A 56,504-nucleotide genomic window follows, 5' to 3' on the forward strand; every position below is an offset into this window, starting at 1 on the left:
GCCCGATGGGCGGCTTTTTTTGTGTTCCGGGATATCGGAAAACTCGGATTCAGCGCTGCAGCTGATCCAGCTTGTTCGGCTTGTTCTCCCACTCTTTCGCGTCCGGCAGGCCGTCCTTGCGCTCGGTGATCACCGGCCAGGCCTTGGCCAGCTCCGCGTTGAGCGCCACGAAGGACTCCTGCCCGGCGGGCACGTCATCTTCCGGATAGATGGCATTGATCGGGCACTCCGGCTCGCACAGGGTGCAGTCGATGCACTCGTCCGGATCGATTGCCAGGAAATTGGGGCCTTCATGGAAGGCGTCGACCGGGCAGACTTCGACGCAGTCGGTGTACTTGCACTTGATGCAGTTGTCGGTGACGACAAAGGTCATGCGGTCGCAGGCCTGTATATGCCGGGAGGGCCTGTGCGGCCCGGAAGTGGCGCTCCCTACGAGGTTCGAACTCGTGTTCCCGCCTTGAGAGGGCGGTGTCCTAGGCCACTAGACGAAGGGAGCGAAAAGCACCGGAGCGCGCTAGTATAGCGAAATTGTTGCGGCCGGCAATGCCCTCCGTGACAGCTGTCGCATGCCCGAAGCCTTGCTGGCGCAGCCCCGGGTTCATCCCGGCTCGACCTCGGCGAAGGCCATGCGGCAACCCTTTCGCTGCAAGGATTCAAACCGCTTGAACTTGAAAGCAAGGAACGAGGCCACGCCGTCGCTGCGCATCATTCCGCGCGAGCAGCACGTGATATCGCGCAAGAACATCAGCAAGGCCGCGCTGCGCGTGCTGTACCGCCTCCACGAAGCCGGCTACGACGCCTTCCTGGTCGGGGGCGCCGTGCGCGACCTCCTGCTCGGCGGCCATCCCAAGGACTTCGACGTGGCCACCAATGCCACGCCGGAGGACGTCAAGAAGCTGTTCCGCAACTGCCGCCTGATCGGCCGCCGCTTCCGCCTGGCCCACGTGGTGTACGGGCCGGAGATCATCGAAGTGGCCACCTTCCGCGGCACTGGCGAGGACGACGGCAGCGAGGGTGGCGGCGACCGCCACATCGTCGACGGCCGCATCGTGCGCGACAACGTGTGGGGCAGCATCGAAGAGGACGCGCTGCGCCGCGACTTCCGCGTCAACGCGCTGTACTACGACATCAGCGACTTCTCCGTGCGCGACTACGTCGGCGGCATGCAGGACGTGGAGAACCGCGTGCTGCACCTGATCGGCGACCCGGTCACGCGCTATCGCGAAGACCCGGTGCGCATGCTGCGCGCGGTGCGCCTGGCGGCCAAGCTCAACTTCCGCATCGACGGCGCGGCGTTCGCGCCGTTCGAGGAACTGGGTCCGCTGCTGCTGGATGCCTCGCCGGCGCGCCTGTTCGACGAATCGCTCAAGCTGTTCCTGAGCGGGCATGGCCTGAAGAGCTTCCGCATGCTGGAGCAGAGCGGCTTGCTCAAGTTCATGTTCCCGGCCACCGCGCGTTCGCTCAAGCGCGGCGACGAAGCGCTGCGCCAGCTGATCGAGGAAGGCCTCGGCAGCACCGATGCGCGCGTGGCCGAAGGCAAGTCGGTGACTCCCGCGTTCCTGTTCGCGGTACTGCTGTGGGGCGAGGTGCGCGACCTGGCCCATGCCTGGATCGTCAAGGGCGTGGAGAGCGGGCAGGCCTGGGGGCGCGCGGTGGCGCACGTGGTGTCCGAGCAGTGCCAGCGCGTGGCGATCCCGCGCCGCTTCACCATCACCATGGAAGAGATCTGGGCGCTGCAGCCGCGCTTCGAGCAGGTGCAGCGCAAGCGCGTGTTCCGCCTGATGGCGCATCCGCGCTTCCGCGCCGCCTTCGACTTCCTGCTGCTGCGCGCCACCGAATCGCCGGCCGTGCGCGAGCTGGGCCAGTGGTGGCTGCATGCCCAGCAGCTGCCGCACGAGACCCTGGCCGCCGCGCTGTCCGGCAGCGGCGGCGATATACCGTCCGCCGGCGGCCCCGACCCCGCTCCGGCGAGCAAGCCGCGCAAGCGCCGCCGCCGCAAGCCGGGCGGCAAGTCCGGCGGCAAGTCAGGAGCGGCGTGACCGTCGCCTACGTGGCGCTGGGCAGCAACCTGGGCGATTCCCGGCGCTACCTCGGCGAAGCCATCGAGGCGATGGCGCGCCTGCCCTCGACCCGGGTGACGGCGCGCTCGCGCCTGTACCGCACGCCGCCGTGGGGCATGCTGGAGCAGCCGCCGTTCCTCAATGCCGCCGTCCGGCTGGATACCGGCCTGGCCGCCGGCGAACTGCTCGACGCCCTGCTCGCCATCGAGCGCGCCGCCGGCCGCACCCGCGAGGGCGAGCGCTGGGGACCGCGCACGCTGGACCTCGACCTGCTGCACATGGAAGGGGTGCGCATGGCCGACGCGCGCCTGACCCTGCCGCATCCGCGCATCGGCGAGCGCGCCTTCGTGCTGCTGCCGCTGGCGGATCTGGCGCCGGAGCTGGACCTGCCCGGCCAGGGCAAGGTCGCCGAACTGCTCGCCGCGCTCGATCACAGCGGCTGCGAAGCGCTGCCTTGAGCCTTTTGTGCAATGCGGCGGATAATCGCCGTCTCCCGTTCCGACGACGCTGCTGAAGGCATCCCCGTGTACGTCCAGAATGCCAGTGCCCCCGCCCGCAAGCCCGTGACCGTGCCCGGCCTGCGGGCGATGAAGGGGGAGGGGCGGCGCATCGTCGTGCTCACCGCCTATGACTACAGCTTTGCCTGGCAGCTGGAAACGGCCGGCGTCGATGTCGCCCTGGTCGGCGACTCGCTCGGCATGGTGGTGCAAGGGCATGCCAGCACCTTGCCGGTGACGCTGGATCACATGGTCTACCACACCGCCGCGGTGGCCCGCGGCCTGTCCGCCACCCTGCTGGTGAGCGACCTGCCGTTCATGAGCGACCGCGATGTGCCGCACATGCTCGACGCCGGCGCGCGCCTGGTGGGCGAGGGCGGTGCGGCGATGGTGAAGATCGAAGGCGCGGCGCCGCACATCCTCGACGGCATCCACGCGCTGGCCAGTCGCGCGATCCCGGTCTGCGCGCACCTGGGCCTCACCCCGCAGTCGGTGCACAAGTTCGGCGGCTTCCGCATCCAGGGCCGCGAACAGGAAGCCGCCGACCGCGTGGTGGCCGAGGCCAAGGCAGTGGAACAGGCCGGCGCCGACCTGCTGGTGCTGGAAGGCGTGCCCACCGCGCTGGGCGAGCGGGTGACCCGGGCCGTGGGCATCCCGGTGATCGGCATCGGCGCCGGCCCGCATTGCGACGGCCAGGTGCTGGTGCTGCAGGACATGCTGGGCATCACCCCGGGCAAGCGGCCCAAGTTCAGCAAGGATTTCCTGGCCGGACGCGATTCTGTGGCGGCTGCGCTGGCCGCTTATGCCGACGACGTGCGCAGCGGCGCTTTTCCAGCCCCCGAACACTGTTTCAGCTGAGACCCACCTCCATGCAGACTGTGCAAGACGCCGCGGCCCTGCGCGCCGTGATCCGCGGCTGGCGCTCCCAGGGCCAGACCGTGGGTTTCGTGCCGACCATGGGCAACCTTCACGCCGGCCATCACTCGCTGATCAAGCTGGCCCGTGCGCGCACCGACCGCGTGGTGGCGAGCGTGTTCGTCAATCCCACCCAGTTCGGCCCGAACGAGGATTTCGACCGCTATCCGCGCACCCTGGTGCAGGACCAGGCGGGGCTGGCCGACCAGCAGTGCGACCTGGTGTTCGCGCCGGATGTGGCGACGATGTATCCGTTCGGCCCGGCCGGCAGCGTGAGCCTGCACGTGCCGGAGGTGACCGACACCCTGGAAGGCGCGCACCGCCCCGGCCACTTCGACGGCGTCGCCACCGTGGTGTGCAAGCTGTTCAACCTGGTGCAGCCGGACGTGGCCGTGTTCGGCCAGAAGGACTACCAGCAGCTGAAGGTGATCGAGCGCATGGTGCGCGACCTGGCCCTGCCGGTGAAGGTGATGGGCGCGCCCACCCTGCGTGCCGACGACGGCCTGGCGCTCAGTTCCCGCAACCAGTACCTGTCGCCCGCCGAGCGCGAGCTGGCGCCGCAGATCTATGCCACCCTGCAGCAGATGCGCGAGCTGGTCGGCAAGGGCCACGCCGTCAAGGTGGTGGAGCAGGCCGCGGCCTCCAAGCTGGCCCGCACCGGTTTCGAGCCGGACTACGCCGTGATCCGCCGCGCTGAGGACCTGTCCGAGCCGGCCGAGGGCGAGCGCGAGGGCCTGGTGGCGCTGATCGCCGCCCGCCTGGGCAGCACCCGCCTGATCGACAACTTGCCCTTCGATTGACCGTCCCCATCTAGCGCGACATCCGGCCTCGTTGCGGCCGGATAGTCCGCGATCCGATAATTGCCCGCTACGCAGCCCTTTTTTGCTGGAAGTCATGCCATGAACCTGAACATGCTCAAGGCCAAGATCCACCGCGCGACGGTGACGCACGCCGAGCTGCACTACGAGGGCTCGATCGCGATCGACGGCGCGCTGCTCGATGCCTCCGGCATCCGCGAGTACGAGCAGATCCACGCGTGGAACATCAACAACGGCAAGCGCTTCGTCACCTATGCGCTGCGCGCGGAAGAAGGCTCCGGCATCATCTCGGTCAACGGCAGTGCGGCCCATCGCGCCCAGCCCGGCGACCTGGTGATCATCGCCGCGTTCGCCCAGCTGTCCGAGGCGGAGCTGGAGCAGTTCCAGCCGACCCTGGTCTACGTGGATGCCGACAATCACATCTCGCACACCAACCGCTCCATCCCCAAGCAGATGGCCGCGGCCTGAAGCGAAGCCGCCGGAAAAAGGCGGCGATCTGGCGCGTGGCGCGCTACTCAGGCGCCACGTGTTGGCTCTAAGATCGGGGTTCCCATTCCCCGCCAAGTACGAGCCCATGTCGCAGCAGCGCAGTCCGTCCTTCCTGGCAGCACACGTCGAACGTCTTTCGCGCACCCATCTGCGCGACCTGCTGCAGGACCAGGAGCGCGGCCAGCGCCTGCGCCATCGCGTCGGCCCGCTGCTGCTGGACCTCAGCCGGCAGAAGCTCGACCACGAAGCCTTGCAGGCGCTGGGCGAGCACGTCGAAGCCAGCGGCTGGCAGCGCGCCCGCGACGCCATGTTCGCAGGCGAGCCGATCAACACTTCCGAAGACCGCGCCGTGCTGCACACCGCGCTGCGCGGCGGCGCCTCGCACCTGCCGCCGATGGCGCCGCGCGAGGCGCGCCTGGAGATCGAGCGCACCCTGCAGCGGATCGAGGAACTGGTCCGCGCGATCGAGCGCGGCGACGCGGCCAGCATGGGCCTGCCATCCAAGATCACCGACGTCGTGAACATCGGCATCGGCGGTTCCGACCTCGGTCCGCGCCTGGCCGTGCGCGCGCTGTCGCCGTTCCATGTGCCGGAGCTGCGCAGCCATTTCCTCACCAATGTCGACGGCCAGGCCGCTTACGAGCTGATGCGCCAGCTCGATCCGCGCCGCACCCTGGTGATCGTGGTCTCCAAGACCTTCACCACCCAGGAAACCCTGCTCAACGGCAACGTGCTGCGCGACTGGATCCTGCGCTCCTACGACGGCGATGCGCGCGCCACCTCGAAGCATTTTCTCGCGGTCAGCGCCAACACCGCCGAGGCCGAGCGCTGGGGCGTGGCCACCTCGAACATCTATCCGATGTGGGACTTCGTCGGCGGCCGTTTCTCGCTGTGGTCGGCGGTGGGCCTGTCGCTGGCGCTGGCCATCGGCATGGAGCATTTCCGCGCGCTGCTGGCCGGCGCGGCGCAGGTCGACGATCACTTCCGCAGCAAGCCCTGGCAGCAAAACCTGCCGGTGCTGCTGAGCCTGGTCGAATACTGGAACCGCAATGCGCTGGGCCGCAGCAGCCGCGCGGTGGTGCCCTATGCCGACCTGATGGGCGACCTCACCTCGTACCTGCAGCAGCTGGAGATGGAAAGCCTGGGCAAGCAGGTCACGCCGCAGGGCGAGCCGGTGGCGCAGGCCACCTCGCCAGTGGTGTGGGGCAGCGTCGGCACCAATGCGCAGCATGCGTATTTCCAGTCGCTGCACCAGGGCACCGATACGGTGCCGCTCGAATTCATCGGCGTGGTGCGTCCCGCGCATCCGCTGCGCGCCAACCACGACGCGCTGCTGTCCAACCTGCTGGCGCAGGCCGCCGCGCTGGCGCTGGGCAAGACCTTCGAAGAAGCCCTGGCCGAGGCGAAGAGCGGCGACGAGCAGGCGCGCCGCGTGCTGGCCGCGCAGCGCACCTTCCCAGGCGACCGTCCGAGCACGGTGATCCTGCTCGACTCGCTCACGCCGGAAAGCCTGGGCGCGCTGATCGCGCTGTACGAGCACAAGGTGTTCATGCTCGGCCATCTGTGGAGCATCAACGCGTTCGACCAGTGGGGCGTGGAGCTGGGCAAGTCGATCGCCCGGCAGATCCTGCCGGCGCTGGAAGGCCAGACGGACGATCTCTCCTCGTTCGACACCGCCACGCGCGCCTTGCTCGACGAGATCGCCCAGCGCCGCGAAGGCTGAGCGCCTTACGTCGCCTGGTGCCGCGCCAGCGCCCAGGCGACGTGTTCGCGCACCACCTCCGACGGATGCGCCGCGCGCGAGCGCAGCGCGTCGATCACTTCGCTCGAGTCCGGCGCATTGCCCAGCGCCACCGCGATATTGCGCAGCCAGCCCTCGTAGCCCGTGCGGCGGATCGCCATGCCTTCGGTGCGGCGCAGGAATTCCTCCTCGCTCCACGCGAACAGCTCCACCAGCCGCGCACCGTCCAGGCTGTGGCGCGGCGCGAAATCCGGTTCGGCCGCATCGCGCGCGAACTTGTTCCACGGACAGATCAGTTGGCAGTCGTCGCAGCCGAAGATGCGGTTGCCCATCGGCGCGCGCAGTGCTTCCGGAATGCTGCCCTTGAGCTCGATGGTCAGGTAGGAAATGCAGCGCCGCGCATCCAGCCGGTATGGCGCCACGATGGCCTGGGTCGGGCAGATGTCGATGCAGCGGCGGCATGTTCCGCAATGCGCGGTGGCCGCTTCGTCGACCGGCAGCGGCAGGTCGGTGTAGAGCTCGCCGAGGAAGAAATAGGAACCGGCGCTGCGGTTGATCAGCACCGTGTGCTTGCCGATCCAGCCCAGGCCCGCATTGCGCCCCAGCGCCTTCTCCAGCACCGGCGCGGAATCCACGTAGGCGCGGTAGCCGAAATCGCCCACCTGGGCGTGGATGCGTTCGGCCAGCTTCTGCAGGCGGTTGCGCATCAGCTTGTGATAGTCGCGGCCCAGCGCGTAGCGCGCCACGTAGCCGGCGTCCGCGTCTTCCAGCACGGCCCAGGCGTTGCGCGTGCCGGGCGGGATGTAGTCCATGCGCACCGAGATCACGCGCAGCGTGCCGGGTTCCAGCTCGGCCGGACGGCTGCGCTTGGTGCCGTGGCGGGCCATGTAGTCCATCTCGCCGTGGTGGCCGTCGTCCAGCCAGCGTTGCAGGTGTTGCTCGTCCTCGCCCAGCTCGATGCCGGCGATGCCTGCGTCGGCGAAGCCGAGCTCGCGCGCCCAGCGCTTGATGTCGGCGGCGAGCGCGGCGTAGTCGTGGGCGAGGGCGGACGAAGAGGACATGACGGTCATTGTAAGTCCGCCGGGTACGGCTCCCGCCTATAATCCCGCGCATGACGCCAAGCCCGCACCGCCACGAGCTCTATTCCGTCGACCAGGTGCGTGCGCTGGACCGTCGCGCCATCGACGCGCTGGGTATCCCCGGCATCGAACTCATGCGCCGCGCCGCGGCGGCCGCTTTCGCCTCGCTGCAGCGCCACTGGCCGCGCGCGCGGCGCATCGCGGTGTACTGCGGACCCGGCAACAACGGCGGCGACGGCTTCCTGCTCGGCGCGCTCGCCTTGCAAGCCGGCTATCAGGTGATGCTGTTCGCGCTTTCCGGCGAATCGCGCGGCGACGCCGCGACGGCGCGTGGCCGCTTCGAGGAAGCCGGCGGCCAGGTCCAGCCATGGAGCGCCGTGACCGGGCTGCCGGTGGCCGATGTGCATGTGGATGCGCTGTACGGTACCGGCCTGGCCCGTGCGCCGGAGCCCGCCGTGGCCGACCTGCTGTGGCGCCTGAACGCCGGTGGCGAGCCGATCCTCGCGCTGGACGTGCCCTCGGGCCTCAATGCCGATACCGGGCAGTGCCCGGGCGAGGCGATCAGCGCCGACGTCACCGTCAGCTTCATCGCGCACAAGCGCGGCCTGCATACCGGCCAGGCGGCGGATCACGTGGGCGTGCTGGAACTGGACACGCTGGCCTTGCCGGACGAGCTCCGGGACGGCATCGTGCCCGACGCCGAGGTGCTGCAGCCGGCGACGCTGCCGCCGCGCCCGCGCCACGCGCACAAGGGCAGCAATGGCCACGTGCTGGCGATCGGCGGCGATCTCGGCACGGCCGGCGCGATCCGCCTGTGCGGCGAAGCGGCGCTGCGCGCCGGCGCGGGGCTGGTCAGCGTGGCGACGCGCGAGGCGAACCTGATCGCGCTCAACAGCGCCCGTCCGGAACTGATGGCGCACGGCGTCGACGGCCCGCAGGCCCTGCAGCCACTGCTGCAGCGCGCCGACGTGCTGGCGCTCGGACCGGGACTGGGGCAGGGCGCCTGGGGCCACGCGCTGTGGCTGACCGCGCTGGACATGGGCATGCCGATGGTGCTCGATGCCGACGGCCTCAATCTGCTGGCGCGCGAGCCGCGCACGTTCGAAGCGACGACGGTGATCACGCCGCATCCGGGCGAAGCCGCGCGGCTGCTGGAACGTTCGATCGCCGACATCGAGGCGAACCGCTACTCCGCTGTGCGCGCGCTGGCGCGGAAGTACAACGCCGTCGCGGTACTCAAGGGGGCCGGCAGCCTGATCGCCGATCCACACGGCCGCGTCGCCGTCTGCCCCTGGGGCAACCCCGGCATGGCGACGGGCGGCATGGGCGACCTGCTGACCGGGATCGTCGCGGCGCTGCTGGCGCAGGGCTGCGAGGGCTGGGCAGCGGCCTGCCTCGGCGTCGGCCTGCATGCGCGTGCGGGCGATGCGGCCGCCGCGGATGGCGGCGAGCGCGGCCTGCTGGCTACGGACCTGCTGGCGCCGCTGCGCTGGCTGCTCAACGAGCGCAACGCATGAACACCACGTTGCAGCAGGACCTGCCCGACGAAAACGCGACCGCCGCCTTTGCCGCCGTCCTGGCGGGCGCAGTCGATGGTGGCGCAGTGATTTATCTGCACGGCGACCTGGGCGCCGGCAAGACCAGCTTCGCGCGGGCTTTCCTGCAAGCGCTGGGCGTGGGCGAACGGGTCAAGAGCCCGACCTACAGCCTGGTCGAGTCCTACCGGCTCGACGCCCGCACCGCTTGGCACCTGGATCTGTACCGCATCGCCGATCCGGGCGAGCTGGAGTGGCTGGGGCTGGACGCGCTGGCCGATCCCGCAGCCCTGGTGCTGGTGGAATGGCCCGAACGCGGCACCGGCGCACTGCCGGCGCCGGATCTGCTGATCGATCTGGCTTACGCCGGCACCGGCCGCAGGGCTCGGGCGGCGGCGCGCAGCCCGCGCGGCGAGCTCGTGCTGGCGCGCGTGCCGCTTTCCGGCTGAGTCGCCGCGCTAAGTATCGGTAGTTAATGAGATTTTGGGTTCCGTCCCAGCCCCGGACGAAACCCTTCCCCCAGCGCGGCTTGCGTCCGATACCTGGACCCAGCCTGACAAAACCGCTGCAGGTTATGGATATTTCAGGGAAAAAGCACTTGCATTCAGGAAAGTGCTGAGCTTCAATGCGCGACCATGAGGGGATATCCGGCCAACTTCCGTCAGTTTTCCTGTTTCGTCGCCCTGGCGATGGCGCCGTTGTGCGCCGTTCATGCCGCCGACGTGAAATCCGCCCGTGTCTGGGCTGGCCCGGAATACACCCGGCTGGTGCTCGATGTATCCGGTCCGGTGGACTACAAGACCCGCCAGGACGGCGACCAGCTGGTGATCGACCTGGGCCGCAGCGGCCTGGCCGACGACTACGCCGCGCCGAAGTCGCAAGGCCTGCTCAAGGGCCTGGACAGCAACCAGCAGGGCAACCGCCTGCAGCTGGTGGCCAAGGTCGATTCCTCCAGCCATTACAAGAGCTTCGTGCTGCAGCCGGCCGCCAACTACGGCTATCGCCTGGTGGTGGATGTCTACCCCGGCAACGGCGTGGCCGCCTCGTCCAAGGCCGTCCCCGCGCCGGCGCAGGACGACGGCGACGACGATGCCGCGCCGCCGCCCGCCCCGGTCGCGATCAAGACGGCGGCGTCCGGCAAGAACAGCCTCAAGTCCACCCAGAGCGGCATGGCCTCCACGCGCCAGGCCGCGGCGCTGCTCAACGGCGAGCGCAAGGTGGTGGTGGCGGTCGACGCCGGCCACGGCGGCCAGGATCCGGGCGCCCACGGCCCCGGCGGCACGCTGGAAAAGAACGTCACCCTGGCGGTGGCGCGCGAGCTGGCCGCGCAGATCAACAAGCAGCCGGGCATGAAGGCCGTGCTGACGCGCGACTCGGATTTCTTCATCCCGCTGAAGCAGCGCTACGACATCGCCCGCCGCAACAATGCGGACCTGTTCGTCTCGGTCCACGCCGATGCCTTCGTCAACGGCGACGCCAAGGGTTCCTCGGTGTGGGTGCTGTCGCCGCGCGGCAAGACCAGCGAGGCGGCGCGCTGGCTGGCCGACCGCGAAAACCGCGCCGACCTGATCGGCGGCGTGTCGCTGGACGACAAGGACGACAGCCTCGCCGCGGTGCTGCTGGACCTGCAGCAGGGCTATGCGATGCAGGCCAGCGAGGCGGTCGCCACCAATGTGCTGAAGGCGCTGGGCGGCCTGGGGCCGACCCACCGCGGTTACGTCGAGCGCGCCAACTTCGTGGTGCTGCGCTCGCCGGACGTGCCCTCGATCCTGGTCGAGACGGCCTTCATCAGCAATCCGGACGAGGAGCGCAAGCTGCGCGACCCGTCGCACCAGTCGCACCTGGCCGAAGCCGTGATGGGCGGCGTGCGCAGCTATTTCGAGTCCACCCCGCCGCCGGGTTCGTGGTTCGCCGCGCAGGCTTCGCGCCGCAACGGCACCGTGGTGGCGTCGGTGCCGAAGAGCGACGATGACGACGCGGACCATCCGGTCTCCACCGCCGCCAGCAAGGCCGTGGCGCAGGCCATGGCCGGTTCGGCGAGGTCCGGCGAGGTCAAGGTCGCCAGTGCGAAAAACGACGGCGACCGCGCCGACGCCAACGTGCGCGACCTGCACCGCGTCACTGCCGGCGAAAGCCTGCGCAGCATCGCGCGGCAGTACGGCGTCAGCATCACCGCGCTGAAGAACGCCAACCGCAGCATCAATACCGATGCGGTGCACGCGGGCATGGTGCTGGCGATTCCGGCCGGCTGATTCCTCTCCAACATGTTGTTTTTACGAACGCCGCCCCTGGGGTGGCGTTCGTGCTTTAAGCTTGCGCGATGCCTGTCATCCGCCCGCTCCCCGCTGAACTCATCAACCAGATCGCCGCCGGCGAAGTGATCGAACGGCCTTCCTCAGTGGTGAAGGAACTGGTCGAGAACAGCCTGGACGCCGGCGCTACGCGCATCGAAGTCGACATCGAGCTGGGCGGCCAGCGCCTGATCCGCATCCGCGACGACGGCGGCGGCATCGAGCCGGACGATCTGCCGCTGGCGGTGGCCTCGCATGCCACCAGCAAGATCCGCAGCTTCGACGATCTCGAACATGTCGCCAGCATGGGCTTCCGCGGCGAGGCGCTGGCCTCGGTATCGTCGGTGGCGCGCTTCGCGCTGACCTCGCGTGCGCGCGGACAGGACACTGCATTCCGCATCGAAGTGGACGGCGGCAAGCTGCAGGCGGCGCGTCCGGCGCAGCACCCGCAGGGCACCAGCGTCGAGGTGCGCGACCTGTTCTACAACGTGCCGGCGCGGCGCAAGTTCCTCCGCGCGGAACGCACCGAGTTCGCGCATATCGACGACCTGCTGAAGTCGCTGGCGCTGGCGCGCGGCGCGGTGGAATTCCGCCTCAGCCACAACGGCAAGCCGGTGCGCATCCTCAAGGCGGCGAAGGACGAGCAGGCCGCGCTGCTGCGCGTCGCCGAAGTGCTGGGCGAGGAGTTTCCCGCGCAGAGCCTGCGCATCGATCACGCGGCGGCCGGCTTGCATCTGTCGGGTTGGGTGGGCCTGCCGACGGCGTCGCGCTCGCAGGCCGATTCGCAGTACTTCTACGTCAACGGGCGCCTGGTGCGCGACCGCATCGTGGCGCATGCGGTGCGGCAGGCGTATGCCGACGTACTGTTCCACGGGCGCCATCCGGCCTTCGTGCTGTATCTGGAACTCGATCCGGCCGGCGTCGACGTCAATGTGCATCCGGCCAAGCACGAGGTGCGCTTTCGCGAGCAGCGGCTGGTGCACGATTTCCTGTTCCGCACGCTGCACGAGGTCCTGGCGCAGACGCGCGCCGGGCAGATGGGCGGCGCGTCGGCGGTGGCCGACACGACCGACGCCGCACCGGCGGTGGGCTATGCCTCCGCGGTTGCCGCGCCGGCGGTGACCTCGACGCCGGCCTGGTCCGGTCAGTTCAGCCAGAGCCGCCTGAGCCTCGGCGTGCGCGAGGAGCCGCTGGCCGACTATGCCGCGCTGCTTGGCGAACCCGCGCGCATGGCGGAGTCGGCCTACGCCGCCAATACGCCGATGCCGCCCGCGCAGGACGACGAGGCGCCGCCGCTGGGCTTCGCCATCGCGCAGCTCAAGGGCATCTACATCCTGGCCGAGAATGCGCATGGCCTGGTGCTGGTCGACATGCATGCCGCGCACGAGCGCATCACCTACGAAAAGCTCAAGTCCGGGCGCGCCTGCAGCAACCTGCGCTCGCAGCTGCTGCTGGTGCCGTTGAACGTGTCGGTGAGCGCGAAGGAGGCCGCGGCCGCCGAAGAGCATGCCGACGCGCTGGCCGAGTGGGGCCTGGAACTGTCGCGCAGCGGCCCGTCCGGCGTGGTGGTGCGGCGCATACCGGCGCTGCTCGAAGGCGCCGACGTGGCTCAGCTGTGCCGCGACGTGCTGGCCGAGCTGGCCCTGCACGGCAGCTCGCGCCGCCTGCAGGAGCTGGAGAACGAGTTGCTCTCCACCATGGCCTGCCACGGCTCGGTGCGCGCCGGCCGGCGCCTCACCGTGCCGGAAATGAATGCGCTGCTGCGCGAGATGGAAGCCACCGAGCGCTCCGGCCAGTGCAACCACGGCCGTCCCACCTGGACCCAGCTGGGCCTGGCCGAGCTGGACAAGCTGTTCCTGCGCGGGCGCTGAGCGGCGGCTTGCGGCCGCGGCAAATAGACGTCCATACTCGGGCTTCCTTTAGCCGACCGGGCCGTGCCATGTCGCGTAGTGCCATCTTCGCCCTCGTCGCTGCCCTGAGCCTTGGAGTTGTCGCCGTGCAAGCCGAAACCGCCACCGCAGCCGCCACCGGCGACTACACGCACGAGATCGAACAGTGGCGCGCCAAGCGCACCGCCAACCTCACCTCGCCGACCGGCTGGCTCAGCCTGATCGGCCTGGAATGGCTGCAGGAGGGCGCCAACCGCGTCGGCAGCGCCAGCGACAACGACATCTTGCTGAAGGCCGGGCCTGCGCACCTGGGCGTGGTCACGCTGGGCAAGGACGGCGCGCTGCATATCGCGCTGGACGACAAGGCCGGCGCCACCATCGACGGCAAGTCCGTGCGCGCAGCGACGCTGATCGACGACATGCATGCCGGCGAGGCGACGCCCACCACGGTGGCGTTCGGCAACGCCAACTTCTATGTGATCGAGCGCGACGGCCGCAAGGCATTGCGCGTGAAGGACAGCGACGCGGAAACGCGCAAGGACTTCCTCGGCATCGACTACTTCCCGATCGATCCGTCCTGGCGCGTGGTCGCCGATTGGGTGCCGTTCGATCCGCCGCACAAGCTGGAGATCGGCTCGGTGATCGGCACCATCGACAAGGTCGACGTGCCGGGCAAGGCGGTGTTCCAGCGCAACGGCCACACCTTCGAATTGCTGCCGTACCAGGAAGAGCCGGGCGGCGAGCTGTTCTTCGTGCTGGCCGACCGCACCTCCGGCAAGGAGACCTACGGCGCCGCGCGTTTCCTCTACGCCGCGTTGCCGAAGGACGGCAAGGTGGTGCTGGATTTCAACAAGGCCTACAACCCGCCGTGCGCGTTCACGCCATTCGCCACCTGCCCGCTGGCGCCGCCGGAAAACCGGTTGGACGTGGCGGTGACCGCGGGTGAGAAGAAGTATCGCGGCGGGCATCATTGAGCGCCGTGCGTGCGGTCGTCTTCGCGGGCGCGGCGTTGGCCGCGCTGTGGGCTGCATCGGTCTGTGCGCAATCCGCTGACTACGCCGCGCAGGTCGAACAGGCGCGTGCCGAACGCGTGACGAAGCTGAAGCAGGCGGATGGTTATCTCACGCTGATCGCTTCGGGCTGGCTCGAACCCGGCGACAACACGATTGGCTCGGCTGCGGACAATCGTTTTCAGGTGCCGGGCACGGCTGATCAACTGGGCGTGCTTCATCTGAATGCGGACGGTTCCGTCCAGCTGCGCACGCTTGGCGTCAACCGGGTGACGGTGGACGACAAGGTCGTCGCTTTCACGCCTATGCTCACGCAAGGCGCCCACGGCGAACGCAAGCCGACGCGCGCTTATCTCGGTGCTGAGCGTTACCTCTACGTCGTGGAAAGCGGCAAGCAGCGCGGACTGCGGGTGAAGGACAACGCCGCGCCGCTGCGCACGCATTTCCCGGGCATTCCTTATTTCCCGATCCATCCCTCATGGAAGATCGAGGCGCAGTGGCAGGCGTTCACCACGCCGCACACGTTGCGCATCGCCAACGTGGTCGGCACGGAAACCGACGAATCGGTGCCGGGGCAGGCGGTGTTCGAGCGCAACGGCCAGCGTTACACGCTGACGCCGATGGAGGAGGACGGCCGCCTGTTCTTCGTCTTCAGCGATCGCACTGCAGGCAAGCTGACCTACGGCGGCGCGCGCTTCCTTTATGCCGACAAGGCGAAGGACGGCAAAGTCATGCTGGATTTCAATCTTGCGGAAAACCCGCCGTGCGCGATCACGCCGCACGTGGTGTGCCCGCTGGCGCCGCCGGAGAACCGTTTGCGCCTCGAAGTGAACGCAGGCGAGAAGAAGTTTCAGGGCGCCGGACACTGAAGCGCCCGTCGGTGCGATGTTGGGGTTCGCTGCGCTCACCCCAACCTACGCCGGGTACGCCGGCTTTGGTGTGTCAGCGGCCCTTGAATTCGGCCTTGCGCTTTTCCAGGAACGCCGTGGTGCCTTCGCGCATGTCCTCGGTGGAAAACGCCAGCGCGAACGCCTGCGTCTCGAACTCCAGGCCCTGGTCCAGCGCCATCTCGCCGCCCTGCAGGATCGCATCGAGGATGCCCGCCGCCGCCAGCGGCGCGGACGCGGCGAGCTGGTCGGCCAGTGCGTCGACCGTTTCGTCCAGCGCCTCCGGCGCCACCACGCGGTTGACGACGCCCAGCTCGTAGGCGCGCTGGGCGCCGACCATGGCGCCGGTCAGGCACAGCTCCAGCGCAGCGCCGCGGCCGGCCAGGCGCAGCAGGCGCTGGGTGCCGCCGAAGCCGGGGATCAGGCCCAGGTTGATTTCCGGCTGGCCGAAGCGCGCCTTCTCGCTGGCCACGCGCAGGTGGCAGGCCATGGCCAGCTCCATGCCGCCGCCGAGCGCGAAGCCCTGGATGCGCGCGACCACCGGCTTGCCCAGCCGCTCGATGGAACTCATCAGGCGCTGGCCGGCGCGGGAGAAGCCCTGCGCCTGGACCGGGGTGTAGCCGTTCATCTCGGCGATGTCCGCGCCCGCCACGAAGGCCTTGTCGCCCGCGCCGGCCAGCACCACCGTGCGCACGGCGTCGTCCTGGGCGGCCTGGGCGAAGGCCAGGGTCAGTTCGTTGAGGGTGTCGCGATTGAGCGCATTGAGCTTGTCCGGGCGGTTGACGGTGATGATGCGCACCGCGCCGCGGTTGCCGATGTCCAGGTTGCGATAAGCCATGGCGGATTCCAGCGAAGGTCCAAAGCGCAAATGATAACAGTGGGGTAGCAGCGGGAACCTTTGCGGCCGTCGGCGTTCTCATGCCGGTGGCGCCGGCTCCCCCGCCTGGCCCGCTGCACAAGCCCGGCAAACCCCTTACGATGTCCGGGCTTCGCGTCCCGCGATGGAGGATAGGCATGACACGACTGCGTTGGTTGGCCCATGGCGCGATGCTCACGATGCTGATGAGCGCGGCGCTGGCCACGCATGCGCAGAACCGGGACAGCGCGTCCGACGCGCAGGCTGCCGGGCTGGACAAGAACAAGCTGTCCTACGCGATCGGCTACCAGATCGGCAGCCAGTTCGCCAATGGCGACCCCGAGGTGGATATCGCCGTGATGCAACGCGCGATCCAGGACGCGTATTCCAAGCGCCGTCCCGGCGTGCCGATGCAGGACATGCACGAGCAACTGCGCCGCCTGGACAAGCATATGCACGACAAGGCGGAGTCGCAGTTCCAGCAGCTGGCCAGTTCCAACGCGACCAAGAGCGCCGACTTCCTCGCCAGGAACCGGCAGAAGCCCGGCGTGGTGCAGCTGCCTTCCGGCATCCAGTACCAGGTGCTCAAGCAAGGTACGGGCAAGGACCAGCCGGCGCTCAACAGCACCGTCACGGTGAACTTCCGCGCCACCCTGATCGACGGCACCGAATTCGACAGTTCCTGGGCGCATGGCTCGCCGGTGAGCTTCATCGTCAACAACAAGGTGATCCCCGGCTGGCAGGACGTGATCCAGCGCATGCACGTCGGCGACAAGTGGCGCGTGGTGATCCCGCCGGCGCTGGCCTACGGCGAGCGCGGCAACCTGCCGCGGATCGGCCCGAACGAGGCCCTGGTGTTCGAGATCGAGCTGCTGGAAATCAAGCAGTAGGCGCCGCCGCCGCATGAAGCGCGGCGGCCGGCCGCCGTCCGGGGCAAGGGGCGTTCGGCTAAGATGTGCGGTCCATGCCGAACGATCCCGCTCCCGTCCCCGCCGCCCCCCTGAGTCCCTGCATCGGCATCTGCCGGCTCGACGAGCGCGGCTATTGCGAGGGCTGCCTGCGCACCGGCGAGGAAATCGCCCGCTGGCGCAACCTGAGCGATGCGGAGCGCCTGCGCTACATGCGCGAGGTGCTGCCCGCGCGGGAGCAGCCGCGATGAGCGATCCGCTGTCGCTGGTCGTCTCGGCGGTGCGCCCGCTGGCCGAGCCGCCGGAAGGGCCGGGCTGGAACTACCGCGAGATGGCCGAGCTGATCGGCGATGCGCCGCGCCGTCCCGCCGCGGTGCTGGTGGGCTGGCGCGAAGGCGTGCAGCCGCGCCTGGTGCTCACGGTGCGCAACGACAGCCTGCAGGCGCATGCGGGACAGGTGGCGTTCCCGGGCGGGCGCACCGATCCGGAAGACGCCGACGCCGTGGCCACCGCGCTGCGCGAGAGCGAAGAGGAAGTCGGCCTGGACCGGCGCCTGGTCACGCCGATCGGTTTTCTCGATAGTTTCGACACCATCAGCGGCTATCGCATCACGCCGGTGGTGGCGCGCATCGCGCCGGAGGCGAGCCTGTATCCGGCGCCGGCGGAAGTGGCCGAAGTGTTCGAGGTGCCGCTGGGCTTCTTCCTCGATCCGGCCAATCTGCGTCGCTACACCATGGACTTCCGCGGCCATCGCCGCGACATGGTCGAATTCATCCATGGCGGCCATCGCATCTGGGGCGCGACCGCGGCCATGCTGGTCAACCTGCTGCAACGCATGGGGCGCTTATGACTGCCTATACCACCTTGATCGACGCGCGCACGCTGGCCGCCTTGCCGCCGCATGACGTGCTGATCGTGGATTGCCGTTTCGAACTGGCCGTGGCCGGCGGGGATCCGGACAAGGGCGAGCGTGCGTACCGCGAAGGCCATATTCCCGGCGCCGTGTATGCGCATCTGGATCGCGACCTGTCGGATCTGTCGCGGATCGGCGAAGGCTTGGGCCGGCATCCGCTGCCGTCCGAAGCGACGTTCTCCGCCGCGTTGTCGCGCTGGGGCTGGCATCCGGGCTTGCAGGTGGTCGCCTACGACGCGGCCGGCGGCGCGCTGGCCGCGGCGCGGCTGTGGTGGCTGCTGCGCCTGGCTGGCGTGCGCGAGGCGGCGGTGCTCGATGGCGGCCTCCAGGCGTGGCAGGCGGCCGGCTTGCCGCTCGAAGCGGACGAGGTGAGGCGCGAGCCCGGCGACGTCTCGGTGCGCTACGACGCATCGCAGTACATCGTCGACCATCGCGCCATGGCAGAGCGTTCGCGCGAGCTGCTGATCGACGCGCGCGCCGCGCCGCGTTATCGCGGCGAGGTCGAGCCGATCGACCGCGTGGGTGGGCATGTGCCGGGCGCCTTGAACCGGCCGTACTCGGACAACCTCGATGCGCAGGGCCGCTACAAGCCGGCGGAACAGTTGCGCCAGGACTTCGCCGCGCTGATCGGCGACACGGCGCCGGCGCAGGTCGTGCACATGTGCGGCTCCGGCGTCACCGCCTGCCACAACCTGCTGGCGATGGAATATGCGGGACTGGCAGGTTCGCGGCTGTACGCGCCGTCGTGGAGCGGCTGGGTCAGCGATCCGGCGCGGCCGGTCGAGACCGCATGACTGCGTAGCCGTAGGTTGGGGTGAGCGCAGCGAACCCCAACGATGCGAGGCGCCTAGCGGTGCGGTGTTGGGGTTCGCTGCGCTCACCCCAACCTACGCCGTGGCGATTACTTCTTTTTCAGTCGCGCCACCAGCTGCTGCAGCACCGCCTGCGTCTCCTCGCTGAAGAACGCATCGACGAAGGCGTCGATCGGCAGCGCCTCCGGATCCGCCCACACCTCGGTGAGGTCGGCGCGTGCCAGCCGGCGCGTGGCCAGCATCGCGTTGGGCGGCAGCGCCAGCAGTTCGTTGAGCCAGTGCAGGGCGCGGGTGGTGACCTGGTCCACGCCGGTCAGTTCATCGACAAAGCCGAACGCCAGCGCCTGCTGCGCCTCGATCATCGCGCCGGCTACCAGCAGGCGTTCGGCGCGATACGGGCCGACTACCCGGCGCAAGGCCAGCTGGATGCAGTCAGGCACGATCAGCCCGACCTGCACCTCGTTCAGGCCGATGCGGTAGGGGCCCTCGGCCATCACGCGGTAATCGCAGAACAGCGACAGCACCGCGCCGCCCGCCGGCGCGTGGCCGGTGATCGCGGCCACCACCGGCACCGGCGCCATGGCGATGGCGGAGCAGGTGGCGAAGAACGTGCGCCAGAAGCGGCGCACGCCGTCGCGGTCCTGGCCGAGCAGGGAGGGCACGTCCACGCCGGCGGAGAACATGCCGGAGGTTCCGGACAGCACGATGCCCGCGGCGCCATCCTGCACGGCGGTGGCGATCGCGGCCTGGATCGCATGCAGCAGTTCGATGTTCAGCGCATTGACCGGCGGCCGCGCAAAGTTGATCTCGACGATCGTGTCGTGCTTGACGAGGTTGAGCATGGCGGCGTCCCCGGATGAAAGTTTGAGGCCCGCGAGCGTAGCAAACTCGCGGGCCTCGCCGGTGGGTCGCCGCCGGCCGGTTACTGCTGCGGCTGGTCGGTCTCGGCCCAGCGGTAGCGCACGGCGTAGTCCAGCGTCGCCTTGCCGCCTGCCGGCACTTCGACGCGGAATTCCAGCAAGTCGGGTTTCTGCTCGGACGGCTTGACGCTGGACGAAGTCAGCGTCCATTCGCGCCAGCGGCTGGGATGCTCGCGCACGGTCACCGTGCGTGCGGTGTCGCTCGCATTGGTGAGGGTGATGCGGAAGGCTTCGTCCATGCTGCGGCCGGCCTTGTCCAGCTTGAACTGCGTGCGTTCGCGCTCGGCGCGCAGGTCGAAGGCATTGCCCAGGGTGATGGTGGCGTCGCTGCCCTTGGGCGTGTCCTCGATGCGGCCCTCGCCGATGAATTGCGGCGTGCCGTTGCGGTCGGCGGTCATCACGCGCAGGTTGCCGGCCGGCAGGCTGTCGAAGGCGCGCAATTTCAGCGTGCTGGTGACGGTGTTGCTGCCGCCGTTGTTGAAGTCGCGATTGGTCATCGGTTGCGGCGGCGTCCAGCGGCTGCCGGTTTCGTACAGCAGGGTGCGTTCGCAATCGAGCTGGCGCGTTTCATACAGCGGCACCTGGCTGACGCTGCCGTCGGGCAGGTTGACCGCGCCGGGCAGAGTGTAGCTGCGGTAGTCGGCGACCGAACCCTGCTCCGGCATCGGCGCGGCCTGCGCCTTGCCGCGGAAGGCCATGGTCATCGGCGCCGAGGCCGGCATCGGGCCGGGCGTGCGGGTGATCTGCGGCTCGCCGGCGATCAGGGTCAGGTGCACGTCGTTCCAGTCGCGGCCGCTGCGATTGGCGATGCTGGCGCGCGTCTCGAAGCGCAGCTTGCAGCCGGCGCCCGGCAGCAGGGTGCCGATATAGGCCGCGCGCCAGCCCAGGCCGGCGGTGGGATAGCTCAGCGTGGCGCGCGCGTTGCCGGCCTTCGGCGCATCCACGCGCAGCTCCAGGCTGGAGCCGGTGTTGAACTGGCCGCTGGCGCGCACCGCGGCGTAGTCGCGGATCAGGCTGGTGCGGCCGCTGGCGTCGCTGACCAGCAGGCCGTTGCCGGCGCGCAGCAGGGTGCCGCTGGCCAGCGGCTGGCCGTTGCTGCCGAGGACTTCGACCGGCTGGCCGACCAGGCTGCCCAGCGCGGCGTCGCGGCCCTGCGCCAGCAGCAGGCGCTGCGACAGCACCCTGGCCGCGTCGCCTTCGACGTCGAGCGACATGGCTTCGGTATCGAGGAAGGCGGGCAGGCCGCCGAGGCTGAGGTCCTGCACGCCCTGCTTGAGCTCCAGGCGGCGCGGCTCGCGTGCCATGGCGTAGCCGCTGTCCACGTTGCCGCCGTCGCCGCCGGTGAACAGGGCGGCGTCGTCGCTGCGGTACAGGGTCAGCTCAGTGCGTTCGGGCGTGGCCGCGGCGGCGGTGCTGGCGAGGGTGGTGGCGCAGGCGAGGGCGAGGGTGGTGAAGGGGAACTTGCTCACGGGCGAACTCCTTTCGTTGGGCGCCGGCCGATCTTACGCAGCGCGCATGAAGATGCGGCATCCGTGCGCGCCGGCCGCTTAACCCCGCAGCGAACGGGCTGCGTTCAAGCGCACTCAGTGCGTGGCGAAGTGCTCGCGCAGCGTGTCGAGGTCGTGCGTGAGCGTGAGGCCGAGGGCCAGCAGGATGCGCGCCTTCTGCGGACTGAAATCCTCGCCGGCGATGAAGCCCGCATCGCGCAGATAACGCCGCTGCGCCACGCTGCCGAGCGGCGAGCGGGTGCACTGCACGACGGCGATGCCGCTGGCGATGGCCGCTTCCAGCGCGATACGTTCGGCCTTGGTCACCAGGCCCGGCGCGAGGCCGGCCGAGACGATGCCTTGCGCGCCCTTGGCCAGCACGGCTGCGATCATGGTGTCGTCGGCGCCGACGTAGGAATAGGCGACGTCCACGCGCGGCGGCTGCGCATCGTCGGGCAGGGCGGCGAATGCCGCGCCAGGCGCATGGCGGCCTTCGGGACGGCGCCGATAACGGATGCGGTCCGGATCGACGGTGCCGAGCACGCCGTGGTCCATCGAGCGGAACGTATCCAGCCGCAAGGTGGATACCTTGATCACGTCGCGCGCCGGATAGATGCCATCGTTGAACACCACCAGCACGCCGCGGCCGCGCGCATCGGCGTCGCCCGCCACACGGATCGCACCCAGCAGGTTTGCCGGTGCATCCGAGCCGACCGCGCTGAGCGGCCGCTGCGAACCGGTGAGCACCACGGTCTGCTCGATGTCGAGCGTGAGGTTGAGGAAGAACGCGGTTTCTTCCAGCGTGGCCGTGCCGTGCAGGATCACGAAGCCGGCCAGTTCCGGCTGCTCGCGCGACAGGCGCCGCAGCGTCGCGCGCAGCTCGAACCAGTCGGCCATGGTGAGGTTGTTGCTGCCGACCGAGCGGAACGGCACCGGGATCGCCTCGGCGAAGCTGGCGATTTCAGGCACGCGCTCCAGGATCTGCGCGACGTCCAGCTTGCTGCCGTGTTCGGGGTAATCCATCAGGTCCAGGCTGGAAGTGCCCAGCGAGGCGATGGTGCCGCCGCAGCCGATGATGGCGACGCGGGGGAGGGCGGTGGACGAGGGCATGCCGGATGGGTTCCGTGAGCGGAGGTCCAGCTAGTGTCGCAAAGCCCCTCTCCCACCGGGAGAGGGGGTAGGGTGAGGGTGCGGGCGGGGCGCAAGGATGATGTGCATCGCTCCGGCCGAACCCTCATCCGGCTGCCGCCACCTTCTCCCGGAGGGAGAAGGATTCCAACTTGGTGGGTTTCAGCCCTGCTCGGCCGCGTCGCGAATCGCCTGCGGCAGCGCCACCGGCTTGCCGGTGTGCGGGTTCATCCAGACCATCACCACATGCCCGTCGCTGTACAGCTTCTCCGGCTGCCCGGCATCGACGATGCGATGCCCGATCGTCATCGAGCTGTTGCCCAGGCGCAGGCAGAACAGCTCCACGCTCAGCTGCGCCGGCCATTCGATCGGAAAGCGGTAGTTGATCTCGCTCGCCGCCAGCACCGGCATCGACTGCTCGTCGAACCACGGTCCGGGCACGTGCTTGAGCCACTGCAGGCGCGCCTCTTCCAGGTAGGTGAGGTAGTTGGAATTGTTGACGTGGTTGAAGGCATCCAGGTCGCGCCAGCGCACGCCGATCGAGGCGGTAAAAAGCGGCTGGACTTCCGCCGCGCCAGCGGCGGAAGCCGAATCGGTGATGGTGAAACTCATGCGGTCTTTTTCCGTGCGGTCTTGTCGCGGCCGTTCTGCGTGCTGCTCTTCTGGGTACCGTTCTTCTGGCTGCCGTTCTTCGACGCACCGTTCTTGGTCGCGCCGCTCTTGGCCGCGTTGTCCTTCTGCGCCTTGGCCGGCGCGATGCCCAGATGCGGCGCGAGGAAGCGGCCGGTATGCGAGCCGGCCGTCTCGGCTACCGTTTCCGGCGTGCCGGCGACCAGGATGCGGCCACCGCCGCCGCCGCCTTCGGGGCCCAGGTCGACGATCCAGTCCGCGGTCTTGATCACGTCGAGGTTGTGCTCGATCACCACCACCGTATTGCCCTGGTCGACCAGCTGGTGCAGCACGTCGAGCAGCTGCTCGATGTCGTGGAAGTGCAGGCCGGTGGTCGGCTCGTCGAGGATGTACAGGGTGCGGCCGGTGTCGCGCTTGGACAGCTCCTTGGACAGCTTCACGCGCTGCGCCTCGCCGCCGGACAGGGTGGTCGCGCTCTGGCCCAGCTTGATGTAGTCCAGGCCGACCGCGCGCAGGGTTTCCAGCTTGCGCGCGATGGTGGGCACGTTCTCGAACAGCTTGAGCGCGTCCTCCACCGTCATGCCGAGCACATCGGCAATCGTGTGGCCCTTGTAGGTGATCTCCAGCGTCTCGCGGTTGTAGCGCTTGCCGTGGCAGACGTCGCAGGGCACGTAGACGTCGGGCAGGAAGTGCATCTCCACCTTGATCATGCCGTCGCCTTCGCAGGCTTCGCAGCGGCCGCCGCGCACGTTGAAGCTGAAGCGGCCGGCGGTGTAGCCGCGCGAACGTGCCTCCGGCACCTGCGCGTACAGCTCGCGCAGCGGGGTGAACAGGCCGGTATAGGTGGCCGGGTTCGAGCGCGGCGTGCGGCCGATCGGCGACTGGTCGATGTCGACCACCTTGTCGAACAGGTCCAGGCCCTCGACCGACTTGTACGCAGACGGCTGCTCGCTGGAGCCGTTGAGCTCGGCGGCGGCGAGGCGGAACAGCGTGTCGTTGATCAGGGTCGACTTGCCCGAACCGGACACGCCGGTGATGCAGGTGAACAGCCCGGCCGGAATGGCCAGGTCCACGTTCTTGAGGTTGTTGCCGCTGGCGCCGCGCAGATGCAGCCAGGAATCCTGGTCTTCCTGCTCGCGACGCTCCTTCGGCACCTCGATCGCGCGCGTGCCGGACAGGTACTGGCCGGTGACCGAGCGCTTGGAGGCGAGGATGTCCTTCAGCGTGCCCTGCGCCACCACTTCGCCGCCGTGCACGCCGGCGCCGGGGCCGATGTCGAGCACGTGGTCGGCCAGGCGGATGGCGTCCTCGTCGTGTTCCACCACGATCACCGTGTTGCCGAGGTCGCGCAGGCGCGTGAGGGTGCCGAGCAGGCGCTCGTTGTCGCGCTGGTGCAGGCCGATCGAGGGCTCGTCCAGCACGTACATCACGCCGACCAGGCCGGCGCCGATCTGCGAGGCCAGGCGGATGCGCTGCGCTTCGCCGCCGGACAGCGAATCGGCCTGGCGGTCCAGGGTGAGGTAGTTCAGGCCCACGTCGTTGAGGAAGCTCAGGCGCTCGCGGATTTCCTTGACGATCTTCACCGCGATCTCGCCGCGCCAGCCGGTGAGCGTGAGCGTGTCGAAGAAGCCCAGCGCGTCGTCGATCGAGCGCGAGGTCAGCGAGGGCAGGGCATGGTCGGCGACGAACACGTTGCGCGCCGAACGGTTGAGGCGCTGGCCCTGGCAGTCCGGGCAGGGATGGTCGGCGATGTACTTGGCCAGTTCCTCGCGCACGGCGGGGGACTCGGTTTCCTTATAGCGGCGCTCCAGGTTTGGCAGGATGCCTTCGAAGGAGTGCTCGCGGGTGACCTTGCCGCCGCGCTCGGTGAGGTAGCGGAACTGGATTTTGTCGTTGCCGCTGCCGTACAGCACGGCCTTCTGCACCGTCGCCGGCAGCTTCTGCCAGGGCGTGTCGACGTCGAAGCGGTAGTGGCTGGCCAGTGAGATGATCAGCTGGAAATAGTGCGCGTTGCGGCGGTCCCAGCCGCGGATCGCGCCGCCGGACAGCGGCAGCTCGGGATGGCCGACCACGCGCGCCGGATCGAACACCTGGGTCACGCCCAGGCCGTCGCAGGTGGGGCAGGCGCCGATCGGCGAGTTGAAGGAGAACAGGCGCGGTTCCAGCTCGGGCAGCGAGTAGTCGCACACCGGGCAGGAGTAGCGCGAGGACAGCAATTGCTCCGGTGCCTTGGCGTCGTCCATATCCGCCAGGATGGCCAGCCCGTCGCCCAGCCGCAGCGCGGTCTCGAACGATTCGGCCAGGCGCTGCTTGATGTCGTCGCGCGGGCGGAAGCGGTCGATCACCACTTCGATGGTGTGCTTCTGGCGCAGCGTCAGCGGCGGCACGGCGTCGAGCTCGTGCACCACGCCGTCGACGCGGGCGCGCACGAAGCCTTGCGCGCGCAACTGCTCGAACACCTGCACGTGCTCGCCCTTGCGCTCGCGGATCACCGGGGCCAGCAGCATGAAGCGCTTTTCCGGATCCAGCGCCAGGGTGGCATCCACCATCTGGCTGACCGTCTGCGCCTCCAGCGGGATGCCGTGGTCCGGGCAGCGCGGCGTGCCGACGCGGGCGTACAGCAGGCGCAGGTAGTCGTAGACCTCGGTGATCGTGCCCACGGTGGAGCGCGGGTTGTGCGAGGTCGACTTCTGCTCGATCGAGATGGCCGGGGACAGGCCTTCGATGTGGTCGACGTCCGGCTTCTCCATCATCGAGAGGAACTGCCGGGCATAGGCCGAGAGCGACTCGACGTAGCGGCGCTGGCCTTCCGCATAGATGGTGTCGAAGGCCAGCGAGGATTTGCCCGAACCGGACAGGCCGGTGATCACGATCAACTGGTCGCGAGGCAGATCCAGGTCGATGTTCTTGAGATTGTGCGTGCGAGCGCCGCGGATGCGGATGGTGTCCATTGAACGCCGGGAAGAGGTCATGAGGAGGGGGAAAAACTGCACTATACCAAACTCGCCAGGTCAGTTATTGCCGCTGGCGGGGTCGGGGGAGGAATCCGGGGGAATCCTGAAAGTGGGGCTCCATCAAAGTGTTAACAAGGCTCTTGGCTTAATAGCCGTTTTGGCCCGCGCGGCCGATACAGCGAGACCGGAACAGATGCGCAAGTGGAAAGGATGGGGGGCGACACTGGCGTTGGCGGCATCCATGGCGGGCCCGGCTTCGGCCGCGACCCAGCCCAGCGAGGAGCAGGTACGCCAGCTGATGGAAGTGGTGGGCGTGGGCAAGATGCTCAGCCAGATGAACAACCAGGCGGTGACGGTGATGCAGCAGTCGCTGCCGTGCATTCCGGCCAGCTACTGGCAGGGCTACATGGACGCCAATGGCACGCAGCAGTTCATCGGCCGGCTGGTGCCGATCTACCAGCGCCATTTCAGCGCCGACGAGATCGACGGGATGCTGAAGTTTTACCGGTCGCCGCTGGGCCAGAAGGTGATCACCGAGATGCCGACCACCATGGGCGAGGCCAACCAGGCCGGCCTGCAGTGGAGCAAGGAGCGCAGCGACCAGATGATTGCCGAGCTCAAGCAGAAGGGCAGCCTGGACGCCAGCGGCCGCTGCCCGGCCGCGCCGGGAGCCGTGGCGGCCGGCGGTGCGGCCGCGGCGGGCCTGGCGGCCGGCGCCAGCAAGGCGGAGGCGGACGACGAAGACGAGGCCCAGGCCGAGGCGCCGGCCAAGCCGGCCGCCAAGAAGGCGGCCACGGGCAAGGCCAAGTCGACCAAGGCGAAGCCGAAGGCCAAGGCGCCCGCGAAGCCGGCGGCCAAGAAGGCCCCGGCCAAGAGCAGCAGTGCCAAGACGCCGGCCCAGCCCGCGGCGAAGGATGCCGCCAAGCCGGCGGCTCCGGCTGCCGGCGGGGGTGGTCAGTAATTGACCAGCCGCGGACGGCGCCGCTATACTCTCGCGTTCGCCAGCCCCGAAAGGGCCATGGCGGAACCCAAGAGAATAACGACAGAAGGGATAATCCCATGAGTTATGCAGTCATCAAGACCGGCGGCAAGCAGTACCGCGTCCAGCAGGGCGACGTCCTGCGCGTGGAGCTGCTGAACGCCGACGAAGGCGCCAGCGTGAAGTTCGACCAGGTGCTGCTGGTCGGCTCGGGCGAGACCATCACCGTCGGCGCGCCGACCGTGGCCGGCGCCACCGTCTCCGCCACCGTGCGCAAGCACGGCCGCGCCGACAAGGTCCGCATCATCAAGTTCCGCCGCCGCAAGCACCACAAGAAGCAGCAGGGACACCGTCAGCATTTCACCGAAGTCGAGATCACGGGCATCAACGCCTGATCCGCCAATCTGGAGTAATCAGTCATGGCACATAAGAAAGGCGTAGGTTCGTCCCGCAACGGTCGCGACTCGAACCCGAAGTATCTCGGCGTGAAGATCTACGGTGGCCAGGCCATCGAGGCCGGCAACATCATCGTGCGTCAGCGCGGCACCAAGTTCCATCCCGGTACCGGCGTGGGCCTCGGCCGCGACCACACCCTGTTCGCGCTGGTCGACGGCACGGTCGAGTTCAAGACCCGTGGCGAGAAGAACCGCAAGTACGTGAACGTCGTCCAGGGCTGAGCCCGGGCCGATGTAGCGCAAGGGCCCCGCTTCGGCGGGGCTTTTGTTTTTGGGATGGGCATAGAGAATTGAGAGTAGGGAATAGGTAAGAGCCCCCCGATCCTCCGCTCCTCTACAATTCCCGACATCGCTCGGCTGCTTTTGCGATTCCCAATTCCCTATTCCCCATTCCCGGCACTCAAGCCATGAAATTTGTCGACGAAGCCATCATCAAGGTCCTGGCCGGTGACGGCGGCAACGGATGCATCAGCTTCCGTCGCGAAAAATTCATTCCCTTCGGCGGTCCGGACGGCGGCGACGGCGGCAGCGGCGGCTCGATATGGCTGGTGGCCGACGAAGGCCTCAACACCCTGGTCGACTTCCGCCACCAGCGCGCGTTCAAGGCGCAGCGCGGCCAGAACGGCATGGGCAGCGACATGTACGGCAAGGGCGGCGACGACACCGAGATCCGCGTGCCGGTCGGCACTGTGGTCACCAATGTCGACACCGACGAAATCATCGGCGACCTCACCGCGCACGGCCAGCGCCTGCTGGTGGCGCAGGGCGGCAAGGGCGGCCTGGGCAATATCCATTTCAAGAGCTCGGTGAACCGCGCGCCGCGCAAGTCCACGCCCGGCACCCCGGGCGAGGTGCGCGAGCTGAAGCTGGAGCTGAAGCTGCTCGCCGACGTGGGCCTGCTGGGCTTCCCCAACGCGGGCAAGTCCACCTTCATCCGCGCCGTGTCGGCGGCGACGCCGCGCGTGGCGGATTATCCGTTCACCACGCTGCATCCGAACCTGGGCGTGGTCAGCCTGGGGCCGGACCAGAGCTTCGTGATCGCCGACATTCCCGGCCTGATCGAGGGCGCCGCCGAAGGCCACGGCCTGGGCATCCAGTTCCTGCGCCACGTGGCGCGCACGCGCCTGCTGCTGCATCTGGTAGACGTCGCGCCGATCGACGGCGCCGACGTGGTCGAGCAGGTGCACGCCATCGAGCACGAGCTGCAGAAGTTCGACGCGGAGCTGCTGGACCGCCCGCGCTGGCTGGTGCTGAACAAGGCCGACGTGCTGCCGGAAGACGAGCGCCAGGCGGTGGCCGAGGACATCGTCAAGCGCCTGGGCTGGACCCAGCCCTGGTTCCTGGTCTCGGCGATCGCGCGCGACAACACCCTGCCGGTATGCCAGCAGATCCAGCGTTTCTTCGAGTCTCAACGGGTGAGTGCGCAGTCGCGTAAAGATATGCTGCCGGGCGATGTGCGCCTGCGCGGAGAGCCGTAAGGGCGCTGCAGGGCCGTTGGCATAGTTCGATCCGGAAACAGCGAGACCTGCTTCGGTTCCTTCGCCCGTACAGGTTTCGATGTCTGGCGAGGGAGGCTGGACCATGAAGCTTCAAGCCCGCATCGCGGGATATCGACGTCTGCGCGAGCAGCCGTTATGGCGCCTCATCGCGGCAGATCACGCTCCTGAAGTCGTCGGTCTGCTGCAGACCTTGTTGCAGGATGGCGAGCGGACGCTGCCGGCGTCCATCCTGCATGAGCGCCTGCAGCATCATCTCGATGCGCTCAATGCTTCCGACCTGCCGCACGAACTTCCCCGTACGGCACAGGCCTACGTGGCTGACTGGCTCGCAAAGGGGTTCCTGGAGCGCCGTCTGCCCGAGGGGGCCAGCGAAGAGGAATACGAGTTGTCTTCCCAGTCCGCACAGGCTATCCGCTTTATCGCGGGTATCGAGGCGCCGCGCCATGCCGCGACCGAGAGCCGCCTGACGCTGGTGATCCAGCAGTTGGCCCAGCTGGCGGAGCAAACCGAAACCGATCCCGCTGCCCGATTGGTCGCCTTGTACGCCGAGCGCGAGCGCATCGAGGCGCAGATCGCTCGCGCCGGCGCCGGCAAGGTCGCGGCATTGGATGGCAAGCGTGCGCTGGAACGCGCCCGCGAAATCATCCGTCTGGCGGATGATCTGACCGAAGATTTTCGGCGTGTCCGCGATGACTTCGAGCAGCTCAACCGCGAATTCCGCGAGCGCATCATCGATGACGAGGGCGAACGTGGCGACGTACTCGACCGCCTGTTCGAAGGCGTGGACGTGATCGGCGAGAGCGAGGCAGGCCGAAGTTTCAATGCGTTCTGGAAGCTGCTCAACGATATCGAACAGAGCGCGCAGCTCGATGCCGCGCTGGAGGCTGTGCTGTCGCGCGGGTTCGCCAAGCGTCTGCAACGGCATGAGCGGCAGTTCCTGCGTGGTCTGACCGGCGTGATGCTGGAACGGGGCGGGCATGTGCACGACGTGCTGCAGCATTTCGCCCGCAGCTTGCGTGGGTTCGTGCAAAGCCGCAGTTATCTCGAGCAGCGCCGCCTGAATCAGCTGCTCAAGCAGGCGCAAGCCGAAGCGCTGCAATTGCGCGATTCGGTCAAGGCGCGTCAGCAGACGCCCTATACCCTGCAATTGACCACCAGCCGCCCGCGCTCGTTGTCGCAGTGGCGGCTGCATGACCCGCGCAACGGAATTGTCGATGGCCGGATTGCGCCCAGTGAAGGGGCCAGCATTTCGCTGGACAGCGTCAGCGAACTGGTGGCCCAATCGGAAATCAATTTCCGCGGCTTGCGGCGCGATCTGCATGACCTGCTGGCCGACCACGACCAGCTCAGCATTGGCCAGGTGCTCGAACGGCGTCCGGCCGAACAGGGGCTGGGCAGCGTCATCGGCTATCTGTCGCTGGCGACTCGTCATGGCGTGGTCTCCGGACGGCAGCATGAAGCAGTGAGCTGGCAAGGCGGCGACGGGCGTTGGCGCCACGCACGTGTGCCCTTGGTGTGGTTTCTGAAAGAGAAGCGCGATGAACTCGCTTGAACACGAGCACGAAGAGACACCCGATCTTCGGGCGGTCGCCGCGGCAGAACCGGGCGGGCTGTTCGAGGGCGATACCGGTGCTTTGCCGTTGGATGCGCGGCGCGCGCTCTGCCAGCTGCTGCTTGGCCCCAGCGTGGACCAGAAGCGGCACGGCCAGCTGTGGCCGGTCTTGCTGCGCCACGAGAAAGCGTTGCGTTCGCGTCTTTGCGAATTGTTCCTGGAGCTGGTGATCGACCGCGATGCAGGCGTGGCCTTTACCCGCCAGGCCGATACAGGCGAGCTGGAAACCCCCGTGCTGCTGCGTACCTCCGCGCTTACTTTCATCGATTCCGTCCTCCTGCTCTATCTGCGCCAGCAGCTCGCGGAGGCGGATGCGCAGGGGCACCGGGCGGTGGTAGAGGAGGCGCAGATGATCGATGCGATGTCGGTCTACGAAAAGAATGTTTCGACGGATCGCGCCGGTTTCGCCAAGAAGATCGCGGCATCGATCGTCAAGATGAAGGACAGCCATGTGCTGGAGAAGCTGCGCAGCAGCGAAGACCGCTACGAGGTTTCGCCGGCCCTGAAGCTGTTGTTCTCGGCCGAGCACGTGCAGGCCCTGGTCCAGGTATATCGAGACCTGCGCGAGGCAGGCGGTGAAGGTGACGATGAGCGCTAAGTCCAGATCCGCCAATCGGCCGGCCGAGCCGAGCCTGTTCCTGTCCGACCTGCCTGACCCGCGCGACGAACAGTTCCGCCTGCGCCGCCTGCAGGTGTTCAACTGGGGCACTTTCAGCGGCCTGGTGGACGTGCCCATCGCCGAGCGCGGCTTCCTGTTCGTCGGCCGTTCCGGCTCGGGCAAATCGACCTTGCTGGACGCCATGTCGGCCTTGCTGGTGCCGCCGAACCTGGTCGACTTCAACGCCGCCGCGCGCGAAGCCGAGCGCAGCGGACGCGATCGCAGCCTGGCTTCCTATGTCCGCGGTGCCTGGGCCGATCAGCATGACAGCGAATCCGGCGAGATCGCCACGCAATACCTGCGCAAGGGCACGACTTGGTCGGCGCTGGCGCTGGAGTACCGCAACGGGCTGGGCCAGAGCGTCAGCCTGATCCGGCTGTTCTGGATCACGGGGACCAGCTCAGCCGCTGGCGACGTCAAGAAGCACTACATGGTGTGCGAGCGCCCGTTCGACATCGCCAAGGAGCTGGACGGCTTCGAGCTGGATCTGCGCCGGCTGAAGGCACGGCTTGGCGAGGACGTGCACCATTACGACACCTTTGCCGGTTATGCCGAGCGGTTCCGGCGCCTGCTGGGCATCGAGAACGAGATGGCGCTCAAGCTGCTGCACAAGACGCAGTCGGCCAAGAACCTCGGCGACCTCAATCAGTTCCTGCGCGGTTTCATGTTGGACGAGCCGGAGACTTTCACCGCCGCCGAGCGGCTGGTGGCCGACTTCGGCGAGCTGGACGCCGCGCACCAGGCGGTTGTGACGGCGCGCGATCAGGTCGACACCCTGGTGCCTGCGCGAGAGCTGCATGAAGACCTGCAGGTCCTGCGGCGCGAAGCCGGCACCTTGAAGGAGCTGCACGCCTGCGTGGACACTTACGGCGAGCAGCGCCGGCTGGTCCTGCAGGATCAGGCGCTGGCCGAGCTCGACGTGCAGATCATGGCCTTGCACGGCGAAGCGACGCAGCGGCGCGAAACGGTGGACAACCATGTCCGGCGCATCGAGGATCTGGAGCGCCAGCGCCGCGATCAGGGCGGCGACGCCATCGACCAGCTCGAGCGCGAACACGAAACAGTGACGCGCGAGCGCGACGAGCGCCTCGGTCGCCGTTCCCGTGCGGAGCAGGCTTGTCGCGACCTGAATTGGGTCATGCCGGGCACCGCGCAGGGATTCGCCGAGCTGGTGGGGCGTGCGCGTGAACTGCAGGAGGGCGCGCGCGATCGCGCCGCCGGTTTTGAGGAGCGCATGGATACGCTCAAGCGCGAGCGTGACGAGGCGACGCGCCGCTTCGCCGGCGTCCGCGCGGAAATCGATGCTCTGAAGCGCACGCCGTCGAGCATTCCGGCGCCCGCTCAGGCCATGCGCGCGCGGCTGTGCAGCGAGCTGGGCTGGTCGGAGAACACGCTGCCCTTCGTGGGCGAGTTGTTGCAGGTAAAGCCCGAATATGCGGCGTGGCAAGGCGCCATCGAACGCGTGCTGCATGGCTTTGCGCTATCGCTGCTGGTGGACGAGCAGCGTTATGGCGAGGTGGCTGCATGGGTCAACCAGACCCATCTGGGCGCCAAGCTGGTTTACTACCGCGTGGGACGGCCTCAGGCCATCGGTGGCCGCATGCTGGATGCGCGCTCGCTGGCGCACCGGTTGGACATCCGTGACCACGCTCATCGCGACTGGCTATCCGCCGAGTTGGCACGGCGCTTCGATTACAGCTGCGTGGATACGCCGGCGGCTCTGCGCCATGCTGAGCGCGGCATGACCCGCGAAGGGCAGGTCAAGCATCCCGGCGACCGATACGAGAAGGACGATCGCCGCGCCGTGGGCGACCGCCGCCACTGGGTGCTGGGTTTCGACAACCGGGACAAGCTGGCGCTGTTCGAGGCCGAGGGGCGTGAGCTGGCGCAGGCGATCGCGCAAGGCGGCGGGGCGTTGGACGCCCTGCGCTCGGAACGCGATGGCGATGCGGATCGGCGCTTGCATGCCAATGCGCTTGCCAATCTGGTCTGGGAAGATATCGACGTCGCACCGAAACTCACGCGGCTGGGCGACATCGAGAACCAGCTGCAGGCCATGCGCAAGGGCGATGCCTCGCTGCAGGAGATCATGCGCAAGCTCGAGCACGAGCGAGAGCTGCTCAAGCGGGCGGAGCGCTCGCGCGATGACGCCGCCGCCGAGCATCTGTCCAAAGGCCGCGACCGTAAACGGCTGGCCGAGCAGCGCGAACAATGCGCGGCTCGCGCGGCCGACATGGCCCTGTCGGAGGCGCAGGCCGATGGCCTCGCCTCGCGCCTGCCCGAGCGGCCGCTGACGCTGGACAACATCGATCGCACGATGGGCGACGTCAAGGATGGACTCAGCAGGGCGCTGGGGACGTTCGCATCGCGGCAGCAGGAGCTGACCGGCGCCATCGTCAAATGCTTCGAGCACTACTGCCGCAAGTGGCCGCAGGACAGCGGCGACTTCACCGCCGACATGCATTCGCTCGATGGTTTCATGGCGCGCCTGCGCCGCCTCGAGCTCGACGGCCTGCCCAAGCACGAGGCGCGTTTCTACGAGCTGCTGCAGACGCAGAGCAAGCAGAACCTGCTGGTGCTGCAGAAACACATGATCGAGGCGCGCAAGTCGATCGGCCAGCGCATGGACGAGGTGAACGAGAGCCTGGAGCGGGTGTCCTTCAACCGCGGCACGATCCTGCAGATCGACCTGTCCGACCGCGGCCTGCCGGAGGTGCGCGACTTTCAGCAGCAGCTGCGCGACGTGCTATCGCATCACCAGACCGAGGACCGCGATCGCGCGGAAGCCCAGTTCGCGGTGCTGCGCCAGCTGGTGGCGAAGCTTTCGGCCGACGATCCCGAGCACAAGCGCTGGCGCGAGCAGGTGCTGGACGTGCGCCAGCACGTCGAATTCGTGGGCGTGGAGAAGGAGCAGGGGACCGGGCGGCAAGTCGAGGTTTATCGCAGCGGCGCCGGCAAATCCGGTGGCCAGCGCCAGAAGCTCGCCACCACCTGCCTGGCGGCCGCGTTGCGTTATCAGCTGGGCGGCGACGACGGCCACCTGCCGCGTTATGCGCCCGTGGTGCTGGACGAGGCGTTCGACAAGGCCGACAACGAGTTCACCGCGCTGGCGATGAATATCTTCGAGAACTTCGGTTTCCAGATGGTCGTCGCCACGCCGTTGAAGTCCGTGATGACGCTGGAGCCGTTCATCGGCGGTGCCTGCTTCGTCGACATCAATGGCCGGCACGATTCCGGGGTGCTGCTGATCGAGTACGACGAAGCAAACAAGCGGTTGGCGTTGCCCGAGAAGGCGCGCGAGGCGCAGGCCGATGAAATCTCCTGAGGCTCTGCGCAAACGTCTGCATGCCAGATGGCTGGCGCATCGGTATGACTGGGTTGCCGGCGGCGGCGAATGGCCATTGTCCCTGTCCATCGGCGGCGATGGCTTGAAAGCCGATGCGGTGGCCGGGCACTGGAACGCGTTCGACGCCTGGCTCAGGGCATGGAAACAGCCGGCCCAGCATTCGCCTGGGCGCGTCGTATCCAGGCTGCGCTTCCGCCACAGCCTTTTCGGCGAGCAGGAGATTCCCTGCAGCTGGCTGTTCGATACACCGGATGCCGTCGCCGCGGAGTTGGGCGAAGCGGCGCGCTGGCAGCGGGCGAAACAGCGTTTTGATCGGTTGGCATCCTGGGTGCCCATGGTCGAAGGCGGGAGCGATGCGGTATCCGGGCTGGCCGTTCCCTGGCGCCGCGTGGTGTCGCGGAGGTTCGATCTCCTTGCCGACATGGAGGACGGCGAGTTCGAGTTGCTGCTTCGGGTGGTCGATTGGCTGTGGAAGCATCCCGACTCCGGGACCTATCTGCGAGAGCTGCCGGTAGCCGGCGTCGACACCAAATGGGCGGAGCGGCGGCGCAGGGTGATCACGGCCTGGCTCTGGGTACTGCGCGGCGGCGCGATCGGATCGCACAACTTCTATCGGGTCGCCGGCCTGCGCGCACCGCCGGACCGGCTGCGCATGCGTTTGCTCGATGACGGGCTTCGCAGCCTGCTTGGAGGCTTGTCGGATATCGAAGCGCCGGTTACCGATGTCATGCGTATGAGTTTGCCGGTACGGCAAGTGTTGATCGTGGAAAACCTCGTTACCGGGCTCGCCTGCGGGGACCTGACCGGCACCGTGGTATTCATGGGCCGGGGCTATGCGATCGAGGCCTTGGCAGCTTTGCCGTGGTTGGCGCAGGTGCCGGTCTATTACTGGGGTGACATCGATACGCACGGTTTCGCCATCCTCAGCCGACTTCGACGCAGGCTGCCGCACATCCGCGCCGTACTGATGGATGAAGGCACTTTGCATGAGCATCGCGAATTGGCGGTGCGAGAGCCGCAGCCGCATCTCGCCCAGGGGCTGGCGCATCTGGCTGCGGAGGAGCTCCGACTGTTCCAGTCCCTGCGCGACGATCGCGAGCGCCTGGAACAGGAGCGCATCCCGTGGACGTGGGCATGGTCGCGCCTGACGCAGTCGATGGCGGCTCCTCGCGCGTAGGCCATGCTCGTCATTCCGGCGCAGGCCGGAATCCAGTGGCGAAGTGCTGCATAAGGGCGAAGCATCCGAAAGGCATGGCCTTTGCGCTTCCCGCGACAAGCCAGCCTCGACGCTACTGGATTCCGGCCTGCGCCGGAATGACGAGAGAGTTCGCCGGCTGGTTTTCCCAGGTAAACAAAAAGGCCGGCTTTCGCCGGCTGGTTTTCCCAGTAAACAAAAAGGCCGGCTTTCGCCGGCTGGTTTTCCCAGTAAACAAAAAGGCCGGCTTTCGCCGGCTGGTTTTCTAAGTAAACAAAAAGGCCGGCTTTCGCCGGCCTTTTCGCCAACCCGATTCGCTTACTAAACCGGCTTACGCCAGCTCGTGGATCTTCGCGTTGAGGCGGCTCTTGTGGCGAGCGGCCTTGTTCTTGTGGATCAGGCCACGCGAGGCGTAGCGATCCATCAGCGGCTGGGCGGCGGCGAAAGCTTCGACGGCGGCGGCCTTGTCCTTGGCCTCGATGGCCTTGACGACCTTCTTGAGGGCGGTGCGCACCATGGAACGGGCGCTGACGTTGCGCAGGCGGCGCTGCTCGGACTGGCGCGCGCGCTTCTTCGCGGACTTGATGTTGGCCAAGGTAGAACTCCGAAATAGCTTGGGTTGGGTGGAAAAAGGCGGTGATTATGACGGTAATGGGTCGGTGCGTCAACAGCTTAGCGACGCCCGGGCCGCTGCGGCGCAGGCCGGAGGGCAGGGCGGCCCGGCATTCCCGTGAACGGAAGCGGGATTTTGCCACAAGTGCGCTGTCCTCTCGCCCGTTCCGGCTGCCAAACTACGCGCTTTGCCGGCCGCCGCCAGGGGCGCGGGGCCGGGCATCGACCCCCCATGACAAGAAAGCATGACAAGAAAGGTATCGGCGCGCGCATGAAGTCACCCAGCATGTTCCGAGGGCTGCTGTCGTTCAGCGGCATGACCATGATCTCGCGCGTCCTCGGGCTGGTCCGGGATATGTCGATCAACGCGGCCTTCGGCGCCAACGCGGCCACCGACGCGTTCTGGGTGGCCTTCCGCATCCCCAATTTCATGCGCCGGCTGTTCGCCGAGGGCTCGTTCTCCACGGCTTTCGTGCCGGTCTTCACCGAGGTGAAGGAGAAGCGCAGCCACGAGGAGCTGAAGACGCTGATGTCGCGCGTCTCCGGCACCCTGGGCGGCGTGCTGATGCTGATCACGGCGCTGGGCGTGATCCTCGCGCCGCAGGTCACCGTGCTGTTCTCGCCGGGTGCGATCGAGACGCCGGAGAAGTTCGCCCTGACGGTGGACCTGCTGCGCCTGACCTTCCCGTTCCTGCTGTTCGTCTCGCTGACCGCGCTGTCCGGCGGCGCGCTCAACAGCTTCCACCGCTTCGGCCTGCCGGCGCTGACGCCGGTGATCCTCAACCTGTGCATGATCGGCGGCGCGCTGTGGCTGGCCCCGCGGCTGCACACGCCGATCATGGCGATGGGCTGGGCGATCCTGGCGGCGGGCATCCTGCAGCTGCTGTTCCAGCTGCCGGCGCTGCGCCAGCTGGACCTGCTGACCCTGCCGCGCTGGGGCTGGAGCCATCCGGACGTGCGCCGCATCCTCCGGCTGATGGTGCCGACCCTGTTCGGTTCCTCGGTGGCGCAGATCAACCTGCTGCTGGACACGGTGATCGCCTCGCTGCTGTTCATCGGTTCGCAGAGCTGGCTGTCGCAGGCGGACCGTTTTCTCGAATTGCCGCTGGGCGTGTTCGGCGTGGCGCTGGGCACGGTGATCCTGCCGTCGCTGTCGCGCCACCACGTGGCCACCGACAGCGACGGGTTTTCCAGGGCGCTGGACTGGGGCCTGCGCACGACCCTGCTGATCGCGGTGCCGGCGATGTTCGCGCTGATGCTGCTGGCCGAGCCGCTGGTCGCCACGCTGTTCCAGCATGGCCGCTTCACCGCGTTCGATACGCGCATGGCCACGCTGTCGATCTCCGCGCTCAGCTTCGGCCTGCCGGCGTTCGCCCTGGTCAAGGTGGTGCTGCCGGCCTTCTACGCCCGCCAGGACACGCGCACGCCGGTGCGCGCCGGCGTGGCCTCGCTGATCGCCAACATGGTGCTGAACGTGCTGTTCCTGGCGCTGCTGTATGCGCTGTGGGCGCCGGCCGAGGTCAGGCAGGGCCCGCTGCTGGATGGCCTGGCCAAGGTGCCGGGCCTGCACATGGCGCTGGGCGTGGCCAGTGCGGCGGCGAGTTATCTCAACCTGGGGTTGCTGTGGCACTGGCTGCGCAAGGCCGGCGTCTACCAGCGGCAGCCCGGATGGATGCGGCACCTGGGCCGGCTGGCGCTGGCCTGCGCGGTGATGATCGGGGTGCTGCTGGCGGGGCTGTGGCTGTGGCCGGACTGGACCGAGGCATCCAAGTGGACCCGCGTGTGGCACCTCGCCGCACTGGTCGCCGGCGGCGGCGGCGCCTATCTCGCCACGCTGTTCGCCGCGGGCTTCCGCCTGCGTGAACTGCGCGGCGTCTGAAGCGTGGCCGCGGGGTGCGGTGCCAACGGGCTCTAAGGCTATACTCGCGCGATGACAAGACTTTCCAGGGATATCGCCGGTCCATGCCTGGCGCCCGGCGGTAGCGTGGTTGCCGTCGGCGCGTTCGACGGGCTGCACCGGGGACACCAGGCGCTGCTGACGCAGGTGCGCGAGCGCGCGCAGGCCACCGGCCTCACGCCCATCGTGGTGAGCTTCGAGCCCCTGCCGCGCGCGTTCTTCTCCAAGGAACCGGTGCCGCGGCTGTCCAGTGTGCGCGAGAAGCTGCTGGGCTTCGATGCGGCCGGCGTGGGCAAGGCGTTGATCCTGCGCTTCAACGACGAGCTGACCTCGATGCCGGCGGAAGACTTCGTGCGCCGCGTGCTGATCGAGCGCCTGCACACCCGCGAAGTCTGGGTCGGCGGCGATTTCCGCTTCGGCCACAAGCGTGGCGGCGACGTGGCCTTGCTGGAGAAGATGGGCGCGGAACTGGGCTTCTCCGCCCGCGTGATGCCGCCGGTGCTGCTGGACGGCGCGCGCGTTTCCGCCACCCGCGTGCGCATGCTGCTGGCCGCCGGTGAATTCTCCGGCGCCGCGCCGCTGCTGGGCCGCCCCTTCGTGATCGAAGGCAAGGTCGAATACGGCAACCAGCTGGGCCGCGAACTGGGCTTTCCCACCGCCAACATCCACCTGCACGATCGCGTGCCGCCGGTGCAGGGCATCTTCGCCGTGCGCGTGGGCCTGGGCGAGGGCGAATGCGCCTGGCCGGGCGTGGCGAGCTTAGGGCTCCGCCCGACGGTGAACGAAGTTAGCCAGCCGTTGCTGGAAGTGCACCTGTTCGATTTCGAAGGCGATCTCTACGGCCAGCGCATGGCGGTGGAATTCGTCGCCAAGCTGCGCGACGAGGCGAAGTTCGACGGCCTGGACGCGCTCACCGAGCAGATCCGCCGCGACGCCCGCATGGCGCGCGAGGTGCTTGGCATGAATCCGCGCCTGGCCGAGGCATAGGCTTCAAGTTTTCCGCTTCAAGCCGGCGCACCCACGCTGGCCGCACACCCCACGGCGACGGCACGAGGGCCGCGCCCGACAACCCCGATGGCATCCGAGCAATGACCCAGGATTACAAGAACACCATCAACCTGCCGCAGACGGATTTCCCGATGCGCGGCGACCTGCCCAAGCGCGAGCCGCAGTGGCTGGCGGAGTGGGAAAAGCTCGGCCGCTACGCGCAGATCCAGCAGCGCACCGCCGGCCGCGACAAGGTGTTCGTGCTGCACGACGGCCCGCCGTACGCCAACGGCGCCATCCACCTGGGCCACGCGGTGAACAAGGTGCTCAAGGACGTGGTGGTGAAGTCGCGCCTGCTGGCCGGCTACCGCTCGCCCTACGTGCCGGGCTGGGACTGCCACGGCCTGCCGATCGAGATCGCGGTGGAAAAGAAGCACGGCAAGGCCGGCGACAAGCTCGACGCCGTGGCCTTCCGCCAGAAGTGCCGCGAGTACGCGCAGCAGCAGATCGACCTGCAGCGCACCGACTTCAAGCGGCTGGGCGTGCTGGGCGATTGGGAAAACCCCTATCGCACCATGGCCTTCACCTTCGAGGCTGACATGCTGCGCGCGCTGGCGCGCATCGTCGACAACGGCCACGTGGTGCGCGGTTTCAAGCCGGTGTACTGGTGCTTCGACTGCGGCTCGGCGCTGGCCGAGGCGGAGATCGAGTACGCCGACAAGGTCTCGCCGGCGATCGACGTCGCTTATGACGCACTCGACCCGCATGCACTGGCCGCGAAGTTCGGCGTGGAAGCGGGCGACGCCATCGTCGCCATCCCGATCTGGACCACCACGCCGTGGACGCTGCCGGAAAGCCAGGCCGTGTCGATGGGCGCGGAGCTGGAGTACGCGCTGGTCGAAGGCCCCGCGCGCGACGGCCGCCGCGTGCTGCTGGTGCTGGCCTCGGCGCTGGTGGAGAAGGCGTCGCACCGCTACGGCGTGGAACATCCGGTCGTGCTCGGCCACGTCGCCGGCCAGGCGCTGGAAGGCGTGCTGCTGCAGCACCCGTTCTACGACCGCAGGATACCGGTGCTGCTCGGCGAACACGTGTCGGCCGAGGACGGCACCGGCGCGGTGCACACCTCGCCCGACCACGGCGTGGAAGACTTCGTGGTCTCGCGCAAGTACGGCATCGAGACGCTCAACTATGTGGAGCCGCGCGGCACCTATCGCGCGGACACGCCGCCGGCCGGCGAGCTGACCCTGGCCGGCACGCACCTGTGGAAGGCCAACGACGCCATCGTCGACATGCTGCGCGGACGCGGCGTGCTGCTGGCCCACCACAAGATCGAGCACAGCTATCCGCATTGCTGGCGCCACAAGACGCCGGTGATCTTCCGCGCCACGCCGCAGTGGTTCATCAGCATGGAGCAGGCCGGCCTCCGCAAGGCGGCGATGGAGTCGATCCGCCAGGTGCGCTGGGTGCCGGGCTGGGGCGAGGAGCGCATCGCCGGCATGGTCGGCGACCGTCCGGACTGGTGCATCTCGCGCCAGCGCACCTGGGGCGTGCCGATCGCGCTGTTCGTGCACAAGGGCACGCAGGAGCCGCATCCGCGTTCGGTCGAGTTGCTCGAACAGGTGGCCAAGCGCGTGGAGCAGGGCAGCATCGACGCGTGGTACGCGCTCGATCCGGCCGAGCTGCTGGGCGACGAGGCCAAGGACTACGAGAAGGTCAACGACGTGCTGGACGTCTGGTTCGATTCCGGTGTCACGCACTTCGCCGTGGTCGGCCAGCGTCCCGAGCTGCAGCAGGGCGATGCGGCTACGTACAAGGTGATGTACCTGGAAGGCTCGGACCAGCATCGCGGCTGGTTCCAGTCCTCGTTGCTCACCTCGGCCGCGATCCACGGCCGCGCGCCGTACGACGACGTGCTCACCCACGGCTTCACCGTGGATGCGCAGGGCCGCAAGATGTCCAAGTCGCTGGGCAACGGCATCGAGCCGCAGGACATCATGAAGAACCTCGGCGCGGACATCCTGCGCCTGTGGATCTGCTCCACCGACTACCGCAACGAGATGTCGCTGTCGGACGAGATCCTCAAGCGCGTCTCCGACATGTACCGCCGCATCCGTAACACGGCGCGCTTCCTGCTGGGCAACCTGGACGGCTTCGATCCCGCGCAGCACCTGCTGCCGGTGGAAGACTGCCTGCTGCTGGACCAGTGGGCGGTGCAGCAGGCCTACGACACCCAGCAGGCGGTGGCGGCGGCGTACGACCGCTACGACTTCCCGGAGATCGTCCAGCGCGTGCAGAACTTCTGCACCACCGAGCTCGGCGCGCTGTACCTGGACATCACCAAGGACCGCCTCTACACCATGCCGACCGACAGCCGCGGCCGGCGCAGCGCGCAGAGCGCGATGTACCGCATCGCCGAGGCGCTGGTGCGCTGGCTGGCGCCGGTGCTGAGCTTCACCGCCGAGGAAATCTGGAAGGCGCTGCCGGGCCAGCGCGGCGAGAGCGTGCTGTTCGAGACCTGGTACGACGGCCTGGCCGCCACCCAGGGTTCGCCGGAGCAGCGCCGCTACTGGTCCGACCTGCTGGCGATCCGCGATACCGCCTCGCGCGTGCTCGAGGGCATGCGCAAGGCCGAGCAGATCGGCGCCTCGCTGGAAGCGAAGCTGGCGATCCACGCGGATCCGGCCCTGGTCAGCCGCTACGCCCCCGCGGCCGACGAGCTGCGCTTCTTCTTCATCACCTCCGACCTGCGCCTGGATGTCGCCGGCGGCCAGCCGGATACGGCGGTGCTGTCGGAACTGGAAGGCGCGGACGTGTGGGTCTCGGCCACGGTCAGCGACGCGGCCAAGTGCGTGCGCTGCTGGCATCGCCGCGACGACGTCGGCCAGCATGCGGCGCATCCGGAGCTGTGCGGACGTTGCGTGAGCAATGTCGACGGTCCGGGCGAAGACCGCCGCTGGTTCTAAACACATGGACGGCCGGCGCGAGCTGGCCGTTCTGTTCGGATTCCCTTCTGTAGAAGACGCATGAGCAATCAACGCAACGCGCTGTCCTGGCTGTGGCTGTCCGCCCTGGTGATCGCGCTCGACCAGGCCAGCAAGTGGTGGGCGCTGTCCGCGCTCCAGCCCGCCGGCGTGCAGCACGTGATCATCCCGGGTTTCCTCAACTGGACCCTGGCCTTCAATACCGGCGCCGCCTTCAGCTTCCTGGCCGACAGCGCCGGCTGGCAGCGCTGGTTCTTCGTCGGCCTGGCCGTGCTGATCAGCGGCGCGCTGCTGGTATGGCTCAAGCGCACCTCGCGCGACGACTGGCGCACCGCGCTGCCGCTGGGCCTGATCATCGGTGGCGCGCTGGGCAACCTGATCGACCGCCTGCATGCGGCCCAGGTGACCGACTTCATCCAGGTCCATTACCAGGACTGGTATTACCCCGTGTTCAACATCGCCGACTGCGGCATCACCGTCGGTGCCGTGCTGCTGATCGCTTTTGGCCTGTTCACCGGCAAGCAGGCCGGGGGCGTGAGATAATTTCGATCCCGGCGCCTCCCGGCGCCGGCCAGCGACAGTCGAGGCTTCACTTGGACATTCTTCTCGCCAACCCCCGCGGATTCTGCGCCGGCGTGGACCGCGCCATCGCCATCGTCGAGCGCGCGCTCGAGGCCTACGGCGCGCCCATCTACGTGCGCCACGAGGTGGTGCACAACCGCTACGTGGTGGACAAGCTGCGTGCCAGCGGCGCGGTGTTCGTCGAGGAGCTGCACGAAGTGCCCGACGGCGCCACGGTGATCTTCAGCGCGCACGGCGTGTCCAAGGCGGTGCGCCAGGAAGCCGACAGCCGCAAGCTCAACGTGTTCGACGCCACCTGTCCGCTGGTGACCAAGGTGCATATGGAAGTGGCGCGCCTGGGCCGCACCGGGCGCAGCGTGGTGCTGATCGGCCACGCCGGGCATCCGGAGGTCGAGGGCACCATGGGGCAGTGGAACCCCGCCAACCAAGGCGAAATCCATCTGGTCGAGTCGGTCGACTGCGTGGCGAAGCTGCAGCCGCGCTATCCGCATGCGCTGTCCTACGTCACCCAGACCACGCTGTCGGTGGACGACACCAAGGCCATCATCAACGCCCTGCGCGAGAAATTCTCCGACATCGAGGGCCCGCGCAAGGACGACATCTGCTATGCCACGCAGAACCGCCAGGACGCGGTGCGCCGGCTGGCCGATGCGGTCGACCTGATGCTGGTGGTCGGCTCGGTCAACAGCTCCAACTCCAACCGCCTGCGCGAGCTGGCCGAGAAGCAGGGCGTGCGCTCGTTCCTGATCGACGGCGCCGAACACATCGAGCGCGCATGGCTGGACGGCGTGCAGCACATCGGCCTCACCGCCGGCGCCTCCGCCCCCGAAAAGCTGGTGCGCGACGTGATCGCCCGCCTGCAGTCCTGGGGCGCGGGCGAAGTGCGCGAGCTGGACGGCGAGGCCGAAACCATCACCTTCGCCTTGCCGAAGGAACTGCGCCTGGCCGAGGGTGGTCCGTCCGCGAGTCTTTGACGCCGCCGCTGCGCGCGTCGTCGAGCCGAACAAAAAAAGGCCCGCGTGAAGCGGGCCTTTTTTATGCGGGAATTTCCGCTACATCAGCATGACGTTGAACATGTCCAGCGTAGCGGCAAGGTCCGGATGATCCACCAGTGGAATCGATTCGGCGCCGTCGATGAGAGGCCTGGCCCGGTCGAACAGGGCGAAGGCGCGCTGGTCGTTCATATGGCGCGAAACGTAGACGAGTCCACCGACCTTGGCGGGGTGGTCGTGCACGGCCCGCGACCATCGCTGGGTCGTGTCGTATGGCAGTTCGGACGAGATGTCGTTCGTGCCGCCGATGCGCTTGAGGTGCGCGCCGGTCAATTCGGCCAGCTGGATGATGTCGCCGGCAAAGAGGATGGCGTGGCGGTCGCGCAAGGACCGCTCATCGAGCAGATAGGCCCCGCGAGTCGGGACAAGATCATGCAGCAAGGTTTCTGCGAAGGCGCCGGCCAGGGTCTGGCCGGCGTAGCAGACGCCATAGCTTTGCAAGGGGTCGTCGAATCGATGGCCTTTGCTCCTGCTGAAATAGGGTTCGGTGGCGGGATATCTGCTGATCCGAATGAGATCAGAGGATTCGACTGCAGTAAGCCCTAGTACGAATCGGTCGAAATCGGGATCGGGTTGGGGCAATGCCATCGAACGTCCATGTTCAGCGCTCGCGATAGGCGCGTGCCGCGGTCAGCACGGGCTCCTTCGCACGGTCGCGCAAGGCCTGCAAAGGCGTCCTGCCGGCGAGCGATCCAAGTTGGGTGGTAAAGAAAAGCCATTTATTCCAAGGCGTTTCGTCTGCCAGGATGTTCAGTGCATCGGTCAAGCCAAGGGCGCGCAGTTCCTTGTCCGCCAGGAATGCGGGGTAGTAGAGCTCCCTGCCGCCTGGCTGCAGGGCGAAATAGGTACCGGCCTGCAGGCCCTTGTGCACGGCTTGCCGGCTGATGCCGGCAAGCTCGGCGAAGTCCTTGGAAACGAGCACTTCGCCGGAAGCCACCAGTTCCTGCTTGATCTTGTCCGAACGCGCCTTGGCTGCCTTGATCGCATTGTCGTTCGAGAGCCTGCTTTGCGCGCGCTGGATCTCGTCCAATATCAGACCAAGTCGACGCACATCTTCTGCAGCCTGGGGCTGGAGCTGGATATCGGCCGCGCTGTCGCGCGCGGCATGGATCAGCTGCTGGTCCGAGAGATTGCGGATGCCTTTGAGGAACCGGTGGGCGGAGTCGGCAATGCGGTGGAGTACTTCACTGACGCTCGCGGATTCCGAAGGAGGAAGAGTGGGGTACATGGCGCCTGCCTCGTCGCTTTGGAACGAGGCCACCATAAGTCGAACCCATCTCTTTGTCAACTTTGTCAACCACGGCAACTTAATCAACCCTGCCTGTGGCCACATGGTTTCTCCCTAAAGCGGCGCCACCTGAACCTCCGCCACGCCAAGCAGCCCGGCCAGCGGTACGTGGGCGACCGTCTGGCGCGGGCTGACGGTAAGCCGCTGCCGGCGCAACAGGTCGAGGAACATCTCCGCTAGCGGCAGCACCATGTGCTGTCCCCAGCAGCGCTCGGACTTGTGTCCGAAGGGAAGGTAGCCGGGCAGGTCGTCGGCAGAGAGATGCTTCCAGCGCTCCGGCAGAAATTCGTCCGGGTCGTCCCAGAGTGCGGGAGCGCGATGGCTGACCAGCGGCAGGATCAGCACGTCGTCCGCCGGACCGATGCGGGCATCGATCGCCGTGTATTCCGGCGAGGCGTTGCGCAGGATGTTCCACGACGGCGGCAGCAGCCGCAGCGTTTCATACAGGATGTGCCGGTTCGACAGGCCATCGCCGAACGGAGCGCCAAGCCAGATGGCGTTGGCCACCAGAGTGGAAATGGTGAAGCAGACCGGCGCGGCCGTCCGCCGGTACATGCCCATGGCGTAGCGGCGGTCGTGATAGCTCGTCGCGGCCGCCGTGGCCACGGCGAGCGCGGAGGCCTGCGGGCGCGGCCGCAGCGGGAACAGCGCACCGGTGGCGACGACCGCCCAGGTCAGCTTGGGCGTCAGTTCCAGGATGCGATCCATCAGGAAGCGCAGCCGGCGCGGATCCTCACCCAGAATCAGGTCGCGCAGATAGACGTGCCCGACGTGCGGCCATGGACCGGAGAGATCGACATCGTCCGGTACGGGCTTCTTCAGCGCGGCACGCACGTCGCGCGCAATCGCCTGCATGGACTTCAAGGCATCCGGGCGCGGGATGGAGCGGCCATGCAGGGGTTTGAACGTCGGTCGTTCGAATTCGGTGGCCGGCCTGGCCTTAAGGACCCGGTCGATCAAGTCCGGGCCGGCGACGCCGACCGTGTTGGCATCCAGCCGGAACAGATCGTCGCCGGCATGCTCGCGCAGGAGTGCCTGGAGCCGGGAGGCGAAGACAGTGGAGCGAACGTGCCTGGCGATCGGTGGCATGGCGGTCGAGGGCCTTGAGGGTCGGCGGAGCATCCGGCGATGTCCGATGGCACAGCCATCGCCGGACGCAGGCGGATCGAAAGGCGTGTGTTCTCTAGCTCAGAGAACACACGCGATCGCTCAGTACCAGATGTACCAGGCGTAGTCCTTCAAGCTTTTCTCGCGCGCCACCAGGTTCTTGATGGCAAAGAGAGTCTTCTTCATGAAAGGCACCTTTTCAGTGAGACGTTCGATGTCGTGCATCCCTGCGGCGATGGCGTTCCTTGCGAACCGGAAAGATCGCTTGGATCGACCGGCCGTCGATGAAGCTATGTCAGAGGGACGCGACGGGATTGTGCGGGTGGGCCAGAAATCTGGTCTCGATGGGCCGCCGGAAGAAAAGGGAGAGGTGTGGGTGTTCGCGGTGTGAAAGTGTCATCGCGGCAGAGTGTTCACGCCGGCTAATCAATTCCTAATCGCCCGGAAAGAGCATGGCGACTCCTGCCTTGGAATGACTCCCATGAAGAAACTGCTTCTCGTCGCTCTTGCTTGTGCCGGCCTGCTCAGCGGCTGCATCTCAGTGGATCGGCGCGACGACTACCATGAGCATCGTCGCGATCGGTATGAGGCATGCCGGCAATACCACGATGCGGAATATTGCGACAGATGGCGCGGCTGACGGGTCATGGCCTTCTATCCATCCCGCATGCGTAGGCGGCTATCACTCCAGCCTATGCATGACCTGAAGAAACTACGATGCATGGAAGGCATGGGACATTGATTCGCGCCATGCCGGATCGAGCGCCTTCATCAGGAGGCTGACGGGTGGCCGTTTTCGTCTCGCCCTGGCTCTTGGTCCCGGTCAGGCATCAAGATGATCAGCGGCTTGCAGGCGAGCTGTGAGCAACCCATCAGGTGCGTTGCATTGCCGTTGCGCCAGGTACTGGTGCCGGCAGCGTTGATCTCGAATTCCCAGGTCGCTCCCTGGATCCGCGCATGCCCCTTGATCGAGCATGGCAGCCAGTAGTAGTCGTGGAGTTCGCCTTCGCGCAGCTTGCGGCTCAGGCGCCACACCGATGCCGCCTGCTGCTTGTCCAGCGACCATGCCTTGCATGCATCTTCGTCGCTGGCCACGCCGGGTGCCCCCGGAGCAGGCCGGTAGAGCGATGGCGATACGTCCAGGATGGTGATGGCGTCCTTGTCATCGGCCAGCGCCTGCGACTCGCAGAGCAGAACCAGCATGCCCGCGCAGGCCCATAACCCCGCGCGGCGCTTCTTGCGTGACGGCATGCTCTTCGCCGGCGCGCTGCTCGATGGATTCGTCAAAGCCTGGCTCGAATTTGAGTCGAGCCGGGTGCCTGATGGTTGCAGTGTGAGCATGGCGATCTCTGGATTGACCCGGTTGGCAGGAACGACTGCTGGCCGATACGAGCCATCCGTTTGGTAGCCTTCCAATCCACGGGTGGCGGTGCGTCGAGCTTGGTTTGACTATGACCCATCCGGTCGATTCATGGAGGATGCGTTCTTGGACGTTTTCGATCTAGCTCGAAACCCGGATCAGATCGGCCCGGCCTATCTCTTCTATCTCAGCTTCGCGATGATCGGCCTGGGCGTGTGCGCTTGCATGCTGTATCTCGTTCGCGACGGAAGAAAAGGCGCATGGTTCTACCTTCTGGCCGCTTTGGCCGTCACCGCGATCATGTGCTGGTTGATGGCGCATGAGATCCGCCATGTCCGCGCGGTGAAGGCACAGGTCCTGAGCGGTGGCTTCGCCAGTGTCGAGGGCTGCCTCGATCAGTTCCATCCAGGGCTTGCCAATCCGAGCGAGGCCGATTCCGGCGTGGAGCAATGGTCCGTGGCGGGGCAGCGATTCGATTACGGCGCAGACGAGATCCGGCTTGGTTATCACGCGGTCGAGCCGGACGGCGGCCTTGTCCATGCGGATTCATGGGTGCGGGTAGGTTATGTCCGCGATGATCTGCTGGCGCGCAACGACATCGTGCGGCTCGAGGTCGTCCAGCATGCATGTCCGCCGGCGCCGGACTTCGCCAGATAGGCTGCTGAGATCACAGCCTTCCCGGCGGCCGGTCGGTCCTCGATGGGCGGCGGCCAGATGCTCAATCACCGAAGGCGGCCAGCCCCACACCTCTGCTCACTGCGGCTTTGAGAAGGGCGTGCATCACGTCAAATGCGGCAAGGCCAGGCTGATTCCCTTCCAGTTCGCCTGCGTTCGCCGTGAAGGTTTCCAGCAACACCGCTACCTGCGCGGGCTTCAGCATCGAGTCTTCGAAGTAGCTGAGTTCCGCACCGGCCTGACGCCCCCTGTCGAACAAGCCGGCGAGCGAGCGATGTGCGTCCAGATCCATGGACCCGGCGAGTTCGAGATCGCCCGGATGCTGCGGCATGTCCATGACGAAGGCGGGCACGTAATAGATGTCCAGCATGCGGGTCGGTTGCCTTCGATGTTTCGACGATCGCCGCAAGCGGCAATGCCAGGGTGAGCCGAGGCCAAGGCGGTTGGAATCGTCGTTTTTACCCCGGCAGCGTCGGGCCGGGGTGGCATGCGTCAAAACAAAAAAGCCCTGGAAGGTTCGATTTCCAGGGCTTTTCTGATTTTTAAGATGGTGCCGGAAATAGGAATCGAACCTACGACCTACGCATTACGAATGCGCCGCTCTACCAACTGAGCTATTCCGGCAGCGAGCCGCGAATTTTACGTAACGGCCCCCGGGCGCGCAAGCGCCAGGCGCGGTGCGGCTTTTGCCGAGCGATTCAGAAGGTTACGTCGATCGCCCGGTTTTTCGGACTGATCCTCATGCCGTACAGGCCGCGGTCCGTTCCAGAATGCCTGCAAGCCGAGTCAGGCCATGCGTAGGCGCAGCGATCACGGGATTCCCTCGCGGATGACCGAGGAGCATCGAGGCGCCGCAACCGCGGTGATCCAGGCAGCTGCCGGGCAGGAACGCTCAGGCGGCGGGAGGGGAATTCTGGCAATGCGTCTCATGGCTATCGAGATGTGCATGGGGAGGCCGGGCGTGATGGCATGGATCGGTGCCAGGCCGCGCTCGGCGAACGAGCTGTCGGCGCTTGCGTTCGCGTCCGCGGTCGAAGCGCCGGAGGGCTGGTTCGTGCATGCCGCCCTGGGCATGGTGTTGCTGGGCGTGGGCGCGATGGCCTGGTCCCTGCGCCGCCACGCGAGGGAGCAGGCGAGCGCGCGGCGCCGGCGCGAAGCGGGGAGCGACCGGTACGAAGCGATCTTCCACGCCATGCCTTTCCCGGCGTTCTGCAAGGATGCAAGCGGCGGCTATCTCGCGGTCAATCGTGCCTACGAAGATGCCTTCGGTATCGAGGCGCAGCGCCTGATCGGGCGCGACCTGGCGCAGACGAGACATCTGGACCTCGACTGCGAGCGCATGCACGCCGCGCACCTGCAGGTGATCCGCAGCGCGACGTCGGCGAGCGACGACCTGATCCTGTCCGACGCGCGGCATGGCGCGCGTGCGTTCCGGCTATGGCTGATCGCGATGGGGCCGCGCCTCGACGGCGTGGCCTTGCTGGGCATCGTGGTGGCCGCGGATCGTCCGCCCCGTCCGGCGGAAACGGCATGCGTGCCGTCCCGCACGGTCCTGGACCATGCGCTGCTTTCCGCGGTCAGCCACGATGTCCGCACACCGCTGACCGGCATCATGGGGGCGCTCGAACTGCTCGGGTATGCCGAACTCACCACGCGGCAGCGCGCCCTGGTGAGCGGCGCGGAAAACGCCTCGCGCGCCTTGCAGGACATCCTCGACGACTTGCTGGCGCTGGCCAGGCTGGAAACGGAGGGCACTGTGAGGCCTGACCAGCCGATCGACCTGCGCGGGCTGCTTGCCGGCCTGCTGGCGAAGCATGGGACGGGCGGTGGCGTGCTTGACCTCGACGAGCGCCTGGCGCCCCGCTTGATGGGCGACGGCCATGCGCTGCGCAGGGCCCTGGGCAAGTTGCTGGTCCATTATTTTTCCCTCGGCCTGGGCCGCGCGCCGCGGTGGGACGTCCGCGTGCTCGCCCAGGGCGCGCAATGGCAGTCGATTGAGCTGGTGCTGGCGCCGCTTCCGGCCACGGCGGCGCAAGCCGAGGCTTCCGCACCCGCGAGCCATGGCAACCAGCTGGCGTGGATCGCGGCCTGCAAGTTGTGCGAGTCGATGGGTTTCTCGTTGAGGGAGCAGGGGAGCGGAGGGACCGGGCCGCGCTTCGTCATGCACGGCTCCCTGCCGCTGGCGGCGGACGAGACACGCCACGAAACCGGCGGCGGTGCGCAATCCCTGGAGGTGGCAGAGCTGGCCCGGCTGGCGCAGGAAGATGCCGGCCACGTCGCGCGGCGGCTCGCCGACGTATTCGGCGACGACGCTGGCGCCATCGCCGATTACCTGCACCTGGTCCGCAACGAGGAGCAACGCCTGCAGGCCAACCTCGACGCCGGCGATACGAGTCGCCTGCGCGAGGCGGCGCATTACCTCTCCGGCATGGGTTCGTTCTTCGGTGCGCAACGGCTGGCCAGCATGGCGACGGCGCTCGAACTCGGCCGGGGCCGGGACGAAGTGATCGAGCGCGCCGAAGCATTGCGTACTTATCTGACCTGTTTCATCGAATCCCTGCACGGGAATACGTGCGAAGCCACCGCAATTACGAACAATACGATGGTTATTTCGGATGTGTCGCATGGAAAAGTATCCAGTGCGGCACTAGAACTTTGAACGCCTCACACGGAAGGCCCATCACCGCCTTCTTCCGATACCACGCAACGGCGGAACCGGCATGGGGGTCGGTCTATCCGCCACCCGGGCGCATCCAAGCCAAGGAGATTCAGTGAACATCACCAACGACGCGAATATCCGGATCATTCTGGCGGACGATCATCCGATCATTCGCAGGGGAGTCATGGCAGTACTGGGCGGGAGCGACATCCGGGTCGTCGGCGAGGCCTCCTGCCCGGTGGAGTTGCTGTCCCTGCTCAGCCGGGTCGAATGCGACGCGGTGGTCACCGACTACATCATGCCCAGCGACAGCTCGCCCGACGGCATCCGCCTGATCGAGCGGCTGCGCACGCTCAGGCCCGAGCTGCCGATCGTGGTGCTGACCATGCTGCGCAACGTCGGCCTGCTGCAGGCGCTGCTTGCCGCGGGCGTCAAGGCGATCGTGGACAAGTCCACCGCGATGGCCGAAATCCATACCGCGGTCCGCCTGGCGGCAACCGGCCATGTCTTCGTCAGCGCCACCTTCGAAGGCCGGCTGGCGCGCTTCGGCGCCCATTCGGTCAACCGCCTGACCGAGCGCGAGGGCGAAATCATCCGCCTGCTCGTCGCCGGCATGAGCGTGACCGAGATCGCGCGCAAGCTGGATCGCAGCGTGAAGACGGTGAGCAAGCAGAAGACCGACGCGATGAAGAAGCTGGGCCTGCGCTCCGACATGGAGATCTATGCCTATGCGACCGAGGTGGGCTACTGACGGCTTTCCCGCCCTCGTCTTGTCTTCCGTGGCCGCCGGCCATGGCGAATCACTACAGGTATGCCGCGACATGTTTACTGCCGTCGTCGTCGACGATCACCCGATGGTCAACGGGGCGCTCCGCGCCATGCTGGAACGGAGCGGGGAGTTCAAGGTGCTGGCCGAATGCGGCAACGGCCAGTCGGCGCTCTCGGTCGCCACGGAACTGCAGCCGGACCTGCTCGTCATCGACCTGGACATCCCGCAGCTGGACGGCATCGAGGTGATCTGCCGCCTGCGCGAAAGCGGCCGGCCGCTGGCCATCCTGATGATCTCCGCCGGCGAGGAAACGGTCAGCGGCGTGCGCGCGTTCCGCGCCGGCGCGGATGGCTTCGTGCACAAGAGCGCGCCGATGGAGGACGTGGTCGCGGCGGCGCAGCTGATCGTGCGCGGCAAGATCTATTTCAGCCGCGGCATCATGGACGCCGCGGCCAGCCTGGGCTGCAAGGGCGCGCAAAGTCCGCTGCGCGAGCTGGGGCGGCGCGAGTTCGAAGTGTTCCGTTGCCTGGCCCTGGGGATGTCCAACATCGACATCGCGCGGCACATGGCGATCAGCAACAAGACCGTCAGCGCGCACAAGCGCAACCTGATGGACAAGCTGGGCCTGGCGAACATCCGCGACGTGATCGAGCTGGCGCGCCAGCATCGCATCGTCGAGTGAGCTCAGCCGCGCCGCTGCGCGCCTCGCAGCAGGGCGAACGCGCCGGCGCAGGCCAGGATCACCAGGGCGCAGGCCGTCGGCGGCCACCAGCAGCGGGCTTCGCGCAGCAGGCCCACGCTGGCGAGGAAGCACGCCGCCAGCGCCAGCAGCGCGACCGGCCACGGCGAACGGAAGCCGGGCAGCCCGTACAGCAGGAACGGCAACGCCAGCAGCAGCGCGCCGACCAGCAGCTGCCCGCTGAAATTCAGCGGCGCCAGCGTGGTGCCGGTGCGCATCGATTCGAGCAGATTGGCCTGGTACTCGACGCCGGGCATGCGCTCGCTGCCGCCGGACGCCGAGGTGTCGAGCAGGTCGCCAAGGCCCGCGGCGGTGGCGCCGATCAGCACCCAGCGATCCTTGAGCAGGGATGCCGGTACGCGTCCTTCCAGCACATCGACATACGACACCTGGTCGAAGCTGCCCGCGGGACCGGCGAAATGCAGCATGACGTAGTCGTCGCGCAGCCATTGATAAGGCGAGGCGCCTTCCAGCGTCGAGCGGTGCAGGCTGGGCGGATCGGGCGGCTTCGCGCCGGCCTGTCCGAAGTCGCGCACCGCCAGCGCGAGCGCCGGCCAGTAGGGGCTGCCCAGTCCGGCCTTGAGATAGGAGCCGCGCACCACGCCGTCTTCGTCCTTCGCCGCGTCGACGTGGCCGAAGGCCGCGGCCGCGCCGGCCAGCTGCGGCGTCGGCAGCATTTCTTCCAGCGTGCCGCCGAGGTCGGGCGCCTCGGGAAACACCGGCATCACCACGCGGCCATTGCGCTGCATCGCCGCCGCCAGCGCGGTGTCGTTTTCCGGGTGGCGCAGGTCCGGCTCGGCCATGGTGATATCCATGCCGACCGCGCGCACGCCGGCGGCGCTGAGGCGGTCCAGCAGCCTGGCGTGCGTGGCACGCGGCCACGGCCAGTTGCCCAGCACGGACAGGCTCTTCGGATCGATCGCGACGATCGCCACCGCGTTGCCGGGCTGGTAGCTCCAGTGGCGCATGTGCAGATCGTAGAAGGCGTTGTCCAGGCGCATGCCCAGGCCGCTGGCCAGCACCAGGGTGAGCGCCGCCACGCTGATCATCCAGCCCAGCGCGCGCGCCAGCAGCGCCATCGGATGGAAGCGCGTCATGCGCGGCGGCGCCGTCGACGGAAAGGCACGACGGCGCCGCCGCTCATCGCGTCACAGCGCCAGCCACAGCAGCGCGGCGCCGCCGCCGGCGATGGCCCAGCGGCAGGATACGCAGGAGATGCGCGTCTTCTGCGCGGGACTCCATGGGCCGGCGTAGCCGTCGACGTCGATGGTCTGCACGCGCACGTACCATTTGCCGGACTTCAGCTTCTTCAGGTCCAGCTCGGGCTGGTCGACGGTAGCGTCCACTTCCGGCTTGGCGAACTGCGGATCGCGCGCCAGTTGCACGTGATAGCGCTGGCCGGGCGTGCCGCCGGGCCAGCTCAGCACCAGGTCGCCATGGGAGCGCTTCGGCTCGCCCGGCACCGGCACCGGCGGTTCTTCCACCAGGTCGAACGGCAGGGCGTGCGTGTACGGGCCGACCTTGCCGCTGTTGTCGCGGCTGGCCACGCGCCAGTAATAGCGGCCCAGCGGCAGCGCCTGCGGTGCGCGCGTGCCGTCGCCGCGTGCGGAGGGCTGTTCGGCCAGCACCTGCGCGAAGTCCGGATCGGACGCCAGCTGCCACTGGTACGACACCGCCTGCACGCTTTCGGTCCAGCGGAATTCCGGGCGCTTGTCGCGCACCTTGCCGTTCGGCTGCGGCGACACGATCAGCGGCGGCTGCGGCGTGCCGTCGATGCTGACCGTGGGGCAGACGCCGTCGAGTCCTTCCAGGCCGCCGGCACCGATGCCGCGCACCCGCACGGCGTAGGTGCCGTCCGGCAGGTCGGGCAGGGTGGCGGTGCTGGTGCTGACCACGCGGTCCAGCAGCAGCGCCTCGAACTTGTCGTTCGGCGCCAGCTGCAGGCGGTAATGCTCGGCGCCGGCCTGCGCCGGCCAGTGCAGTTCGAACGGGAACTGGTTCACCGGGCCGGTCGGGCAGGCCACGGCCGGCGCCGGCAGCAGATCCTGCGGCTGGCCCGGCGCGGCGCCTTCTGAGGTGGCCACGCCGCGGCCGGACTGCACCAGCACATGCCGCTGCCCGCCGCCCACGTCGACCTTGCCGCCGGTGACTTCGGTACGCGCGCCGCCGGCCGCGGGATCGGCGACCACGCGGAAATGCGTGCCGCGCACGCTGGAGATGGTGCCCGGCGTGGACACGCTGAAGCGCGCCGCGCTGCCGGTGAGCGGATGCACGTCGCTGTTGACGCGCCCGCGCTGCAGGCGCAGCCGCGTATCGACCATGCCGGTGTCGCCGTAGGCGCTCAGGCGATCCAGCGCCAGCTCGCTGTTGGCCTGTACCAGCACGCGCGAGCCGTCGGCGAATTCCAGCGTGAGGCTGGTGTCGTTGCCGGTGCTCAGGCTGGCGCCGTAGCCGAAGCTCATGCCGGCCTTCACCGGCACCGGTGTCGCGTTGTCCGGCAGCCTGGCGGTGGCCTCGCCGATCACCGCCACCACCTTGGCCTTGGCCGGTTCCAGGCGCAGCCAGGCGATCGGGATGTGGATGGTCATGCCCGGCGGCAGGTGCAGCGGATCGGCGACGTGGTTGTAGTCCTGCAGCTTCTGCCAGGACACGTCCGGCTTCAGGTAGCGGGTGGCCAGGTCCCAGATGTTGTCCTTGGGCCTGACCCGGTAGCTCCAGTCGGACGACGGCGCGGCGTGCGCGGCCGCGGCGAAGCCCAGCGTGAGAGCGAGAACGATGCTTGCAATGAATGGGGCGGTATACGACCGGCGCTCGAGCCTGGGCCGCCCCCAAACCCTGTATGTCATGGGAAAACCTCTTTCCTGTTGCGCCCCCTGACGCTCACCGCGCGGTCCCTCCGGGGCGATGGATGGTCCAGTCATCCATCGGCCCGTGCGGAATTCAGACGGCGCATTGTCGCGGAGGCCCAGGAAAATAGCTAACCAACCCCTTGATCGGCCGGAAGGCGGTTCAGTTTGGCCAGCAGCCGCTCCACCTCGGCGGCATAGCCGGGCAGGCGTGCCAGCGTGTCCGGGGCGGCGGGGCCGTGCAGCGCCTCGAGCAGCTGCCGCCCCTGGCCGAGCAGCGGGCCGTCGTCGAACAGCTGCAGCGCGCCCAGCAGCCGGTGCAGGCCGAGCGCGGCGGCGGCGGGGTCGCCGTGCTCGACGCTGCGGCGCAGTTCGCGCAGATCGTCCCGGCTGGCGCTGGTGAAGGCGCGCAGCATGTCCGCATGCAGCGCGGGGCTGTCGCCGACCGCGGGAATACCGGCCGGCGGCGCAGCGCGGCCGGGGCGGGCATCGGCCGGATTCGTGGCCGCCGTGGCGATGCCAGCTTCCGGCAGCCAGCGTCCCAGCACCTGGCTCAGCGGCAACAGTTGCAGCGGCTTGGCCAGCACGTCGTCCATGCCGGCCTCGCGCACGCGCACCGCTTCGCCGGCCAGGGCGTTGGCGGTCATGGCGATGATCGGCAGGCGCCGCGCGGCGCGGCTTTCCGCCTCGTGCCGGCGCCAGGCGGTGGCCAGCTCGTAGCCGCTCAGGCCCGGCATGTTGCAGTCGGTGAGCAGCAGGGCGTAGTCGTGGCCCGACAGCGCGTCGAAGGCGTCGGCGCCGTTGTCCACCACATCGCAGTCCAGGCCCAGCACTGCGAGCTGGCGCTGGATCAGCTGCTGGCTGACCGGGTGATCCTCGGCGACCAGGATGTAGCCGCGGTGCGCGGGCAGGGCCGGCAAGGGCGCGGGCGTCGCCGCCGGGTCGTCCTGCGCCGTGGCGGCCGCTTCCCGATAAGCCTCGTCGCGCAGCTCCAGCGCGCCCAGGCAGGCGCGCAGCAGCGCCTGCCAGCGCAGGGGATTGGCGCTGAGGAACCAGCGTTCGCCGCGCTGCGCCAGGCCGCCCGAGGCAATCGCCTCGTCCGTCACCGCCACCACGTGCGAGCTGATCTGCGTCTCGCTGAGGCGATCCTCCGGCGCGACGAACAGCAGGCTGGCGGCCATGCCGGCGCGCAGCGGTTGTTCCGGCGGCGTCAGTTCCACCGTCAGGCCCAGCGACTTGAGCTGTTCGCCCAGCGCCGCCGCGGTGTCGGGCGCGGCCAGGCGCACCACCGCATGCCGTCCGCGCAGCGCGGACGGCGCCGTCGCCTCGCGCCGTTCCACCGGCAGGCGCAGGTCGAACGTCACCGTGGTGCCGGCGCCCGGCTCGC

52 protein-coding genes, 2 tRNA genes and 1 pseudogene (1 of these 55 only partly in view) are annotated in these 56,504 nt (G+C 67.9%); 35 read left to right on the plus strand and 20 right to left on the minus strand.

All coding sequences use genetic code 11. From position 1 onward, the window contains the following. Positions 1-49: 49 nt before the first annotated feature. Complete coding sequence (gene fdxA / locus BM172_RS07580; protein WP_026636263.1) at positions 50-373, minus strand: ferredoxin FdxA; 324 nt, start codon at positions 371-373, stop codon at positions 50-52. A 47-nt stretch (positions 374-420) separates the two neighbouring features. After that, positions 421-496, minus strand: a tRNA-Glu gene (locus BM172_RS07585). 166 nt (positions 497-662) lie between these two features. On the opposite strand from BM172_RS07585, the gene pcnB reads away from it, so the two are divergent. The 6 genes from pcnB to pgi all read left to right on the plus strand — a co-directional run bounded on the left by pcnB (position 663) and on the right by pgi (position 6,502). Further along, a complete protein-coding gene (pcnB, locus tag BM172_RS07590) occupies positions 663-2,039 on the plus strand; it encodes a polynucleotide adenylyltransferase PcnB (protein ID WP_026636264.1) in 1,377 nt (458 codons plus the stop codon). Continuing rightward, on the plus strand, positions 2,036-2,518 hold the full coding sequence (gene folK, locus BM172_RS07595; protein WP_026636265.1) for a 2-amino-4-hydroxy-6-hydroxymethyldihydropteridine diphosphokinase: 483 nt from the start codon (positions 2,036-2,038) through the stop codon (positions 2,516-2,518). The genes pcnB and folK overlap by 4 nt, the downstream gene beginning before the upstream one ends. 66 nt (positions 2,519-2,584) lie before the next feature. After that, positions 2,585-3,415, plus strand: coding sequence for a 3-methyl-2-oxobutanoate hydroxymethyltransferase (panB, locus tag BM172_RS07600; protein ID WP_026636266.1), 831 nt, complete (start codon positions 2,585-2,587; stop codon positions 3,413-3,415). A gap of 11 nt (positions 3,416-3,426) precedes the next feature. Beyond that, complete coding sequence (gene panC, locus BM172_RS07605) at positions 3,427-4,272, plus strand: pantoate--beta-alanine ligase (RefSeq protein ID WP_026636267.1); 846 nt, start codon at positions 3,427-3,429, stop codon at positions 4,270-4,272. Positions 4,273-4,371: 99 nt separating this feature from the next. Then, the gene (panD, locus tag BM172_RS07610) at positions 4,372-4,758 is read left to right on the plus strand and encodes an aspartate 1-decarboxylase (RefSeq protein ID WP_026636268.1); all 387 of its coding nucleotides are present in this window, start codon (positions 4,372-4,374) and stop codon (positions 4,756-4,758) included. A gap of 106 nt (positions 4,759-4,864) precedes the next feature. Beyond that, a complete protein-coding gene (gene pgi / locus BM172_RS07615) occupies positions 4,865-6,502 on the plus strand; it encodes a glucose-6-phosphate isomerase (protein ID WP_026636269.1) in 1,638 nt (545 codons plus the stop codon). Positions 6,503-6,507: 5 nt separating this feature from the next. Here the strand turns inward: pgi and queG are convergent, their stop codons facing one another. Next, a complete protein-coding gene (gene queG / locus BM172_RS07620; protein ID WP_026636270.1) occupies positions 6,508-7,581 on the minus strand; it encodes a tRNA epoxyqueuosine(34) reductase QueG in 1,074 nt (357 codons plus the stop codon). Between the two features lie 50 nt (positions 7,582-7,631). Between queG and BM172_RS07625 the strand changes: the two genes are divergently transcribed. From BM172_RS07625 to BM172_RS07650, 6 genes are all read left to right on the plus strand, one after another. Beyond that, positions 7,632-9,116 (plus strand): bifunctional ADP-dependent NAD(P)H-hydrate dehydratase/NAD(P)H-hydrate epimerase, encoded by a 1,485-nt coding sequence (locus BM172_RS07625; protein WP_026636271.1) that lies wholly within the window; start codon positions 7,632-7,634, stop codon positions 9,114-9,116. Next, positions 9,113-9,583 carry a tRNA (adenosine(37)-N6)-threonylcarbamoyltransferase complex ATPase subunit type 1 TsaE gene (tsaE, locus tag BM172_RS07630; protein ID WP_026636272.1) on the plus strand — a complete coding sequence of 157 codons (471 nt, stop codon included), beginning with the start codon at positions 9,113-9,115 and terminating at the stop codon, positions 9,581-9,583. Before BM172_RS07625 ends, tsaE begins: the two co-directional genes overlap by 4 nt. A 186-nt stretch (positions 9,584-9,769) precedes the next feature. Further along, positions 9,770-11,386: an N-acetylmuramoyl-L-alanine amidase gene (locus BM172_RS07635; protein ID WP_026636273.1), complete on the plus strand. Its 1,617-nt coding sequence runs from the start codon at positions 9,770-9,772 to the stop codon at positions 11,384-11,386. Between the two features lie 68 nt (positions 11,387-11,454). Further along, positions 11,455-13,296 carry a DNA mismatch repair endonuclease MutL gene (gene mutL / locus BM172_RS07640; protein ID WP_026636274.1) on the plus strand — a complete coding sequence of 614 codons (1,842 nt, stop codon included), beginning with the start codon at positions 11,455-11,457 and terminating at the stop codon, positions 13,294-13,296. A gap of 68 nt (positions 13,297-13,364) precedes the next feature. After that, entirely contained in the window at positions 13,365-14,288 is a 924-nt protein-coding gene (locus BM172_RS07645) for a DUF1684 domain-containing protein (RefSeq protein WP_026636275.1), read from the plus strand. A gap of 5 nt (positions 14,289-14,293) precedes the next feature. After that, positions 14,294-15,193 carry a DUF1684 domain-containing protein gene (locus BM172_RS07650; protein WP_026636276.1) on the plus strand — a complete coding sequence of 300 codons (900 nt, stop codon included), beginning with the start codon at positions 14,294-14,296 and terminating at the stop codon, positions 15,191-15,193. 73 nt (positions 15,194-15,266) lie between these two features. Here BM172_RS07650 and BM172_RS07655 read toward each other — a convergent pair whose 3' ends face one another. After that, positions 15,267-16,049, minus strand: coding sequence for an enoyl-CoA hydratase-related protein (locus BM172_RS07655; RefSeq protein ID WP_026636277.1), 783 nt, complete (start codon positions 16,047-16,049; stop codon positions 15,267-15,269). Positions 16,050-16,225: 176 nt separating this feature from the next. Between BM172_RS07655 and BM172_RS07660 the strand changes: the two genes are divergently transcribed. The 3 genes and pseudogenes from BM172_RS07660 to BM172_RS07675 all read left to right on the plus strand — a co-directional run bounded on the left by BM172_RS07660 (position 16,226) and on the right by BM172_RS07675 (position 18,682). Beyond that, positions 16,226-16,957, plus strand: a complete 732-nt coding sequence (locus BM172_RS07660) for a BamJ family beta-barrel-assembly machinery protein (RefSeq protein ID WP_026636278.1) — start codon at positions 16,226-16,228, stop codon at positions 16,955-16,957. A 74-nt stretch (positions 16,958-17,031) separates the two neighbouring features. Beyond that, positions 17,032-17,825 (plus strand): annotated as a pseudogene (locus tag BM172_RS07670) (NUDIX hydrolase). Further along, the gene (locus BM172_RS07675; RefSeq protein ID WP_026636279.1) at positions 17,822-18,682 is read left to right on the plus strand and encodes a sulfurtransferase; all 861 of its coding nucleotides are present in this window, start codon (positions 17,822-17,824) and stop codon (positions 18,680-18,682) included. The pseudogene BM172_RS07670 and the gene BM172_RS07675 overlap by 4 nt, the downstream one beginning before the upstream one ends. A gap of 107 nt (positions 18,683-18,789) precedes the next feature. Here the strand turns inward: BM172_RS07675 and BM172_RS07680 are convergent, their stop codons facing one another. From BM172_RS07680 to uvrA, 5 genes are all read right to left on the minus strand, one after another. Further along, positions 18,790-19,542 (minus strand): enoyl-CoA hydratase/isomerase family protein, encoded by a 753-nt coding sequence (locus tag BM172_RS07680; protein ID WP_026636280.1) that lies wholly within the window; start codon positions 19,540-19,542, stop codon positions 18,790-18,792. Between the two features lie 80 nt (positions 19,543-19,622). Then, on the minus strand, positions 19,623-21,089 hold the full coding sequence (locus BM172_RS07685) for a DUF4139 domain-containing protein (protein WP_026636281.1): 1,467 nt from the start codon (positions 21,087-21,089) through the stop codon (positions 19,623-19,625). Positions 21,090-21,203: 114 nt separating this feature from the next. Beyond that, positions 21,204-22,217, minus strand: a complete 1,014-nt coding sequence (locus tag BM172_RS07690) for an asparaginase (RefSeq protein ID WP_026636282.1) — start codon at positions 22,215-22,217, stop codon at positions 21,204-21,206. Positions 22,218-22,397: 180 nt separating this feature from the next. Next, entirely contained in the window at positions 22,398-22,847 is a 450-nt protein-coding gene (locus BM172_RS07695; protein WP_026636283.1) for an acyl-CoA thioesterase, read from the minus strand. Continuing rightward, positions 22,844-25,816 (minus strand): excinuclease ABC subunit UvrA, encoded by a 2,973-nt coding sequence (uvrA, locus tag BM172_RS07700; RefSeq protein WP_051548935.1) that lies wholly within the window; start codon positions 25,814-25,816, stop codon positions 22,844-22,846. The genes BM172_RS07695 and uvrA overlap by 4 nt, the downstream gene beginning before the upstream one ends. 244 nt (positions 25,817-26,060) lie before the next feature. Here uvrA and BM172_RS07705 point away from each other — a divergent pair, with 244 nt between their 5' ends. From BM172_RS07705 to BM172_RS22125, 9 genes are all read left to right on the plus strand, one after another. Then, positions 26,061-26,780 (plus strand): DUF2059 domain-containing protein, encoded by a 720-nt coding sequence (locus BM172_RS07705; RefSeq protein WP_231504234.1) that lies wholly within the window; start codon positions 26,061-26,063, stop codon positions 26,778-26,780. A gap of 98 nt (positions 26,781-26,878) precedes the next feature. Next, entirely contained in the window at positions 26,879-27,193 is a 315-nt protein-coding gene (rplU, locus tag BM172_RS07710; protein ID WP_026636284.1) for a 50S ribosomal protein L21, read from the plus strand. A gap of 24 nt (positions 27,194-27,217) precedes the next feature. Continuing rightward, positions 27,218-27,475 carry a 50S ribosomal protein L27 gene (gene rpmA, locus BM172_RS07715; RefSeq protein ID WP_026636285.1) on the plus strand — a complete coding sequence of 86 codons (258 nt, stop codon included), beginning with the start codon at positions 27,218-27,220 and terminating at the stop codon, positions 27,473-27,475. A 185-nt stretch (positions 27,476-27,660) separates the two neighbouring features. Beyond that, positions 27,661-28,731, plus strand: coding sequence for an Obg family GTPase CgtA (gene cgtA, locus BM172_RS07720; RefSeq protein WP_026636286.1), 1,071 nt, complete (start codon positions 27,661-27,663; stop codon positions 28,729-28,731). Between the two features lie 103 nt (positions 28,732-28,834). Continuing rightward, complete coding sequence (locus tag BM172_RS07725) at positions 28,835-30,304, plus strand: DUF3375 domain-containing protein (RefSeq protein ID WP_026636287.1); 1,470 nt, start codon at positions 28,835-28,837, stop codon at positions 30,302-30,304. Beyond that, positions 30,291-30,962 carry a DUF4194 domain-containing protein gene (locus BM172_RS07730; protein ID WP_026636288.1) on the plus strand — a complete coding sequence of 224 codons (672 nt, stop codon included), beginning with the start codon at positions 30,291-30,293 and terminating at the stop codon, positions 30,960-30,962. Before BM172_RS07725 ends, BM172_RS07730 begins: the two co-directional genes overlap by 14 nt. Further along, positions 30,952-34,347 (plus strand): ATP-binding protein, encoded by a 3,396-nt coding sequence (locus tag BM172_RS07735; RefSeq protein WP_051548936.1) that lies wholly within the window; start codon positions 30,952-30,954, stop codon positions 34,345-34,347. The genes BM172_RS07730 and BM172_RS07735 overlap by 11 nt, the downstream gene beginning before the upstream one ends. Then, the gene (locus BM172_RS07740) at positions 34,334-35,545 is read left to right on the plus strand and encodes a Wadjet anti-phage system protein JetD domain-containing protein (RefSeq protein ID WP_035323774.1); all 1,212 of its coding nucleotides are present in this window, start codon (positions 34,334-34,336) and stop codon (positions 35,543-35,545) included. The genes BM172_RS07735 and BM172_RS07740 overlap by 14 nt, the downstream gene beginning before the upstream one ends. 74 nt (positions 35,546-35,619) lie before the next feature. Then, the gene (locus tag BM172_RS22125) at positions 35,620-35,832 is read left to right on the plus strand and encodes a hypothetical protein (RefSeq protein WP_143096480.1); all 213 of its coding nucleotides are present in this window, start codon (positions 35,620-35,622) and stop codon (positions 35,830-35,832) included. A gap of 62 nt (positions 35,833-35,894) precedes the next feature. Here BM172_RS22125 and rpsT read toward each other — a convergent pair whose 3' ends face one another. Next, positions 35,895-36,158, minus strand: coding sequence for a 30S ribosomal protein S20 (rpsT, locus tag BM172_RS07745; protein WP_026636290.1), 264 nt, complete (start codon positions 36,156-36,158; stop codon positions 35,895-35,897). Positions 36,159-36,446: 288 nt separating this feature from the next. Here rpsT and murJ point away from each other — a divergent pair, with 288 nt between their 5' ends. The 5 genes from murJ (at position 36,447) to ispH (ending at position 43,596) form a co-directional block, all read left to right on the plus strand. Next, positions 36,447-38,054: a murein biosynthesis integral membrane protein MurJ gene (gene murJ / locus BM172_RS07750; protein ID WP_026636291.1), complete on the plus strand. Its 1,608-nt coding sequence runs from the start codon at positions 36,447-36,449 to the stop codon at positions 38,052-38,054. A 51-nt stretch (positions 38,055-38,105) separates the two neighbouring features. Next, entirely contained in the window at positions 38,106-39,059 is a 954-nt protein-coding gene (locus BM172_RS07755) for a bifunctional riboflavin kinase/FAD synthetase (protein ID WP_026636292.1), read from the plus strand. A gap of 101 nt (positions 39,060-39,160) precedes the next feature. Then, the gene (gene ileS, locus BM172_RS07760; protein WP_026636293.1) at positions 39,161-42,022 is read left to right on the plus strand and encodes an isoleucine--tRNA ligase; all 2,862 of its coding nucleotides are present in this window, start codon (positions 39,161-39,163) and stop codon (positions 42,020-42,022) included. A gap of 60 nt (positions 42,023-42,082) precedes the next feature. After that, on the plus strand, positions 42,083-42,583 hold the full coding sequence (gene lspA, locus BM172_RS07765; protein WP_026636294.1) for a signal peptidase II: 501 nt from the start codon (positions 42,083-42,085) through the stop codon (positions 42,581-42,583). A gap of 50 nt (positions 42,584-42,633) precedes the next feature. Continuing rightward, on the plus strand, positions 42,634-43,596 hold the full coding sequence (gene ispH / locus BM172_RS07770) for a 4-hydroxy-3-methylbut-2-enyl diphosphate reductase (protein WP_026636295.1): 963 nt from the start codon (positions 42,634-42,636) through the stop codon (positions 43,594-43,596). Positions 43,597-43,674: 78 nt separating this feature from the next. Here ispH and BM172_RS07775 read toward each other — a convergent pair whose 3' ends face one another. From BM172_RS07775 to BM172_RS22965, 4 genes are all read right to left on the minus strand, one after another. Beyond that, positions 43,675-44,262, minus strand: coding sequence for an RES family NAD+ phosphorylase (locus tag BM172_RS07775; RefSeq protein WP_081805244.1), 588 nt, complete (start codon positions 44,260-44,262; stop codon positions 43,675-43,677). 13 nt (positions 44,263-44,275) lie between these two features. Continuing rightward, positions 44,276-44,938, minus strand: coding sequence for a hypothetical protein (locus BM172_RS07780; RefSeq protein ID WP_026636296.1), 663 nt, complete (start codon positions 44,936-44,938; stop codon positions 44,276-44,278). Positions 44,939-45,016: 78 nt separating this feature from the next. Continuing rightward, entirely contained in the window at positions 45,017-46,051 is a 1,035-nt protein-coding gene (locus BM172_RS07785) for a cytochrome P450 (RefSeq protein ID WP_026636297.1), read from the minus strand. A gap of 120 nt (positions 46,052-46,171) precedes the next feature. Beyond that, entirely contained in the window at positions 46,172-46,294 is a 123-nt protein-coding gene (locus BM172_RS22965) for a tryptorubin family RiPP precursor (RefSeq protein WP_218154628.1), read from the minus strand. On the opposite strand from BM172_RS22965, the gene BM172_RS22475 reads away from it, so the two are divergent. Together BM172_RS22475 and BM172_RS22480 are read left to right on the plus strand one after the other, a co-directional pair. Next, entirely contained in the window at positions 46,254-46,460 is a 207-nt protein-coding gene (locus BM172_RS22475; protein WP_155964727.1) for a hypothetical protein, read from the plus strand. The genes BM172_RS22965 and BM172_RS22475 overlap by 41 nt on opposite strands. A gap of 90 nt (positions 46,461-46,550) precedes the next feature. Then, entirely contained in the window at positions 46,551-46,709 is a 159-nt protein-coding gene (locus tag BM172_RS22480) for a hypothetical protein (protein ID WP_155964729.1), read from the plus strand. Between the two features lie 131 nt (positions 46,710-46,840). On the opposite strand, the gene BM172_RS07790 is transcribed toward BM172_RS22480, so the two are convergent. Then, positions 46,841-47,410 (minus strand): hypothetical protein, encoded by a 570-nt coding sequence (locus BM172_RS07790; protein WP_143096481.1) that lies wholly within the window; start codon positions 47,408-47,410, stop codon positions 46,841-46,843. A 145-nt stretch (positions 47,411-47,555) separates the two neighbouring features. Between BM172_RS07790 and BM172_RS07795 the strand changes: the two genes are divergently transcribed. Further along, the gene (locus BM172_RS07795; protein WP_143096482.1) at positions 47,556-48,086 is read left to right on the plus strand and encodes a hypothetical protein; all 531 of its coding nucleotides are present in this window, start codon (positions 47,556-47,558) and stop codon (positions 48,084-48,086) included. Between the two features lie 61 nt (positions 48,087-48,147). Here BM172_RS07795 and BM172_RS07800 read toward each other — a convergent pair whose 3' ends face one another. Both BM172_RS07800 and BM172_RS07805 read right to left on the minus strand, forming a co-directional pair. Further along, entirely contained in the window at positions 48,148-48,474 is a 327-nt protein-coding gene (locus BM172_RS07800; protein ID WP_026636300.1) for a hypothetical protein, read from the minus strand. A 178-nt stretch (positions 48,475-48,652) separates the two neighbouring features. Then, a tRNA-Thr gene (locus BM172_RS07805) sits at positions 48,653-48,728 on the minus strand. A gap of 205 nt (positions 48,729-48,933) precedes the next feature. Between BM172_RS07805 and BM172_RS07810 the strand changes: the two genes are divergently transcribed. The 3 genes from BM172_RS07810 to BM172_RS07820 all read left to right on the plus strand — a co-directional run bounded on the left by BM172_RS07810 (position 48,934) and on the right by BM172_RS07820 (position 52,214). Then, entirely contained in the window at positions 48,934-50,763 is a 1,830-nt protein-coding gene (locus BM172_RS07810; RefSeq protein ID WP_177218796.1) for a histidine kinase dimerization/phospho-acceptor domain-containing protein, read from the plus strand. 112 nt (positions 50,764-50,875) lie between these two features. After that, positions 50,876-51,514, plus strand: coding sequence for a response regulator (locus tag BM172_RS07815; RefSeq protein WP_026636302.1), 639 nt, complete (start codon positions 50,876-50,878; stop codon positions 51,512-51,514). 70 nt (positions 51,515-51,584) lie between these two features. After that, positions 51,585-52,214 carry a response regulator transcription factor gene (locus BM172_RS07820; RefSeq protein ID WP_177218797.1) on the plus strand — a complete coding sequence of 210 codons (630 nt, stop codon included), beginning with the start codon at positions 51,585-51,587 and terminating at the stop codon, positions 52,212-52,214. A gap of 2 nt (positions 52,215-52,216) precedes the next feature. Here BM172_RS07820 and BM172_RS07825 read toward each other — a convergent pair whose 3' ends face one another. The 3 genes from BM172_RS07825 to BM172_RS07835 form a co-directional block, all read right to left on the minus strand. After that, positions 52,217-53,368 (minus strand): CHASE2 domain-containing protein, encoded by a 1,152-nt coding sequence (locus BM172_RS07825; RefSeq protein ID WP_231504235.1) that lies wholly within the window; start codon positions 53,366-53,368, stop codon positions 52,217-52,219. A 51-nt stretch (positions 53,369-53,419) separates the two neighbouring features. Next, positions 53,420-55,117, minus strand: coding sequence for a FecR family protein (locus BM172_RS07830; protein WP_051548945.1), 1,698 nt, complete (start codon positions 55,115-55,117; stop codon positions 53,420-53,422). A 131-nt stretch (positions 55,118-55,248) separates the two neighbouring features. Next, positions 55,249-56,504, minus strand: partial view of an ATP-binding protein gene (locus BM172_RS07835; protein WP_081805306.1) — the 3' end only. The gene runs 1,327 nt beyond the window's last position; 1,256 of the gene's 2,583 nt are visible here — the last part of the coding sequence; its start codon lies off the right edge, out of view; its stop codon occupies positions 55,249-55,251.

It is taken from the genome of Dyella marensis, assembly GCF_900112865.1.
GTDB classification, from domain to species: domain Bacteria; phylum Pseudomonadota; class Gammaproteobacteria; order Xanthomonadales; family Rhodanobacteraceae; genus Dyella_D; species Dyella_D marensis_A.

Bases quoted from the DNA above. Each gene is read 5' to 3' on its own strand.
- BM172_RS07740 (WP_035323774.1), top strand. From the start codon at position 34,334: ATGAAATCTCCTGAGGCTCTGCGCAAACGTCTGCATGCCAGATGGCTG.
- BM172_RS07695 (WP_026636283.1), bottom strand. From the start codon at position 22,847: ATGAGTTTCACCATCACCGATTCGGCTTCCGCCGCTGGCGCGGCGGAA.
- BM172_RS07690 (WP_026636282.1), bottom strand. From the start codon at position 22,217: ATGCCCTCGTCCACCGCCCTCCCCCGCGTCGCCATCATCGGCTGCGGC.
- murJ (WP_026636291.1), top strand. From the start codon at position 36,447: ATGAAGTCACCCAGCATGTTCCGAGGGCTGCTGTCGTTCAGCGGCATG.
- BM172_RS22965 (WP_218154628.1), bottom strand. From the start codon at position 46,294: ATGCACGACATCGAACGTCTCACTGAAAAGGTGCCTTTCATGAAGAAG.
- BM172_RS07775 (WP_081805244.1), bottom strand. From the start codon at position 44,262: ATGGCATTGCCCCAACCCGATCCCGATTTCGACCGATTCGTACTAGGG.
- tsaE (WP_026636272.1), top strand. From the start codon at position 9,113: ATGAACACCACGTTGCAGCAGGACCTGCCCGACGAAAACGCGACCGCC.
- rplU (WP_026636284.1), top strand. From the start codon at position 26,879: ATGAGTTATGCAGTCATCAAGACCGGCGGCAAGCAGTACCGCGTCCAG.
- BM172_RS07655 (WP_026636277.1), bottom strand. From the start codon at position 16,049: ATGGCTTATCGCAACCTGGACATCGGCAACCGCGGCGCGGTGCGCATC.
- BM172_RS22480 (WP_155964729.1), top strand. From the start codon at position 46,551: ATGAAGAAACTGCTTCTCGTCGCTCTTGCTTGTGCCGGCCTGCTCAGC.
- BM172_RS07825 (WP_231504235.1), bottom strand. From the start codon at position 53,368: ATGACGCGCTTCCATCCGATGGCGCTGCTGGCGCGCGCGCTGGGCTGG.
- BM172_RS07730 (WP_026636288.1), top strand. From the start codon at position 30,291: ATGAACTCGCTTGAACACGAGCACGAAGAGACACCCGATCTTCGGGCG.
- BM172_RS07645 (WP_026636275.1), top strand. From the start codon at position 13,365: ATGTCGCGTAGTGCCATCTTCGCCCTCGTCGCTGCCCTGAGCCTTGGA.
- BM172_RS07635 (WP_026636273.1), top strand. From the start codon at position 9,770: ATGAGGGGATATCCGGCCAACTTCCGTCAGTTTTCCTGTTTCGTCGCC.
- BM172_RS07780 (WP_026636296.1), bottom strand. From the start codon at position 44,938: ATGGTGGCCTCGTTCCAAAGCGACGAGGCAGGCGCCATGTACCCCACT.
- BM172_RS07820 (WP_177218797.1), top strand. From the start codon at position 51,585: ATGTTTACTGCCGTCGTCGTCGACGATCACCCGATGGTCAACGGGGCG.
- rpmA (WP_026636285.1), top strand. From the start codon at position 27,218: ATGGCACATAAGAAAGGCGTAGGTTCGTCCCGCAACGGTCGCGACTCG.
- mutL (WP_026636274.1), top strand. From the start codon at position 11,455: ATGCCTGTCATCCGCCCGCTCCCCGCTGAACTCATCAACCAGATCGCC.
- BM172_RS07725 (WP_026636287.1), top strand. From the start codon at position 28,835: ATGAAGCTTCAAGCCCGCATCGCGGGATATCGACGTCTGCGCGAGCAG.
- BM172_RS07675 (WP_026636279.1), top strand. From the start codon at position 17,822: ATGACTGCCTATACCACCTTGATCGACGCGCGCACGCTGGCCGCCTTG.
- panD (WP_026636268.1), top strand. From the start codon at position 4,372: ATGAACCTGAACATGCTCAAGGCCAAGATCCACCGCGCGACGGTGACG.
- BM172_RS07810 (WP_177218796.1), top strand. From the start codon at position 48,934: ATGACCGAGGAGCATCGAGGCGCCGCAACCGCGGTGATCCAGGCAGCT.
- BM172_RS07755 (WP_026636292.1), top strand. From the start codon at position 38,106: ATGACAAGACTTTCCAGGGATATCGCCGGTCCATGCCTGGCGCCCGGC.
- lspA (WP_026636294.1), top strand. From the start codon at position 42,083: ATGAGCAATCAACGCAACGCGCTGTCCTGGCTGTGGCTGTCCGCCCTG.
- BM172_RS07830 (WP_051548945.1), bottom strand. From the start codon at position 55,117: ATGACATACAGGGTTTGGGGGCGGCCCAGGCTCGAGCGCCGGTCGTAT.
- BM172_RS07735 (WP_051548936.1), top strand. From the start codon at position 30,952: ATGAGCGCTAAGTCCAGATCCGCCAATCGGCCGGCCGAGCCGAGCCTG.
- BM172_RS07705 (WP_231504234.1), top strand. From the start codon at position 26,061: ATGGCGGGCCCGGCTTCGGCCGCGACCCAGCCCAGCGAGGAGCAGGTA.
- BM172_RS07660 (WP_026636278.1), top strand. From the start codon at position 16,226: ATGACACGACTGCGTTGGTTGGCCCATGGCGCGATGCTCACGATGCTG.
- BM172_RS22475 (WP_155964727.1), top strand. From the start codon at position 46,254: ATGAAAGGCACCTTTTCAGTGAGACGTTCGATGTCGTGCATCCCTGCG.
- panC (WP_026636267.1), top strand. From the start codon at position 3,427: ATGCAGACTGTGCAAGACGCCGCGGCCCTGCGCGCCGTGATCCGCGGC.
- queG (WP_026636270.1), bottom strand. From the start codon at position 7,581: ATGTCCTCTTCGTCCGCCCTCGCCCACGACTACGCCGCGCTCGCCGCC.
- fdxA (WP_026636263.1), bottom strand. From the start codon at position 373: ATGACCTTTGTCGTCACCGACAACTGCATCAAGTGCAAGTACACCGAC.
- BM172_RS22125 (WP_143096480.1), top strand. From the start codon at position 35,620: ATGGCCTTTGCGCTTCCCGCGACAAGCCAGCCTCGACGCTACTGGATT.
- BM172_RS07790 (WP_143096481.1), bottom strand. From the start codon at position 47,410: ATGCTCACACTGCAACCATCAGGCACCCGGCTCGACTCAAATTCGAGC.
- BM172_RS07680 (WP_026636280.1), bottom strand. From the start codon at position 19,542: ATGCTCAACCTCGTCAAGCACGACACGATCGTCGAGATCAACTTTGCG.
- pgi (WP_026636269.1), top strand. From the start codon at position 4,865: ATGTCGCAGCAGCGCAGTCCGTCCTTCCTGGCAGCACACGTCGAACGT.
- BM172_RS07800 (WP_026636300.1), bottom strand. From the start codon at position 48,474: ATGCTGGACATCTATTACGTGCCCGCCTTCGTCATGGACATGCCGCAG.
- BM172_RS07785 (WP_026636297.1), bottom strand. From the start codon at position 46,051: ATGCCACCGATCGCCAGGCACGTTCGCTCCACTGTCTTCGCCTCCCGG.
- cgtA (WP_026636286.1), top strand. From the start codon at position 27,661: ATGAAATTTGTCGACGAAGCCATCATCAAGGTCCTGGCCGGTGACGGC.
- BM172_RS07625 (WP_026636271.1), top strand. From the start codon at position 7,632: ATGACGCCAAGCCCGCACCGCCACGAGCTCTATTCCGTCGACCAGGTG.
- ileS (WP_026636293.1), top strand. From the start codon at position 39,161: ATGACCCAGGATTACAAGAACACCATCAACCTGCCGCAGACGGATTTC.
- uvrA (WP_051548935.1), bottom strand. From the start codon at position 25,816: ATGGACACCATCCGCATCCGCGGCGCTCGCACGCACAATCTCAAGAAC.